65 protein-coding genes (2 of these 65 running past the window's edge) are annotated in these 55304 nt (G+C 45.8%); 50 read left to right on the top strand and 15 right to left on the bottom strand.

The window, feature by feature from the left end:
- Nucleotides 1-468 carry the beginning of a malate dehydrogenase gene (locus ICN42_RS10150; RefSeq protein WP_216254239.1) on the bottom strand. The gene continues 522 nt to the left of window position 1, outside the view, so 468 of the gene's 990 nt are visible here — the first part of the coding sequence; it begins with the start codon at nt 466-468; its stop codon lies off the left edge, out of view.
- Nucleotides 469-619: 151 nt separating this feature from the next.
- On the opposite strand from ICN42_RS10150, the gene ICN42_RS10145 reads away from it, so the two are divergent.
- The 24 genes from ICN42_RS10145 (at nt 620) to ICN42_RS10030 (ending at nt 23172) form a co-directional block, all read left to right on the top strand.
- Nucleotides 620-1357: a GntR family transcriptional regulator gene (locus tag ICN42_RS10145; protein WP_216254236.1), complete on the top strand. Its 738-nt coding sequence runs from the start codon at nt 620-622 to the stop codon at nt 1355-1357.
- Between the two features lie 144 nt (nt 1358-1501).
- Complete coding sequence (sdhC, locus tag ICN42_RS10140) at nt 1502-1921, top strand: succinate dehydrogenase, cytochrome b556 subunit (protein WP_216254233.1); 420 nt, start codon at nt 1502-1504, stop codon at nt 1919-1921.
- Nucleotides 1922-1945: 24 nt separating this feature from the next.
- Entirely contained in the window at nt 1946-2311 is a 366-nt protein-coding gene (gene sdhD, locus ICN42_RS10135; RefSeq protein WP_114691369.1) for a succinate dehydrogenase, hydrophobic membrane anchor protein, read from the top strand.
- A 4-nt stretch (nt 2312-2315) separates the two neighbouring features.
- Nucleotides 2316-4094: a succinate dehydrogenase flavoprotein subunit gene (gene sdhA, locus ICN42_RS10130; protein WP_216254230.1), complete on the top strand. Its 1779-nt coding sequence runs from the start codon at nt 2316-2318 to the stop codon at nt 4092-4094.
- Nucleotides 4095-4111: 17 nt separating this feature from the next.
- A complete protein-coding gene (locus ICN42_RS10125) occupies nt 4112-4816 on the top strand; it encodes a succinate dehydrogenase iron-sulfur subunit (RefSeq protein ID WP_216254227.1) in 705 nt (234 codons plus the stop codon).
- Nucleotides 4813-5082, top strand: coding sequence for a succinate dehydrogenase assembly factor 2 (locus tag ICN42_RS10120; RefSeq protein WP_216254224.1), 270 nt, complete (start codon nt 4813-4815; stop codon nt 5080-5082). Before ICN42_RS10125 ends, ICN42_RS10120 begins: the two co-directional genes overlap by 4 nt.
- Before the next feature lie 82 nt (nt 5083-5164).
- A complete protein-coding gene (gltA, locus tag ICN42_RS10115; protein WP_216254219.1) occupies nt 5165-6478 on the top strand; it encodes a citrate synthase in 1314 nt (437 codons plus the stop codon).
- Between the two features lie 18 nt (nt 6479-6496).
- Nucleotides 6497-7906, top strand: coding sequence for a 3-isopropylmalate dehydratase large subunit (gene leuC / locus ICN42_RS10110; protein WP_216254215.1), 1410 nt, complete (start codon nt 6497-6499; stop codon nt 7904-7906).
- 9 nt (nt 7907-7915) lie between these two features.
- Complete coding sequence (locus tag ICN42_RS10105) at nt 7916-8119, top strand: hypothetical protein (protein ID WP_216254212.1); 204 nt, start codon at nt 7916-7918, stop codon at nt 8117-8119.
- Nucleotides 8120-8149: 30 nt separating this feature from the next.
- A complete protein-coding gene (gene leuD, locus ICN42_RS10100) occupies nt 8150-8797 on the top strand; it encodes a 3-isopropylmalate dehydratase small subunit (RefSeq protein ID WP_216254209.1) in 648 nt (215 codons plus the stop codon).
- Between the two features lie 23 nt (nt 8798-8820).
- Nucleotides 8821-9894: a 3-isopropylmalate dehydrogenase gene (gene leuB / locus ICN42_RS10095; protein ID WP_216254206.1), complete on the top strand. Its 1074-nt coding sequence runs from the start codon at nt 8821-8823 to the stop codon at nt 9892-9894.
- A gap of 54 nt (nt 9895-9948) precedes the next feature.
- Nucleotides 9949-11106, top strand: a complete 1158-nt coding sequence (gene asd, locus ICN42_RS10090) for an aspartate-semialdehyde dehydrogenase (RefSeq protein ID WP_216254203.1) — start codon at nt 9949-9951, stop codon at nt 11104-11106.
- The gene (locus ICN42_RS10085; protein ID WP_216254200.1) at nt 11106-12491 is read left to right on the top strand and encodes a FimV/HubP family polar landmark protein; all 1386 of its coding nucleotides are present in this window, start codon (nt 11106-11108) and stop codon (nt 12489-12491) included. The genes asd and ICN42_RS10085 overlap by 1 nt, the downstream gene beginning before the upstream one ends.
- Nucleotides 12492-12498: 7 nt before the next feature.
- Nucleotides 12499-13326 carry a tRNA pseudouridine(38-40) synthase TruA gene (gene truA, locus ICN42_RS10080; RefSeq protein WP_216254182.1) on the top strand — a complete coding sequence of 276 codons (828 nt, stop codon included), beginning with the start codon at nt 12499-12501 and terminating at the stop codon, nt 13324-13326.
- A gap of 18 nt (nt 13327-13344) precedes the next feature.
- Nucleotides 13345-14019, top strand: coding sequence for a phosphoribosylanthranilate isomerase (locus ICN42_RS10075; protein ID WP_216254179.1), 675 nt, complete (start codon nt 13345-13347; stop codon nt 14017-14019).
- Between the two features lie 31 nt (nt 14020-14050).
- The gene (gene trpB, locus ICN42_RS10070; protein WP_216254176.1) at nt 14051-15244 is read left to right on the top strand and encodes a tryptophan synthase subunit beta; all 1194 of its coding nucleotides are present in this window, start codon (nt 14051-14053) and stop codon (nt 15242-15244) included.
- Between the two features lie 34 nt (nt 15245-15278).
- Entirely contained in the window at nt 15279-16076 is a 798-nt protein-coding gene (gene trpA, locus ICN42_RS10065) for a tryptophan synthase subunit alpha (protein ID WP_216254167.1), read from the top strand.
- Nucleotides 16077-16098: 22 nt separating this feature from the next.
- On the top strand, nt 16099-16986 hold the full coding sequence (accD, locus tag ICN42_RS10060) for an acetyl-CoA carboxylase, carboxyltransferase subunit beta (protein WP_216254165.1): 888 nt from the start codon (nt 16099-16101) through the stop codon (nt 16984-16986).
- Nucleotides 16987-16991: 5 nt separating this feature from the next.
- Complete coding sequence (gene folC, locus ICN42_RS10055) at nt 16992-18317, top strand: bifunctional tetrahydrofolate synthase/dihydrofolate synthase (RefSeq protein WP_216254162.1); 1326 nt, start codon at nt 16992-16994, stop codon at nt 18315-18317.
- A gap of 3 nt (nt 18318-18320) precedes the next feature.
- Entirely contained in the window at nt 18321-19127 is an 807-nt protein-coding gene (locus tag ICN42_RS10050; RefSeq protein ID WP_216254159.1) for an SPOR domain-containing protein, read from the top strand.
- The gene (locus ICN42_RS10045; RefSeq protein ID WP_216254156.1) at nt 19127-19693 is read left to right on the top strand and encodes a CvpA family protein; all 567 of its coding nucleotides are present in this window, start codon (nt 19127-19129) and stop codon (nt 19691-19693) included. Before ICN42_RS10050 ends, ICN42_RS10045 begins: the two co-directional genes overlap by 1 nt.
- A gap of 4 nt (nt 19694-19697) precedes the next feature.
- Complete coding sequence (gene purF / locus ICN42_RS10040; RefSeq protein ID WP_216254153.1) at nt 19698-21236, top strand: amidophosphoribosyltransferase; 1539 nt, start codon at nt 19698-19700, stop codon at nt 21234-21236.
- A 69-nt stretch (nt 21237-21305) separates the two neighbouring features.
- Nucleotides 21306-22514 (top strand): O-succinylhomoserine sulfhydrylase, encoded by a 1209-nt coding sequence (locus ICN42_RS10035; RefSeq protein WP_216254150.1) that lies wholly within the window; start codon nt 21306-21308, stop codon nt 22512-22514.
- Nucleotides 22515-22548: 34 nt separating this feature from the next.
- Nucleotides 22549-23172: a bifunctional 2-polyprenyl-6-hydroxyphenol methylase/3-demethylubiquinol 3-O-methyltransferase UbiG gene (locus tag ICN42_RS10030; RefSeq protein ID WP_216254147.1), complete on the top strand. Its 624-nt coding sequence runs from the start codon at nt 22549-22551 to the stop codon at nt 23170-23172.
- Here the strand turns inward: ICN42_RS10030 and ICN42_RS10025 are convergent.
- A complete protein-coding gene (locus ICN42_RS10025; RefSeq protein WP_216862482.1) occupies nt 23165-24253 on the bottom strand; it encodes an ABC transporter ATP-binding protein in 1089 nt (362 codons plus the stop codon). The genes ICN42_RS10030 and ICN42_RS10025 overlap by 8 nt on opposite strands.
- Before the next feature lie 32 nt (nt 24254-24285).
- Nucleotides 24286-24939: a molybdate ABC transporter permease subunit gene (modB, locus tag ICN42_RS10020; RefSeq protein WP_216254141.1), complete on the bottom strand. Its 654-nt coding sequence runs from the start codon at nt 24937-24939 to the stop codon at nt 24286-24288.
- 110 nt (nt 24940-25049) lie between these two features.
- On the opposite strand from modB, the gene ICN42_RS10015 reads away from it, so the two are divergent.
- From ICN42_RS10015 to mnmH, 17 genes are all read left to right on the top strand, one after another.
- Nucleotides 25050-25385, top strand: a complete 336-nt coding sequence (locus ICN42_RS10015; RefSeq protein WP_216254135.1) for a metalloregulator ArsR/SmtB family transcription factor — start codon at nt 25050-25052, stop codon at nt 25383-25385.
- 80 nt (nt 25386-25465) lie between these two features.
- The gene (gene soxC / locus ICN42_RS10010; RefSeq protein ID WP_370626031.1) at nt 25466-26821 is read left to right on the top strand and encodes a sulfite dehydrogenase; all 1356 of its coding nucleotides are present in this window, start codon (nt 25466-25468) and stop codon (nt 26819-26821) included.
- Entirely contained in the window at nt 26805-27884 is a 1080-nt protein-coding gene (locus tag ICN42_RS10005) for a c-type cytochrome (protein WP_216254130.1), read from the top strand. Before soxC ends, ICN42_RS10005 begins: the two co-directional genes overlap by 17 nt.
- Nucleotides 27885-27962: 78 nt before the next feature.
- Nucleotides 27963-28415, top strand: a complete 453-nt coding sequence (gene soxY, locus ICN42_RS10000; RefSeq protein ID WP_216254127.1) for a thiosulfate oxidation carrier protein SoxY — start codon at nt 27963-27965, stop codon at nt 28413-28415.
- Nucleotides 28416-28471: 56 nt separating this feature from the next.
- Entirely contained in the window at nt 28472-28780 is a 309-nt protein-coding gene (gene soxZ, locus ICN42_RS09995) for a thiosulfate oxidation carrier complex protein SoxZ (protein ID WP_215297773.1), read from the top strand.
- Nucleotides 28781-28835: 55 nt separating this feature from the next.
- Nucleotides 28836-29651, top strand: coding sequence for a sulfur oxidation c-type cytochrome SoxA (gene soxA, locus ICN42_RS09990; protein ID WP_216254124.1), 816 nt, complete (start codon nt 28836-28838; stop codon nt 29649-29651).
- 19 nt (nt 29652-29670) lie between these two features.
- Nucleotides 29671-30309: a sulfur oxidation c-type cytochrome SoxX gene (soxX, locus tag ICN42_RS09985; protein WP_216254121.1), complete on the top strand. Its 639-nt coding sequence runs from the start codon at nt 29671-29673 to the stop codon at nt 30307-30309.
- A 46-nt stretch (nt 30310-30355) separates the two neighbouring features.
- A complete protein-coding gene (gene soxB / locus ICN42_RS09980) occupies nt 30356-32086 on the top strand; it encodes a thiosulfohydrolase SoxB (protein WP_216254117.1) in 1731 nt (576 codons plus the stop codon).
- Nucleotides 32087-32105: 19 nt separating this feature from the next.
- Nucleotides 32106-32534, top strand: coding sequence for a DsrE family protein (locus tag ICN42_RS09975; protein ID WP_216254115.1), 429 nt, complete (start codon nt 32106-32108; stop codon nt 32532-32534).
- A gap of 24 nt (nt 32535-32558) precedes the next feature.
- The gene (locus ICN42_RS09970) at nt 32559-33506 is read left to right on the top strand and encodes an MBL fold metallo-hydrolase (RefSeq protein WP_255539354.1); all 948 of its coding nucleotides are present in this window, start codon (nt 32559-32561) and stop codon (nt 33504-33506) included.
- A 60-nt stretch (nt 33507-33566) separates the two neighbouring features.
- A complete protein-coding gene (locus ICN42_RS09965; protein ID WP_255539353.1) occupies nt 33567-33881 on the top strand; it encodes a hypothetical protein in 315 nt (104 codons plus the stop codon).
- Nucleotides 33882-33902: 21 nt separating this feature from the next.
- On the top strand, nt 33903-35024 hold the full coding sequence (locus ICN42_RS09960; RefSeq protein WP_216254113.1) for a YeeE/YedE family protein: 1122 nt from the start codon (nt 33903-33905) through the stop codon (nt 35022-35024).
- A gap of 25 nt (nt 35025-35049) precedes the next feature.
- The gene (locus ICN42_RS09955) at nt 35050-35487 is read left to right on the top strand and encodes a YeeE/YedE family protein (protein ID WP_216254110.1); all 438 of its coding nucleotides are present in this window, start codon (nt 35050-35052) and stop codon (nt 35485-35487) included.
- A 3-nt stretch (nt 35488-35490) separates the two neighbouring features.
- Nucleotides 35491-35922 (top strand): YeeE/YedE family protein, encoded by a 432-nt coding sequence (locus ICN42_RS09950; protein ID WP_216254108.1) that lies wholly within the window; start codon nt 35491-35493, stop codon nt 35920-35922.
- 58 nt (nt 35923-35980) lie between these two features.
- Nucleotides 35981-36325: a TIGR01244 family sulfur transferase gene (locus tag ICN42_RS09945; RefSeq protein ID WP_216254105.1), complete on the top strand. Its 345-nt coding sequence runs from the start codon at nt 35981-35983 to the stop codon at nt 36323-36325.
- A 17-nt stretch (nt 36326-36342) separates the two neighbouring features.
- A complete protein-coding gene (locus ICN42_RS09940; protein ID WP_216254103.1) occupies nt 36343-36762 on the top strand; it encodes a thioesterase family protein in 420 nt (139 codons plus the stop codon).
- Between the two features lie 8 nt (nt 36763-36770).
- Nucleotides 36771-37844, top strand: coding sequence for a tRNA 2-selenouridine(34) synthase MnmH (mnmH, locus tag ICN42_RS09935; RefSeq protein WP_216254099.1), 1074 nt, complete (start codon nt 36771-36773; stop codon nt 37842-37844).
- On the opposite strand, the gene ICN42_RS09930 is transcribed toward mnmH, so the two are convergent.
- A complete protein-coding gene (locus ICN42_RS09930; RefSeq protein ID WP_216254095.1) occupies nt 37841-39019 on the bottom strand; it encodes an acyl-CoA dehydrogenase in 1179 nt (392 codons plus the stop codon). The two genes, mnmH and ICN42_RS09930, sit on opposite strands and share 4 nt — an antisense overlap.
- Before the next feature lie 96 nt (nt 39020-39115).
- On the opposite strand from ICN42_RS09930, the gene ICN42_RS09925 reads away from it, so the two are divergent.
- Both ICN42_RS09925 and ICN42_RS09920 read left to right on the top strand, forming a co-directional pair.
- Nucleotides 39116-39826 (top strand): queuosine precursor transporter, encoded by a 711-nt coding sequence (locus tag ICN42_RS09925; RefSeq protein WP_216254093.1) that lies wholly within the window; start codon nt 39116-39118, stop codon nt 39824-39826.
- A 101-nt stretch (nt 39827-39927) separates the two neighbouring features.
- Nucleotides 39928-41535, top strand: coding sequence for an ABC-F family ATPase (locus tag ICN42_RS09920; RefSeq protein ID WP_216254090.1), 1608 nt, complete (start codon nt 39928-39930; stop codon nt 41533-41535).
- On the opposite strand, the gene ICN42_RS09915 is transcribed toward ICN42_RS09920, so the two are convergent.
- The 8 genes from ICN42_RS09915 to ICN42_RS09880 form a co-directional block, all read right to left on the bottom strand.
- Nucleotides 41532-41789 carry a DUF1289 domain-containing protein gene (locus tag ICN42_RS09915; protein WP_216254087.1) on the bottom strand — a complete coding sequence of 86 codons (258 nt, stop codon included), beginning with the start codon at nt 41787-41789 and terminating at the stop codon, nt 41532-41534. The two genes, ICN42_RS09920 and ICN42_RS09915, sit on opposite strands and share 4 nt — an antisense overlap.
- On the bottom strand, nt 41786-42958 hold the full coding sequence (locus ICN42_RS09910) for a GNAT family N-acetyltransferase (RefSeq protein WP_216254085.1): 1173 nt from the start codon (nt 42956-42958) through the stop codon (nt 41786-41788). The genes ICN42_RS09915 and ICN42_RS09910 overlap by 4 nt, the downstream gene beginning before the upstream one ends.
- A 16-nt stretch (nt 42959-42974) precedes the next feature.
- A complete protein-coding gene (gloA, locus tag ICN42_RS09905; RefSeq protein ID WP_216254082.1) occupies nt 42975-43361 on the bottom strand; it encodes a lactoylglutathione lyase in 387 nt (128 codons plus the stop codon).
- Nucleotides 43362-43452: 91 nt separating this feature from the next.
- On the bottom strand, nt 43453-44247 hold the full coding sequence (locus ICN42_RS09900; RefSeq protein ID WP_216254079.1) for a peptidylprolyl isomerase: 795 nt from the start codon (nt 44245-44247) through the stop codon (nt 43453-43455).
- Nucleotides 44248-44299: 52 nt separating this feature from the next.
- Nucleotides 44300-44584 carry a BolA family transcriptional regulator gene (locus ICN42_RS09895; protein WP_216254076.1) on the bottom strand — a complete coding sequence of 95 codons (285 nt, stop codon included), beginning with the start codon at nt 44582-44584 and terminating at the stop codon, nt 44300-44302.
- Nucleotides 44581-45129 carry a septation protein A gene (locus tag ICN42_RS09890; RefSeq protein ID WP_216254075.1) on the bottom strand — a complete coding sequence of 183 codons (549 nt, stop codon included), beginning with the start codon at nt 45127-45129 and terminating at the stop codon, nt 44581-44583. Before ICN42_RS09890 ends, ICN42_RS09895 begins: the two co-directional genes overlap by 4 nt.
- Nucleotides 45130-45155: 26 nt before the next feature.
- Nucleotides 45156-45569 (bottom strand): peptide-methionine (R)-S-oxide reductase MsrB, encoded by a 414-nt coding sequence (gene msrB, locus ICN42_RS09885; protein ID WP_216254073.1) that lies wholly within the window; start codon nt 45567-45569, stop codon nt 45156-45158.
- Between the two features lie 18 nt (nt 45570-45587).
- Nucleotides 45588-47054: a YdiU family protein gene (locus tag ICN42_RS09880; protein WP_216254071.1), complete on the bottom strand. Its 1467-nt coding sequence runs from the start codon at nt 47052-47054 to the stop codon at nt 45588-45590.
- Nucleotides 47055-47108: 54 nt separating this feature from the next.
- Between ICN42_RS09880 and ICN42_RS09875 the strand changes: the two genes are divergently transcribed.
- Complete coding sequence (locus ICN42_RS09875; RefSeq protein WP_216254069.1) at nt 47109-47591, top strand: PaaI family thioesterase; 483 nt, start codon at nt 47109-47111, stop codon at nt 47589-47591.
- A 22-nt stretch (nt 47592-47613) separates the two neighbouring features.
- On the opposite strand, the gene ICN42_RS09870 is transcribed toward ICN42_RS09875, so the two are convergent.
- Entirely contained in the window at nt 47614-48471 is an 858-nt protein-coding gene (locus ICN42_RS09870) for an NRDE family protein (protein WP_216254068.1), read from the bottom strand.
- A 27-nt stretch (nt 48472-48498) separates the two neighbouring features.
- Nucleotides 48499-49506, bottom strand: coding sequence for a folate-binding protein YgfZ (locus ICN42_RS09865; protein WP_216254066.1), 1008 nt, complete (start codon nt 49504-49506; stop codon nt 48499-48501).
- Between the two features lie 19 nt (nt 49507-49525).
- Between ICN42_RS09865 and mltG the strand changes: the two genes are divergently transcribed.
- The 6 genes from mltG (at nt 49526) to ICN42_RS09835 (ending at nt 54515) form a co-directional block, all read left to right on the top strand.
- Nucleotides 49526-50602, top strand: coding sequence for an endolytic transglycosylase MltG (mltG, locus tag ICN42_RS09860; RefSeq protein WP_216254064.1), 1077 nt, complete (start codon nt 49526-49528; stop codon nt 50600-50602).
- 5 nt (nt 50603-50607) lie between these two features.
- Nucleotides 50608-51246: a dTMP kinase gene (gene tmk / locus ICN42_RS09855; RefSeq protein WP_216254061.1), complete on the top strand. Its 639-nt coding sequence runs from the start codon at nt 50608-50610 to the stop codon at nt 51244-51246.
- Entirely contained in the window at nt 51247-52392 is a 1146-nt protein-coding gene (locus tag ICN42_RS09850; RefSeq protein ID WP_216254058.1) for a DNA polymerase III subunit delta', read from the top strand. It abuts the gene before it with no gap.
- An 11-nt stretch (nt 52393-52403) separates the two neighbouring features.
- A complete protein-coding gene (locus tag ICN42_RS09845; RefSeq protein WP_216254055.1) occupies nt 52404-53192 on the top strand; it encodes a TatD family hydrolase in 789 nt (262 codons plus the stop codon).
- On the top strand, nt 53189-53890 hold the full coding sequence (locus ICN42_RS09840) for an ankyrin repeat domain-containing protein (RefSeq protein ID WP_216254052.1): 702 nt from the start codon (nt 53189-53191) through the stop codon (nt 53888-53890). The genes ICN42_RS09845 and ICN42_RS09840 overlap by 4 nt, the downstream gene beginning before the upstream one ends.
- Before the next feature lie 85 nt (nt 53891-53975).
- Entirely contained in the window at nt 53976-54515 is a 540-nt protein-coding gene (locus tag ICN42_RS09835) for an ion channel (RefSeq protein WP_216254049.1), read from the top strand.
- 27 nt (nt 54516-54542) lie between these two features.
- Here ICN42_RS09835 and ICN42_RS09830 read toward each other — a convergent pair whose 3' ends face one another.
- Nucleotides 54543-55304, bottom strand: the 3' portion of a protein-coding gene (locus tag ICN42_RS09830; RefSeq protein ID WP_255539352.1) for a DUF3108 domain-containing protein. 243 nt of this gene lie beyond the right edge of the window; only the last 762 of its 1005 coding nucleotides appear in the window; its start codon lies beyond the right edge, outside the window — the gene reads right to left on this strand; the stop codon is at nt 54543-54545.

Raw genomic sequence — 55304 nt, 5'->3', positions numbered from 1 at the left:
TGTGAAGTTTTTCGCAGGAATATCTGGTGCAGATTTCATGGCAATGTAAGCATTGGTATTTGCTGGGTTACCAACAACCAATACCTTCACAGTTTTCTTAGCAACTGCATTCAATGCTTTGCCTTGTGCTGTGAAGATTTGTGCATTTGCAGAGAGCAAGTCTTTGCGTTCCATGCCTGGGCCACGTGGACGTGCACCAACCAACAAAGCAACGTCGATATCTTTGAACGCTGTCATTGGATCAGAGTGAGCTGTCATGCCAGCCAACAATGGGAATGCGCAATCTTCCAATTCCATCATCACGCCAGCCAAGGCTTTTTGAGCTTTTTCGTCTGGAATTTCTAGTAACTGGAGGATTACTGGCTGATCTTTGCCTAACAGGTCGCCATTGGCGATGCGAAAGAGGAGGGAATATCCGATTTGACCGGCTGCACCGGTGACTGCAACACGCATTGGGGCTTTTGCCATTACTAATAACTCCAGTTGAGGTTAATTAATTGAAATCTTTCTTATTATCCATTCAAGTGTATGGACTTTCCATTTACACTGTCAATCATGTCTTCTATAAGATATGAGATAAGCTTGAATTTTATCCAATAGCAGCAGTCCTGGAGTTAATTTGTCACTGATATCCGAACCGATTGCCTCATTTAGTCCGCTTTATGAGCAAATCAAAGCCATGATCTTGGCAAGTTTGCAGGCCTCCGAATGGTTGCCTGGTGATGCCATCCCCAGTGAAATGGAGCTAGCAGCCCGTTATGCGGTGAGTCAAGGCACTGTGCGTAAGGCAATTGATGAGCTGGCCGCCTTAAATTTGCTGGTACGTCGTCAGGGTAAGGGCACTTTTGTAGCCACCCACCAAGAAGAAGACTTCCAATATCGCTTTTTGCGTTTAGAGCCCGACTCCGGAGAGAAGCTGCATCTTAAAAACCAGTTTTTAGCCTGCGAAAACATGCAATCAGACGCTTATACAGCGCAGTTGCTTAAATTAAAGGCAGGCGACCCCATTATTCGCATTGATCGAGTTCAAAGCTCTGCCGGTCGCCCCATTGTGTTTGAAGAGATTTGGCTACCAGAAGGGCGCTTCAAGGGGCTGACTCTCGACGCATTAAATGCCTGGCCTGGTCCAATGTACGCTTTTTATGAAAGTGAATATGCCACCCACATGGTGCGTGCAGAGGAAAAGATTAAGGCGATTCTAGCTAGCTCAGATCTTGCTAAGCACCTGCAGGTTCCTGAAGGGGCTGCCTTGCTGTCGGTCGAGCGTGTGGCTTTTACCTACGGGAATAAACCAGTAGAAATTCGGCGCGCTAGGTATGACACTTCTGATCAGCACTATGAAAACAAATTGAACTAGGTAGTAAACTCAAAAAATCAGTAAAAACCACTATTTAACCCCTTTAAACGCTAAAAAGTCCCCACCACCCCCAAGGTTTCCAATAGAATATGTTGCAACACAACAAAACCACACTGAACCTCCACCGAAAGATTGAGATTGCCCATGGTTGATGCACAGCAAAACGTAAAAAAAGATAGACCGGTTTATCGAAACATTGGTCTTGCCCAGTTGATCAAATACCGCCTGCCTTGGGCTGGAAAAGTATCAATTCTTCATCGTATTAGCGGAGCGGCATTATTTTTGATGTTGCCATTCTTGCTGTATCTCTTGGATCAAAGTTTGGCTTCCGAGATGAGTTATCAAAAGTTTCAAGCAATTACTGGCCATGTGCTGGTAAAGATCATTCTCTTGGGATTAATTTGGTCTTTCTTGCACCATTTTTGCGCTGGTATTCGCTATCTCCTGTTGGATTTAGAGATTGGCGTTGAAAAAGTAGATGCTAACCGCTCAGCGATCTTTGTATTTTGTCTAGGTCTTGCTTTGACTGCGATTGTTGGTCTCAAACTTTTCGGCTTGTACTAAGCACTTCTTCATTAAGGAAATCTAATGCCTATTTATCAAATCGGACCGAAGCGCTTAGTTGTTGGCGCTCATTACGGCCTTAAAGAATGGATTATTCAGCGTGTGACTGCCATCGTGATGGTAGTTTTCACAATCGTTTTAGTGGTTGACTACTGCATTACTGGTAGTGCGACTTATGAAGGGTGGGCTGCATTATTTAGCAATCAGTTTATGAAGCTTTTAACGCTTCTATTCTTTATCAGCTTGTTCTATCACGCTTGGATTGGTATCCGCGATATTTGGATGGATTACATCAAGCCTGTCAGCATTCGTTTAACGCTTCAAGTGTTAACTGTTTTGTATCTCGTAGCCTGTGCGGCCTATGCCGTACAAATTTTGTGGAAAGTGTAATTCAATGACCGCGATTAAAAAAGCATTGCCACGCCGCCGTTTCGACGCGGTAATTATTGGTGCAGGTGGTTCGGGTATGCGTGCTTCTTTGCAATTAGCAGAAGCTGGCCTGAACGTTGCGGTGTTAACTAAAGTTTTCCCAACGCGCTCACATACCGTTGCCGCTCAAGGTGGTATCGGTGCTTCACTCGGAAATATGAGTGAAGATAATTGGCACTATCACTTTTATGACACGATCAAAGGATCCGACTGGTTAGGTGACCAAGACGTGATCGAGTTCATGTGTCGTGAAGCTCCAAAAGTAGTTTATGAGCTAGAGCACTTCGGTATGCCTTTTGACCGCAATCCAGACGGCACGATTTATCAGCGTCCTTTCGGTGGACACACTGCGAACTACGGTGAAAAAGCTGTTCAACGCGCCTGTGCTGCAGCTGACCGAACCGGTCATGCCATGTTGCACACTTTGTATCAACGTAACGTTCGCGCAAAAACCAATTTCTTTGTTGAGTGGTTAGCGCTTGACCTCATTCGTGATGACGCAGGTGATGTAGTTGGTGTTACTGCGCTCGAAATGGAAACAGGTCAGGTTTATATTCTGGAGACCAAAGTTGTCATGATGGCAACTGGTGGTGCAGGTCGTATTTGGGACGCATCCACAAATGCCTTTATTAATACCGGTGACGGTATGGGCCTCGCAGCACGCGCAGGTATTCCATTGGAAGATATGGAGTTCTGGCAATTCCACCCAACTGGCGTAGCCGGTGCGGGCGTGTTATTGACAGAGGGTTGCCGCGGTGAAGGCGGCATCTTGCGCAACAAAGATGGTGAGCGATTCATGGAGCGTTACGCTCCTACCTATAAAGATTTAGCGCCTCGCGATTTCGTTTCCCGTTGTATGGACCAAGAAATCAAAGAAGGTCGTGGCTGTGGACCAAATGGTGATTATGTCGTCCTCGACTTAACTCACATTGGTGCTGAGACCATCATGAAGCGTTTGCCTTCTGTTTATGAAATCGGTATTAACTTTGCTAACGTTGACGTTACTAAAGAGCCAATTCCCGTTGTGCCAACTATTCACTATCAGATGGGTGGTATCCCTACCAACATCAACGGTCAAGTGGTTGTGCCTGGTAATGGCAAACATAACGACATCGTTAATGGTCTGTATGCTATTGGTGAGTGCTCTTGTGTATCCGTCCACGGTGCGAATCGTTTGGGTACAAACTCATTGCTCGACTTGTTGGTTTTCGGTCGTGCAGCAGGCAATCATATTGTGGCGATGGATCTCAAGAATCGTGAATTCAAGCCATTGCCTGCGAATGCTGGTGAGCAAACATTGGCGCGCATTGCCTCTCTTGATAACTCTACCTCTGGTGAGTATGCGCAAGATGTTGCAAACGATATTCGCAAGACGATGCAAAAGTATGCTGGTGTATTCCGTAATCAAGAGTTGATGGACGAAGGTGTTCGTCAAATGGCGAAGCTCACTGAGCGCGCGAAGCACTTGTGGCTCAAAGATAAGTCTGAGATTTTCAATACTGCGCGTATTGAAGCCTTGGAAGTTGCTAATTTGATTGAAGCCGCTAACGCGACAATGATTTCAGCTGCAGCTCGTACTGAAAGTCGTGGTGCGCACTCACATGATGATCACCAAGAGCGTGATGATGACAACTGGATGAAGCACACTCTTTGGTACAGCGAAGGTAATCGCTTGGACTATAAGCCGGTTGTATTAAAGCCTCTGACAGTTGAGTCTTTCCCTCCTAAAGAACGTACTTTCTAAAAGAAGAGAAATTAATAATGAGTGATATCCGCATATTTGAAATTTACCGCTACGATCCAGATGTCGATGCAGCTCCGCGCATGGAGCGTTATGAGCTTGAATTGACTGGTGAGCGTATGTTGTTGGACGCCTTGATTTCTCTCAAGAGACAAGATGAATCCATTTCTTATCGTCGTTCATGCCGTGAGGGTGTTTGTGGCTCTGATGCCATGAACATTAACGGTAAGAATGGCCTGGCTTGTTTAACCAATATGTTGACTCTGCCTAAAGTTATTACATTGCGTCCATTGCCTGGCTTGCCAGTCGTGCGCGATTTGATTGTCGATATGACTTTATTCTTCAAACAATATTTGTCTATCAAGCCTTACTTGGTCAATGACAATCCACCTCCAGAAAAAGAGCGCCTCCAGAGTCCTGAGGAGCGTGAAGAGCTGAATGGTTTGTATGAGTGTATTTTGTGCGCATCATGCTCCACCTCATGCCCATCTTTCTGGTGGAATCCAGATAAGTTCGTTGGCCCAGCAGGTTTGTTGCAGGCTTATCGCTTTATTGCGGATAGTCGTGATGAAGAAACTGCACAGCGTTTGGATAATCTGGAAGACCCTTACCGTTTATTCCGTTGCCACACCATCATGAACTGCGTGGATGTATGTCCTAAGCATTTAAATCCAACCAAGGCAATTGGAAAGATTAAAGAGCTGATGGTTCGTAGAGCGGTATGACCCTCAGTAATGCAGAGTTATATCGCTTAAAGAGTGATGCCCGCAGGGGCTTGCTAGAGAACGATTTAATTCTGCAGCGTTTTTTTGAGCGCCATGGTGCCCAACTCAATGCGGAAGATGGAAAAGTATTAACCCAGTTGCTAGCCTTAGAAGACAATGACCTCATGGATTTATTGATTGGTCGAAAAGATTCTGTAGCAGCATTGGAAAAAGAATCACAAGAAGCTGCCTTTAAGGCTGTTTTACAAAGGCTGAGGCAAAAGTAATTCGGTATTTTGGTGCAAGTGCAGTGCAGACGCATGATCAAATAGTGTATTAATCATCAATTTGAATGACTAAGGATTAGAAATGATTGAATCGGACATCAAGGCAAAATTATCGTTTTCGGACGGCACACCAGACATCGACTTGCCAATTTACAAGGGCACAATTGGTCCTGACGTCATTGATATTCGTAAACTTTACGGTCAAACCGGTAAGTTCACCTACGATTCAGGCTTTCTCTCTACCGCTTCTTGCAATAGCAAAATTACTTACATCGATGGCGATAAAGGTGAGCTGCTCTACCGCGGTTACCCAATCGAAGACCTCGCGCATAACTGCGACTTCTTAGAAGTTTGCTACTTGTTGCTCAATGGTGAATTGCCAAATGCCGATCAGAAAAAAGATTTCGAAGAAATGGTGATGCACCATACGATGGTTCATGAGCAAATGCAATTCTTCTTGCGCGGATTCCGTCGCGATGCACATCCAATGTCAGTGTTAACTGGCCTAGTTGGTGCAATGGCTGCGTTCTATCACGACGCAATTGATTACAGTCAGCCTAAAGCGCGCGAAGTAGCTCAGATTCGTTTGATTGCGAAGATGCCGACATTGGTTGCAATGGCTTACAAATACTCTGTTGGTCAGCCGTTTATCTATCCAGATAATTCGCTTTCATATACAGCTAACTTCATGCGTATGATGTTTGCAACGCCTTGTGAAGACTACAAAGTTAACCCAGTATTGGTTCGCGCCTTAGATCGCATCTTCACATTGCATGCTGATCATGAGCAAAACGCTTCTACATCGACAGTTCGCTTGTGCGGCTCTTCTGGCACCAATCCATTTGCTGCTATCTCTGCTGGTATTGCTTGCCTATGGGGCCCAGCTCACGGTGGGGCGAATGAAGCCTGCTTGCAAATGTTGAATGAAATCCAAGCAAATGGTGGCGTAGACAAGATTCATGAATTCATTGCTCAAGTTAAAGACAAGAACTCTAGTGTTCGTTTGATGGGCTTTGGCCATCGCGTTTACAAAAACTTTGATCCACGTGCAAAGTTGATGCGTGAGACTTGCCATGAAGTATTAAAAGAAATGGGTCTCGAAAATGATCCTTTATTCAAGTTGGCGATGACTCTCGAGAAGATTGCCTTAGAAGATGACTACTTCGTCAGTCGTAAGCTCTATCCAAACGTTGATTTCTACTCAGGTATTGTTCAGCGCGCTTTGGGTGTTCCAACAGAAATGTTTACTTGTATTTTTGCCTTGGCAAGAACAGTTGGTTGGATTGCTCAGTGGGAAGAGATGATTACTGATCCGGAGTATAAGATTGGTCGTCCACGTCAGTTATATGTTGGAGAAACTTCGCGCAAGGTTCCTAACATTTCTGTACGTAAATAAAAGCTTTAGAGGATTTACATGTCACGTACGCTTTATGACAAATTGTGGGATGACCATGTCGTCTATTCTGAACAAGATGGCACGGCCACGATTTATATTGATCGTCAGTTATTGCATGAGGTGACAAGCCCTCAAGCGTTTGAAGGGTTGAATTTAGCTGGCCGTCCAGTTTGGCGCATCTCCGCCAACCTGGCGGTTTCGGATCACAACGTTCCGACAACGGATCGTTCGCAAGGAATCGCTGACCCGATTTCTAAATTACAAGTTGATACGCTGGATCAGAACTGCGATGCCTTTGGCATTACTCAATACAAAATGAACGACGCCCGCCAGGGAATTGTTCACGTGATTGGGCCAGAGCAGGGCGCAACGTTGCCTGGGATGACCGTTGTCTGCGGTGATTCACACACAAGCACTCATGGCGCCTTTGGTGCGCTGGCTTTTGGTATTGGTACTTCAGAAGTTGAGCACGTATTAGCCACTCAAACCTTGCTCATGAAAAAGAGCAAGAACATGTTGGTCAAGGTGGATGGACGCCTTCAACCGGGCTCTACTGCAAAAGATATCGTGCTGGCAGTAATTGGCAAGATTGGTACTGCTGGTGGAACCGGTTATACGATTGAGTTTGCTGGTGAAGCCATTCGCAACCTGTCCATGGAAGGTCGTATGACCATCTGCAATATGGCGATTGAAGCAGGTGCTCGCGCTGGACTCGTAGCTGTTGATGAAACTACTATCGAATACATTCAAGGGAGGCCTTATTCCCCAAAAGGCGAGGCTTTGCGTCATGCCTTGCAATACTGGCGGACTTTACATTCGGATGTCGATGCGAAGTTTGATGCTGTTGTTGAGTTGCGCGCTGAAGAGATTGCTCCTCAAGTGACTTGGGGTACATCTCCAGAAATGGTTCTAGCCATTAGTGATCGCGTTCCAGATCCTGAGAAAGAGCGTGATGCGAATAAACGTGCAGCGATGGAACGTGCGCTTGAGTACATGGGCCTAGTTCCCAATACACCATTAAGCAACATCTCAGTTGATAAAGTATTTATCGGCTCTTGTACTAATAGTCGTATTGAAGATATCCGAGCTGCCGCCAAAGTGGTGGATCGTCTTGGTAAAAAAGTGGCAGCTAATGTCAAATTGGCAATGGTGGTCCCTGGCTCTGGATTGGTCAAAGCCCAAGCCGAGCGCGAAGGCTTAGACCGTGTATTTAAGGCTGCTGGCTTTGAATGGCGTGAACCCGGTTGCTCAATGTGCTTGGCAATGAATGCCGATCGACTTGAGCCAAGCGAGCGTTGCGCCTCAACCTCTAATCGTAATTTTGAGGGTCGTCAGGGCAATGGCGGAAGAACACATTTGGTAAGTCCAGCAATGGCTGCAGCGGCTGCTATTGAAGGTCACTTCGTTGATGTGCGTAAGATTTCTTAAGGAATTACAGTGTTTAAATGGTCTTCTTTCACAATGATTAAAAAATTAACCATCGTTGCTATCGCCGGAATTGTTCTTTCTGCTTGCAGCAATATGATGGAAGGTCTTGGAAAAGACATGCAAACTATGGGCAACTCCATGGGTGGCAACTCTACTAATACCAATCAATCCCAAACTTCAGGGAAAGATGTTGTTGTGACGCCGGTGAAGTAAGCGCTCAGTAGAAATTCAGCAAAGACCATTATGGAAAAATTTACCGTTTACAAAGGCTTGGTTGCTCCGCTTAATCGCGAGAATGTCGATACCGATGCCATCATTCCTAAGCAATTCTTAAAGTCCATCAAAAAGACCGGATTTGGACAAAACTTGTTTGACGAATGGCGCTATCTGGACCATGGTGAACCTGGTCAAGATTGCAGCACTCGCCCAATCAATCCAGATTTTGTTCTGAATCAAGCGCGCTATAAAGATGCTGGTATCTTGTTGGCTCGCAAGAACTTTGGCTGTGGCAGCTCCCGGGAGCATGCTCCTTGGGCTTTGGGCCAATACGGCTTTAGGGCGGTCATTGCGCCTAGTTTTGCAGATATTTTTTACAATAATTGCTTTAAAAATGGCCTTTTACCGATTGCTCTCTCTGAGCTGCAGGTTGACCATTTATTCAATGAAACTCTGGCTTTTAACGGCTACCAGCTCACAATTGACCTAGATGCCCAGCAAGTGATTACCCCCGATGGAACCGCCTACAGCTTTGATGTAGCTCCATTTAGAAAGCACTGCCTGCTCAACGGCTTGGACGATATTGGCTTAACCCTGCAACATGCAGATAAAATCAAGGCTTACGAAGCTGAGCGCATCCTCAAGATGCCTTGGCTTGCTACACAACTGCCGTAGTTTTATTGAGTTAAAGGCCTTTCATGAAAATTGCAGTCCTCCCGGGCGATGGTATCGGCCCGGAAATCGTTGCTGAAGCCGTTAAGGTATTAAACGCGCTTGGCCCTAAATTTGATCTCGAGACAGCTCCCGTTGGCGGCGCTGCTTATGATGTAGCGGGTCACCCATTACCGCCAGCGACATTAGAGCTTGCTAAAAAAGCAGATGCTATTTTGTTTGGTGCTGTAGGCGATTGGAAATATGACACCTTGGCGCGTGAACTTCGTCCAGAGCAAGCAATTTTAGGTTTACGTAAGCACTTAGAGTTGTTCGCCAATTTCAGGCCTGCTATTTGCTACGACGAACTTACGGCTGCATCCAGCCTTAAAGCAGAAATTGTTGGTGGTCTGGATATCTTGATTATTCGTGAACTAAATGGCGATATTTATTTCGGTCAACCGCGTGGCATTCGTACTTCCGAGCTCCCTTTATTTAAAGGTGCTCGCGAAGGCTATGACATGATGCATTACAGCGAGCCAGAAGTAGAGCGCATTGGCCGCGTCGCCTTTGAAGCTGCGCGTAAACGTGGTAAAAAAGTTTGTAGCGTGGATAAGGCAAACGTTTTAGAGACTTCACAGCTGTGGCGTGATGTCATGATTCGTGTGGGTAAAGATTACCCAGATGTTGAGTTATCACACATGTACGTTGATAACGCAGCGATGCAATTAGTTAAGGCCCCTAAAGCCTTCGACGTTGTCGTGACTGGCAATCTTTTCGGAGATATCCTGTCAGATGAGGCGGCTATGCTCACTGGCTCAATTGGTATGTTGCCCTCAGCCTCATTGGATAAAAACAATAAAGGCTTATATGAGCCAAGCCACGGCTCTGCGCCTGATATCGCTGGTAAAGGTATCGCTAATCCACTGGCGACTATCCTATCTGCCGCCATGATGTTGCGTTACTCATTGGGTATGCCCGCTGAAGCAGATCGTATTGAGGCAGCTGTACAAAAAGTCTTGTCTCAAGGCTTGCGCACTGCTGATATCTTTACTGAAGGCACAAAAAAAGTTTCTACTGTTGAAATGGGCGATGCTGTTGTTGCCGCTCTTTCAAAATAAGCATTACTTACATACAAAAAATACATCATCACACTGAATAGATAGTTGATCATCATGGCAAATACAAAAACACCATTAGTAGGCTTAGTTGGCTGGCGCGGTATGGTTGGTAGCGTTCTCATGGAGAGAATGTTGGCCGAAAAGGATTTTGATCTCATTGAGCCGGTATTTTTTAGTACTAGCCAGGCTGGTGGCGAAGTCCCGCTTTTGAATGGTCAAAAAGTTACTAAGAGCGAAAATACTTTGCAAGATGCAAACGATATCAAAGCGCTATCACGTTGCGACATCATTTTGACTTGCCAGGGTGGCGACTACACCAATGAAATTTTTCCTAAGTTGCGTGCTGCTGGCTGGCAAGGCCATTGGATTGATGCGGCTAGTGCCTTACGTATGAAGGATGATGCCGTTTTAGTTTTGGATCCAGTAAATCGTCCAGTGATTGATAAAGCTTTGGCTGCTGGAGGAAAAAACTGGATTGGTAGTAACTGCACAGTTAGTTTAATGATGATGGCTATGGGTGGTTTAGTAAAAGCTGACATGGTCGAGTGGATTAGTGCCATGACCTATCAAGCCGCTTCTGGCGCTGGCGCACAAAATATGCGCGAACTTCTCTTGCAGATGGGCGCATTGCGTGACAGCGTGGCTACTGAATTAGCTGAGCCATCCTCTTGGATTCTGGATATCGATCGCAAAGTTACAGAGACTTTGCGCTCACCAGATTTTCCTAAGAAAAATTTCCGCAACACACCTTTGGCAGGCAGCTTAATTCCTTGGATTGATGTCCCGGTTGAGAATGGCCAAACTAAAGAAGAGTGGAAGGGCGGCGCTGAATTTAATAAGATCTTGGGTCGACCTGCATTCAGAACGCCTGGAAGTATTCCTATCGATGGTTTATGTGTCCGTGTTGGCGCTATGCGTTGTCACTCACAAGGTTTGACCATCAAACTTAAAAAAGATATCCCACTCAAAGAGATCGAAGCAATTTTGGCTAACGATAATCAGTGGGTGAAGGTTGTTCCGAATGATCGCGAAACGACTGAGCGTGAATTATCCCCGGCTGCAATTAGCGGTACGTTAACAGTACCTATTGGCCGTTTACATAAGATGGCTATGGGCCCTGAATACCTGGGTGCTTTTACGGTCGGCGATCAACTATTGTGGGGTGCTGCTGAGCCATTGCGTCGCATGCTCCGCATTTTGTTAGAGCGCTAATGTTCAGGTTTAGCCAAATTCATTTTGTAAGAGCGCTTTGCTTAGTTTGGCTAAGTTGGTCATGTACAGCAGGAGCTATTTCTCTCGGCTCCCCAAAACTACTCTCTAGACCTGGTGAGCCCCTCAAAGTAGAGTTCCCAATTCGGGTTGGGGCGGATGAACAGTCTGCTCTCTCTAGTTTGAATGTCGGTATTGCTAACAAGTCTGCCTATGATCGTTTGGGTATCTCCCAAAAGATCCTATCCCTCAACCCGCAGGCGATGATCTATCGCAATCAACAAGAGCAGTTGATGGTCTTGCTCGAGACGGTTGAATCTGTGCCCATGACAGACGACCCTTTCTTGGATGTTTTGGTAACGCTAAATTGGTCAGCTGGTAGCCTTACTAAAACCTATACATTGTTACTTGGCGATACTCAGAAAATTCTGGTCAAACCCGGTCAAACTCTTTCGGAAATCGCAGCGCAGTTAGCGCCTCAATTGCAAGGTGCCACGCTAAATCAGACGATGATGGCTTTATTTAAAGCCAATCCTGATGCATTTGCCAGCGGCAGCATTAGCCGCCTAGAAGCTGGTGCTGAACTGAATCGGCCAAATCAAGCTTTACTGCGCTCGATTAGCCCGGCTGAGGCTCAACAATTTGTAGCCGAATCAAATGCTCAATGGATCGCTGAGCGCGAAGCTAAGGGTGGGGCACAAAGTGCAAGCACTCTGAAGAAGGGCGAAGATACGCCAGCAAAAGATAGACTCAAAATTGGATCAAGTGCAGAAGGTAGTTCTGAGGAACGTCGCTATACAGAAGATCTCGTTGCGCAAGAAAAAGCGCTTGAACAAACGCGCATCCGTGTAGCTGAGCTTGAAAAGAATATCGCTGATTTGCAACGCTTACTGGATCAGGCCAAAGGCAAGTCCTCAGAGCAGGCAAAGCAGAATGGTGCGTTTGGCTTGGGTGGATTTGCACCAGCGATTTTTGCTTTGGGCTTAATGGGGCTCACAGGTTTATTGCTTTGGTTGCTAGCAAAAAATGCGCGACGTTCCGAAGTGCGCAATTTTTCAGATGCGATTCCTGAGGCGGCTACAACTACTAAACAGCCTGACCTATCTCAAGGCGTTATGCCAGCTCGCGCTAAGGCATTGTTTGCGGGGATTGATTTAGATCTAAGCCCCGCTAAAAAATCTAGTAAACCACCGGTAGCCGAGGTAAACCCACTCGCAGATGCGCTTCGCGTCAAGTTAAATTTAGCCCGCGCCTACATCACTATTGAAGACTTCGCAGCAGCTAAAAAATCCCTTCAAGAGATTGTTCATATTGGTGGATCAATAGATCCTGCCATTACGGTCGAGGCTCAAGGCTTGTTGGCCGAGTTGTCCCACAGAAATAGCTGACTTCACGATGAGGATCGCCTTAGGCCTTCAGTATGATGGCAGCCCTTATTCTGGGTGGCAGTCTCAAGTTAATCAAATCACGATCCAAGATGAATTAGAAAAAGCTATTTCTGCGTTTGTGGGAATCGATGCTCTAAAATCTAATCCTATCCGAGTAATCACAGCAGGTAGAACGGATACAGGTGTTCATGCGCTAGGCCAAGTTGTTCACTTTGATGTCGGGGTTGAGCGAGAAAACTGGTCTTGGGTCAGGGGGGTAAATACCTTCTTGCCTGAATCGATCGTAGTCAATTGGGCTCAGCCAGTTTCTGAAGAATTTAGTGCGAGATATTCTGCGCACGAGCGTACTTATATCTACGCATTGCATGCGGGGCCGTGCCGCTCTCCCATGACAGCGGATCGTGCGGGTTATGTGATGCTGCCAGCAGATCGCTGGTTTGATGTTGATGCCATGAGGCTTGCTGCTGAGTGTTTAATTGGTGAGCATGATTTCACCTCATTTCGGTCTTCAGAGTGCCAAAGCAAAACTCCCATAAAGACAATGTATTCCATCGAGATTTTCTCGAATGCACCTTGGTTGTATTTCAAGATTAAAGGTAATGCATTTCTGCATCATATGGTTCGCAATCTAGTGGGTAGCTTTATACAGATAGGTGTCGGCAAGCAAAAAGCAGAATGGATGGCAGAGGTCTTGGCAGCCAAAGACCGCAGCATTGCAGCACCTACATTCTCTCCAGCAGGCCTCTACTTAGCTCAAATTGCTTATCCTGAGGAGTTTCACATTCCCAAACCCTGGCTTGAAAATTCTTGGCTGCCTAAGGCGGTTATTGCCTAAGGCCTTATCATTTCCCTTATGGGCTTACTTACTTACTCTCCCACTCGAACCAGAGTCAAAATCTGCGGCCTAAAGACGCCAGCAGATGTAGATGCTGCTGTTGCCGCAGGCGTGGATGCCGTTGGCTTTGTTTTTTACCCGCCAAGCCCTCGGGCTGTAAGCCCCAATATCGCTGCTGCCCTGATTTCTAGACTTCCAGCAGGGGTGGATGCTGTTGGACTGGTCGTAAATGCTTCAGATGCTGAATTTGAGGCTATTAGAGCGGCCGCCTCCATTACTTTGTGGCAGTTTCACGGGGATGAGTCACCTCAGGAGTGTGAGCGCCTTGCTGCGGGTCAGCCTTGGATGAAGGCTGCGCGCGTTGGGGCAGGCTTCGCATTTGATGATTTTTCCCTACAATATAGCCATGCAAATGCCTTTTTGCTCGATGCTCTAGTTGAGAGTTATGGAGGAGGGGGTGTTCCTTTTGATTGGTCAGGAATTCCACAAGCATGGATAAGCGCAAACGCGCCTCAGGTCGTTTTGAGTGGTGGATTGAACGTTCACAACGTGGGCGAAGCGATTGCTCGTCTGCATCCTTGCGCGGTTGACGTCTCTAGCGGCGTAGAAATCAGCAAAGGTGTAAAAGATCACGTCTTGATGAGGGGGTTTATCGAGGCGGTTCGTGCTGCTGACGCAAGCACACCATCCTAATTATTTGCAGTAACTAATCAAAGAGGTATTTATGTACGATAAGCCAGATGCACGAGGACACTTCGGTCCTTACGGAGGCGTATTTGTTTCTGAGACGTTGATGTTTGCTTTGGATGAACTCAAAGCAGCTTACGCTAAATATCAATACGATCCAGAGTTTCTTGAAGAGTTTCATTATGAACTCAAGCATTTCGTAGGACGTCCATCACCGGTTTATCACGCTAAACGTTGGAGCGAGATGTTAGGTGGTGCGCAAATCTATCTCAAACGCGAGGATTTGAATCACACTGGCGCTCACAAAATTAATAATGTAATCGGTCAAGCAATGTTGGCTAAGCGCATGGGTAAGCCGCGCATTATTGCTGAGACTGGAGCAGGGCAGCATGGGGTTGCGACTGCAACTATTTGCGCTCGCTTTGGTTTAGATTGCACTGTCTATCAAGGTTCTGTTGATGTGGCGCGTCAAGCGCAAAATGTCTTTCGCATGAAATTACTTGGTGCAAAAGTAGTTCCTGTTGAGTCTGGTACTAAAACACTTAAAGATGCGTTAAATGAAGCAATGCGTGATTGGGTTACGAATGTAGAAGATACTTTCTACATCATCGGTACTGTCGCAGGTCCTCATCCGTATCCCATGATGGTTCGAGATTTTCAGAGTGTGATCGGCGAAGAGTGCAAAGTGCAGATGCCTGAAATGACTGGACGTCAGCCTGACTACGTAATGGCGTGTGTTGGCGGAGGCTCCAATGCGATGGGTATTTTTTATCCTTACATCGATTTCCCTGAAGTGAAATTGGTTGGTGTAGAGGCTGCAGGTCACGGTTTAAATAGCGGGCTTCACTCTGCAGCGCTCTGCGAAGGTAGGCCGGGTGTGTTGCACGGTAACCGTACCTATCTTTTGCAAGATGAGAATGGCCAAATTTCTGAAACACATTCCGTTTCCGCTGGTATGGATTATCCCGGTGTTGGTCCTGAGCATGCTTGGTTGAAAGATTCAGGTCGCGCTGATTATGTGGCAATTACCGATGAAGAGGCGTTAAAAGCGTTTCACGACTGCTGTCGTATTGAGGGCATCATTCCCGCTTTGGAGTCATCACATGCGATTGCATATGCCTGCAAATTAGCGCCAACACTATCTAAAGATAAAACAATCTTGGTGAACTTATCTGGCCGCGGTGATAAAGATATGCATACGGTTGCGCAAGCTACCGGCTCCGAAGGTTAAATCAAGAATCAATACAGAATAGATACGAATTTCAATGTCAAAAATTACCGCACTCTTTAATGAATTAAAAGCCTCTGGAAAAAAAGGGCTCATTCCTTTTATTACTGCGGGCGATCCGGACCCCAAGCTCACCGTTGAATTAATGCACGCAATGGTTCGTGGTGGCGCCAATGTTATTGAGCTCGGCGTACCTTTTTCTGATCCGATGGCAGATGGTCCAGTGATTCAACGCTCATCCGAACGGGCGCTGTCCCAAGGCGTTACCTTGCACGGCTGTTTGGATATGGTGAAAGAGTTTCGAAAGATGGATGCCAAGACACCAGTTGTTTTAATGGGATACGCTAATCCTGTGGAGCAAATGGGGGCCGAGCGCTTCGCAACTGAAGCTAAGGCTGCTGGTGTAGATGGTGTGTTGATTGTTGATTACCCGCCAGAAGAGTGCGTTGATTTCGCTGCCCGCATGAAGGTGGCAGGTGTCGATCCTATATTTTTGCTGGCTCCTACTTCATCACCAGAACGCATAAAAGATGCTGCCAAAATAGCTTCTGGTTATATCTATTACGTATCCATGCGAGGTGTTACAGGCGCCTCCCACCTGAATACGCAAGATGTGGCCAGCATTATCCCCAAGATCCGTGATGCTACGGCCATCCCCATTGCCGTCGGCTTTGGCATTAATGACGCTGAAAGTGCCCGTGCGGTATCAAAAACAGCAGATGCAGTGGTCATTGGCAGTCGAATTATTCGACTTTTGGAGGATTCTGCACCTGGCCAGGCGGTACAATCACTTGAAACCTTCATACGTGAAATTCGCGTCGCTTTAGATAGTTAATGCACTGGATAGTTGAAAACTGATGAGCTGGATCGATAAATTACTACCCCCACAAATCCAACATACGGATCCTGCTAACCGCAAATCTGTGCCTGAGGGTCTGTGGGTTAAGTGTCCCAGCTGTGAAACAGTGCTTTACAGCACTGATATTGAGGCGAATCTATCGGTTTGCCCTAAATGTAGTCATCACATGCGCATTGGTGCACGTCAGCGACTCGATAGTCTTTTGGATCCAAAAGGGCGTTATGAGATTGGCGCAGATATTTACCCAATCGATCCACTGAAGTTTAAAGATTCCAAAAAGTATCCTGACCGCCTAAAAGAGGCTACTGATGCCTCAGGCGAATCCGAGGCTATGATTGTTCTCGGTGGGAAGATTGAGAGTATTCCTGCAGTAGTCGCCTGTTTCGAGTTCCAGTATATGGGTGGCTCTATGGGTTCCGTCGTGGGTGAACGATTTGCTCGCGGCGTGCAAGAGGCAATTGCTAAAAAGTGCGCCTTCATCTGCGTTACTGCTACTGGTGGTGCACGTATGCAAGAAAGCTTGCTGTCGCTCTTTCAGATGGCAAAAACGAATTCTATGCTGACTTTGTTGTCCAAAAAAGGCTTACCGTATATCAGCGTGCTAACAGATCCAACAATGGGCGGAATTTCTGCCAGCTTCGCGTTCATGGGTGATGTAGTAATAGCTGAGCCAAAAGCTTTAATTGGTTTTGCAGGTCCGCGCGTCATTGAGCAAACAGTCCGTGAAAAATTACCAGAAGGCTTTCAGCGCTCTGAATTTTTATTGCAAAAGGGCGGTATTGACATGATTGTGGATCGCCGCCAAATGCGCGGTGAAATCGCCCATCTGCTGGCATTGCTGCAGCAGCTTCCTGAGCCTGCGATCGCGGGTAGCGCAGCTGTATAAAGCGCTTGAGTTCCGCACACCAACCCCCCATTCTTTTTTCTAGCCTTGCGGCTTGGCTTAGTCACCTCGAAACTGCTCACCCTGTCGGCATCGATATGGGTCTTGATCGAATCAATCGCGTTAAAGCTGCCTTAGGCCTTCATTTCGAATGCCCCGTTATTACCGTGGCCGGAACCAATGGCAAAGGTTCAACTTGTGCCTACCTTGAAAGTATTTTGTTGGCATCTGGCTACAGAGTCGGTTGCCATATGTCCCCACATTTACTGAAGTTCAATGAACGCGCTCGTTTTAATGGTGAGGAAGTAAAAGATGATCTATTGCTCGAGCATTTTGCGGCTGTAGAGAAAGCACGCGTCAGTTTGGTGGATGCGCCAACCTTAACGTATTTTGAATTCACCACCTTGGCAATCATGCATTTATTTTCTAAGTTGAACTTAGATGCTGTAGTGCTTGAAGTTGGCATGGGTGGTCGCCTTGACGCAGTCAATATCGTCGACGCAGATTGTGCGATCGTCACGAGTATTGATATTGATCATGCCGATTTTTTGGGTGGTACGCGCGAAGCAATCGGACGTGAAAAGGCTGGAATTTTTCGCCCTGGCGGCATCGCAGTTTGCGGGGATCCAGTACCCCCACAATCCTTAATTGATTACGCCGAGAAACTCGGATGTGATTTATGGCTTCAGGGTCGTAACTATAATTTTCAAGGTGATAAACAGCAGTGGGGTTGGGCTGGCCGCCAAAAACGCTTTAGCGGATTGGGTTATCCCGCTTTACGTGGGGCTAATCAAATCCTGAATGCCTCTGCTGTGATTGCCGCCTTAATGGCATTGCATCAGCGCTTGCCAGTGAGTGCTCAAGACATTCGCAATGGCTTTGCTTTGGTCGAGTTACCTGGACGTTTCCAGGTACTCCCAGGTCAGCCTACGATAGTTTTGGATGTTGCTCATAATCCTCATGCTGCTGCTACCTTAGGGCAAGGTTTGGATAAGATGGGCTATCACCCCTATACCTATGCCATATTTGGGGCTATGGCTGACAAAGATATTGCAGGGGTCATTAAGCCTTTGTTAGGCAGTGTTGATTTCTGGTTTTGTACTGATTTACCGACTCCGCGCGCAGCTAGCGCCAAATCCTTATCCGAGAAGCTAGTTGAGCTCGGCGTATCCGTCAAAAATGGGGAAGATGGCGGTATTGAGTGCTTCCCAGATCCTGCTGCAGCGTATCAAAAAGCGCTCTCTAAAGCAGGTGAGGGTGATAGAATTGTCATCTTCGGATCCTTCTATACCGTTGCCGGCGTAATGGCATATCGAAATAACCAGGCGCATTGATCCATGATTCGTTTACCGAAGCTTTTTAAGCGAAACTCTGAGACTGAAGACCTTGACCGAGGTTCAGTGAGGGGTCGTCGTACAGTCAATAAATTAGCTCCCCGTAGCTTTCAACGCGCTCAAGAAAATGAAGAGCTCGCCCTTACTGAAGATCCAGAACAGCAACGTGCCCGTCATCGCCTCATTGGCGCAGCTGTCTTAGTCTTAATTGCTGTAGTGGGTTTACCTCGTATTTTGGATAACAAACCCAAGTCTGTGAACAACGATATTGCTGTGAATATTGTTAGCAGCCTTCCCGCGCCTAATGCTGCATTGCCAGTGAGTGATGAAAAGACTAAGCCAGCCGTAGTTGTTGAAACACCCGTAAAAGAAAAAGAAGTTACTCAAGCTAAAGACCTTGTAGTGACGCCAACCCCTGATGCAAAGTCCGAGACCAAGGCCGACACCAAGTCGGCGCCTACTGCAAGCAAAGCCAACGCGATTGGTTTGGCTGCTGGTGAAGAGGTAGTAGCAGCACCCAGCGTGGTTACTAAATCTAAAACTGAAGAGCTTCCAAAAAAAGCAGGCCCCGGTAAATATGTAATTCAGATTGGTGCTTTTGCTTCCGAAGAGCGTGCTAAGGGCTGGATTGCTAAGATGAAGGATCAAAAGATCCCTAATTATGTACTCAATAAGACGGGCGCTGATGGTACGAAACTTTATGTTTTAAGGGCTGGCCCATTCACAGACAAGGATGCAGCTGAAGCTGCTGAGAAAAAGGTCAAAGCCATGGGTCTATCTCCAAGGCTGGTTGAGGTTGGTGCGCCCTAATGGAATATTTATCCACCCTGAAACTAACCCCGGTGGATTACTTCACCTTAGTAGTCCTATTGGTTTCCGCTTTAGTGGGAATTTCTCGAGGCCTATTTAAAGAAGTATTGGCCCTAGCCTCTTGGTTTATTGCGGCCTGGGTTGCCTATCACTACACCAGCTATCTTTCTGTTGAGTGGTTATCCACTTTTCACATGGATGAGCTACTGAGTTTGGGTGTGAGTTTTCTAATTCTGTTTATTCTGACCTTGATTGTTTGTGGCTTGGTCGGCAATGTCATTCAAAAAATTATCTTGTCCGCTGGCTTGAGCATGACGGATCGTTTTCTGGGTCTTGTTTTTGGCTTAGTCCGCGGCGGAGTAGTGGTAGTCGTGATGGCAACATTAGCGGCATTAACCCCAATACCTCAGAGCATGGCTTGGCAAAAAGCAATTACTCGTCCAGCTATCGACATGGCAACTGGATTAATTAAAAATTGGCTACCTGCCGATTGGGCTAAACAATTAGGTGATGCAATGCCTAAAATTACACCTACCGTTACACCTTCATTAACAATAGGGATCTAGGCTTATGTGCGGCGTCGTTGGAACAGTTTCCCACTCCCCAGTTAATCAGCTGATATATGACGCATTGTTGCTATTGCAACATCGTGGTCAAGATGCGGCCGGCATGGCAACGATGAATGGCAACTCATTCACGATGCATAAAGCCAATGGTTTAGTACGAGATGTATTTAGAACGCGCAATATGCGTAGTTTGTTAGGTAGTGCCGGCATTGGTCAGGTGCGCTATCCAACTGCTGGCTCAGCCAGCAGCGAAGAAGAGGCCCAACCGTTTTACGTCAGCGCGCCTTACGGAATTATCTTGGCGCATAACGGTAATCTTACAAATGCGGCGAGCCTGCGTGTTGAGATGGCTTATCGCGATCGTCGTCACATTAATACCAGTTCAGATACGGAAGTTCTATTGAACGTATTGGCTGATGAGCTTCAAAAAGAAACCAATAGCGCTGCCTTAGATGAGGGCGCTATGTTTAATGCGGTCACTCAAGTCACTAAGCGCGTTAAAGGTTCTTATGCAGTTGTTTCTTTGATGGCTGGTTATGGTCTATTAGCATTCCGCGATCCATTTGGTATCCGTCCTTTGTGTATTGGTCGCATTGATACGCCTAAGGGTCCAGAGTGGATGATTGCTTCTGAGTCAGTAGCGCTTGATGGTCTGGGCTTTACCTTTGTGCGTGATGTCAATCCTGGTGAGGCGATCTATATTGATTTGGATGGTAATTTCTACTCACGTCAGTGTGTGGCTGATGCAGTTCTGACGCCTTGTATTTTTGAATACGTTTATATGGCTCGTCCTGATTCAACTATTGATGGTGTGACTGTTTACAACGTACGTATGCGTATGGGTGATTATCTTGCCGAAAAGATTCGTAAAGAAACTATTCCAGGTGAAATTGATGTGGTGATGCCGATTCCAGATTCTAGTCGACCAGCAGCAATGCAGGTTGCCAAGCGTCTAGGCGTTGACTATCGCGAAGGCTTCTTTAAGAATCGTTATATCGGTAGAACCTTCATCATGCCAGGTCAGGCAGTTCGTAAAAAATCAGTACGCCAGAAACTCAATGCCATGCGTATTGAGTTTAAGGATAAGACAGTATTAATTGTGGATGACTCGATTGTTCGGGGCACTACCTCGTTTGAGATTGTGCAGATGGCTCGTGAATCCGGTGCTAAGAAAGTGATTTTTGCTTCTGCCGCACCTCCTGTGCGATTCCCCAATGTCTACGGCATCGATATGCCGACACGCAGTGAATTAGTCGCTTACGGCCGTACTGATGAAGAGATCAATAAGATGATCGGCGCGGATCAATTGATTTATCAAAGCGTCGAAGATATGAAGCAGGCCGTGAAGGACATTAATCCTAATATCCAGCATTTTGAGGCTTCTTGTTTTGATGGTAATTACATCACGGGCGATATTAATGAATCCTATCTAGATGCTCTAGAGGCTGCGCGCAATACCTCTGAGGCTAAGGCTGATCGCCAACGTGATTCCAGTGACTTTGCGCGTTCACAGCTTCATTTGCACTTGGCTACCGAAGACTAAAAACAACGATAGGGTTCCTCAGGCGCTACTGTCTGAGGCAATTCTCCGATTCGGTGTCAAAATAGCGGTATGAAGAGCACAACCACACGTAAAAAACCTGATTTCTCAAAGCTTGCACTTGAAACCTTAGCGGTTCGTGCTGGCACTCGTCGTACTGCTGAATATCAAGAGCATTCAGAGGCGATGTTCCTGACCTCTAGCTTTTGCTTCGATAGCGCTGAGTTAGCGGCTGATGGTTTTGCTCACGCAGATCAGGGCTTCATTTATTCCCGCTTCACCAATCCAACAGTAAGCATGTTTCAGGATCGCCTGGCCGCTTTAGAGGGCGGTGAGGCTTGCATTGCGACTTCTTCTGGCATGGCTGCTATTTTGACAATGGCGATGTCTCACTTGCAGGCAGGCGATCATGTGGTTTGCTCTCGCTCTGTTTTTGGTGCGACCATTCAATTGTTCAGCAATATTTTGGGCCGTTTCGGCATCACCACTACCTATGTGGATTTGTCGAACACTAAGGCTTGGCAGGATGCCGTCCAAGAAAACACTAAATTGTTTTATTTGGAAACACCATCGAATCCATTGACCGAGATTGCAGATATCAAAGCCATCTCCAAGATAGCTAAAAAAGCGAAGGTTCTTTTTGCGGTTGATAACTGTTTTTGTACGCCTGCTTTACAAAAGCCTCTCGCCTTGGGAGCTGATGTCGTGATTCATTCTGCGACCAAATATTTAGATGGACAGGGACGTGTGGTTGGTGGCGCCATTGTGGGAAGCAATGATTTCATCATGGGCAAAGTATTTCCTTATGTGCGAACTGCTGGTCCTACGCTTTCAGCATTCAATGCTTGGGTATTCCTAAAAGGCTTGGAGACTCTAGAGTTGCGTATGAAGCAACAGAGTGCAAATGCTCTAGCAATTGCTGAATGGCTAGAAAAGCAGCCTGGGGTAGACCGTGTTTACCATCCAGGCCTGAAGTCTCACCCTCAACATGCGTTGGCTAAGCGCCAACAAAAGGCCGGTGGCGCAATCTTATCTTTCACCCTAAAGGGTGGTAAGAAAGCTGCATTCAAGCTGATTAATCAAACTAAGCTTTGCTCTATCACCGCTAACTTAGGTGATACGCGTACAACCATTACCAATCCTGCGACAACGACCCATTGCCGAGTCAGTCCAGAGGCCCGTAAAGCTGCTGGTATTACTGATGGCCTGGTTCGCATTGCGGTTGGTTTGGAGAATGTAGTTGATTTAAAAAATGATCTCATTGGTGGTTTGAAAAAGTAATTCATTATTTAATTAACCTGAGGCAAGTTATCCAATGAGCTTTACTGATGCTACCCAGTTCTGGAATGAACGATTTGATAAAGAAGAGTTCATCTTTGGTAAAGAGCCAAATGAGTATCTTGTTGCGCAAGCCCCCCAGCATCTAAAGCCCAACTCTTCTGTTCTCTGTATTGCCGATGGAGAAGGGCGCAATGGTGTATGGCTAGCAAAGCAGGGAATGCGCGTTACTGGCTTTGATGTCTCTGACATCGCGCTTACTAAGGCCAATCATTTTGCCAAAGAAAATCAGGTCAATATCCAATATAGCCTCTCTGACACGGACAGTTTCGAGTGGCAGCCCAATACCTTTGATGCGGCAATAGGAATCTTTATTCAGTTTGCCGATCCAGAAATGCGTGTTCGGATTTTTAACCAGGTTCGTCAAACCCTGAAACCTGGCGGCTTATTTATCCTTCAGGGGTATACGCCGAAGCAGTTGGAATACAAAACTGGTGGTCCATCACTAATTGAGCACTTGTATACCGAGGAGTTAATTCGTGAACTAACTCCGGGATTTGAGATTCTAGATTTACAGTGCTATGAAAAAGAATTGTCAGAGGGCGCCCGCCATGCTGGCATGTCAGCCTTGCTTGGAATGGTAGCTAAAAAAATTAATTAGGTATTGTGGATTCTTGGAATCTACGGGGATCATTGATAGGCCGTAATGGCATGATATGAATTTGATCACCATCTAATTCAATGTGCATTAACTTGTCAACTTCAATTTGCAGTCGCTTCACTTCTGCGGCTGATGCCTCCCATTCAATCGTATTCGAACTGTTTTCAATTCGAAACTCAATGACTGCGATTTGTCCTAAGCTACTCACTTTTTCCACTGTGGCACAAACGCTGATATCAGAAGGGTTGGCATGGACGCTTAGACCATTTTGTGGAATGACCCAAGCAACGCGCATATTGGGAGGAATCTTGCCCTTATCAGCCACGGAGAATATGTGCTGGCAGCCATCCCAAGTAAGACTCCCAGAATCAAAGATGCCATGAAACATATTGCTTATTCCCACTAATTCAGCAACCCTAGAATTTCGAGGTTTTTGAAATAAGGTCTGCGGGGTAGCGGTTTGTAGGCCTATACCTTGATCAATTACGGTAATTCGATCGGCTAGTAAATCAGCCTCTCTCAAGTCATGAGTTACCAGAAGAATCGGGATATTTAAATCTTTCCTCAGATCTGCCAATGTCTTATAGAGGCTTTGTCGTGTTGGGGTATCAATGGCGGAGAAGGGCTCATCAAGTAAAAGTACCTTAGGTTTTCGTGCGAGCGCCCTAGCAAGCGCAACCCGTTGCTGCTGTCCACCCGACAACTGATGTGGCATGCGATCCCCCAGTTCGGAAATCTCCATTTTTTTTAGCCACTCAAATGCAATTGCCTTGCGTCCATTCGTATTGAGGCCTGAATTCTGTAGTGGAATACAAACATTCTCTAGCGCGGTAAGGTGAGGGAAAAGGGCGTACTGTTGAAATAGAAAGCCGCAAGAGCGCTGAGCTGCAGAAAGCGATTTGCTTGTGCCGCCGAATTCCTCAGCCTCAAACCAGATTTCTGTATCGCACTCAATTTTTCCAGCGCTAGGATTTCTTAATCCGGCGATAGTTCTTAGTACGGTTGTTTTTCCACTGCCTGACGGCCCCACTAGGGCATGTAACTCACCAGGCGCGCATTCCAAATTGATTTGGATAGGCATAGGCAAGCTCTGGATAAGTCTAAGTTTTAACACTATGCTCTGCCCCTCTGACTAACGAGCGTGGCTCGTCCAAATAAGCCATAGGAAATAGCAATGGCCACTAAGGAGATGCCAAGCAGTAGCAGGGAGAGTGACCCAGCTCCAGCAGTATCGAAGCTCTGAACTTTGTCATAGATCGATATGGATACTGTTTTGGTTTCCCCTGGGATTGCACCGCCAACCATGAGGACGACACCAAACTCACCCAGAGTATGGGCAAAAGTGAGTGCAGCCGCACTGGTAATGCCTCGCCAAGCCAGCGGCAGATCTATTAAGCGAAAGATTTGCCAATTACTCAAACCACTCACTTGGGCAGCTTCCCTGATTTCGGGATTAATGGCCTCAAAGGCCCTCTGAATAGGCTGAATTGCAAATGGGACATTCACAATCAAGGAGGCCAGCAAGATTCCCGTAAATGAAAAGACGAGAGGAATGCCTAAGATGCTGGTATTTCCAAATGAAAGTAAAAAGTAATAGCCCAGTACGGTTGGGGGGAGGACTAAGGGCAATGCCAATACCGCCTCAACCCAGGGGCGGCTTCCGCGTAGTGTTGCCAGCTTGTGTGCAACCCAAACACCAAAGGGCAATATCAGTGCCATGGTCCAAAAGGCCAGCTTTAAAGAGAGCAATATTGCGTCAATATCCATTCATTTCATTGTATTGGTTGTTATGCCTAGGGTAACTCTCTATATGAGGAGCTGGTATTGAAGTGTTAAATATGCACATATACGCATATAACATCTTGATGCCTTAAATCATGAGCTCTAAATTCGCAAACGCCACAAAAAAGCTATCCCCAGAATCAATGGAAAAGGTATTCGCTCGGGTAGCTGAATATTTCAACGTACTATCGGAGCCATCGCGTTTGCGCATCATGTATGCCATATGTAGCGGGGAAAAGTCAGTATCTGAAGTGCTTGAGTTATGCGGTTCTAGCCAGGCCAATGTTTCTCGTCATCTTTCAGCTCTCCACAAAGCTGGAATCTTGCTTAGACGCAAAGAAGGTACGACTGTTTTTTACTCTATTGCTGATAACGCAACTGTCGAGATGTGCCAAACAGTTTGCGCGAAGATTGCAGAGAGTATGCATTAAGTTTTGAGGCATCTATTCATTAAAGTAAAGATCACATGACCAAAAAACAAATTGAGATCAGCACACAGGACATCGGTGCTATCGAAAAGCCGGTTAATCGAGCTCGCCTAGTTAAGGCGCCTGAACATTTTATTTCCCAGGAGCTCATTGCCGATATCAATGCTAACGGTCTTGATGAAAACCGTCGCGGTTTCTTGCGCAAGGGGTTTATGTCCGCTCTAGGTGGGGCGACGGCTGGCCTAGTGGCGCCACTTGCTATGGCGACAGGTGAAGGTGATCCAGCTATTTTGGAAAAACAAGAATGGCAGACTACCTTAGGTAAGAACGTGGCAACTATGCCGTATGGCGTGCCATCTATTTATGAATCAAACCTGATTCGTCGTGAGTCTCCTGGTTTAACACGAGTTTCAGCTGCTTCTGTTGCCTTCACACCCCTACAAGGATTATTCGGAACCATCACTCCGAATGGATTGCATTTTGAACGTCATCACCAAGGTTGGTACAACATCAATCCTGAAACACATCGCTTGATGGTAAATGGTTTAGTGAAAAATCCACGTGTTTTCACTATGAATGATTTGATACGCTTGCCTTCAGTTTCTCGTACGCACTTTATTGAGTGTGGTGCTAACACTGGATTAGAGTGGGGCAACGTGGCTGTTCCTACAGTTCAATATACCCATGGCATGCTTTCATGCTGTGAGTTTACCGGTGTACCTTTAAAGGTATTGCTTGAGGAGTGTGGTGCTGATCTCAAAAAAGGCAAGTTCATGCTGGCTGAAGGCGGAGATGGTTCGGGTATGACCCGCACCATTAACCTTGAAAGTTGCCTCAATGACACTATTGTTGCCTGGTCCATGAATGGCGAGATGTTACGCCCTGAAAATGGATTTCCTTTGCGCTTAGTAGTTCCTGGCGTTCAGGGCGTTAGTTGGGTGAAGTGGTTGCGTCGTTTAGAGGTCGGAGATGCGCCATGGAATGCAAAAGATGAGGCAGTTCATTACATCGAGCTCATGCCTAACGGCGATCATCGCCAATATGCATCTATCCAAGAATGCAAATCTGTTATTACCACTCCATCTGGTGGTCAGCAACTGTTGGATAAAGGTTTCTATAACGTCAGTGGTATGGCTTGGTCTGGTCGTGGAAAAATTACACGTGTTGATGTCTCTTTTGATGGCGGCAATAACTGGCGCACAGCTCGTCTTGAAACACCAGTTTTAACTAAGTCCATTACCCGCTTCAATATTGATTGGATTTGGGATGGCTCCCCGGCGATCATGCAATCGAGAGCAATGGATGACACGGGCTACATTCAGCCATCAATCAAGACTCTGCGCAATGTTCGCGGTACTCGATCGATTTATCACAACAATGCAATTCAATCGTGGAAGTTGGATTCAAACGGCGAGGTGAGTAATGTTCAAGTTGGATAAATTCTCTACTCGCTTAGGATTTGTAGCATTCCTCGCTATTGGTGCGCAGCTATCATTTGCCCAACCCAGTTCAGCAAAATTCCCAGGCATTGGCAGAACAGCAACCCCTGCAGAAGTTGCGGCATGGGATATTGATGTGCGTCCTGACTTTAAAGGCCTGCCAAAAGGTTCGGGCTCAGTTGAGCAGGGGCAAGTCATTTGGGAGGCCAAGTGTGCAAGTTGCCACGGCACCTTTGGTGAGTCTAACGAAATCTTTACTCCTATCGCTGGAGGTACAACTAAAGACGATATCAACACTGGTCGCGTTGCTTCACTCAAAGATATGAAGCAGCCGCAACGAACCACCTTAATGAAGGTACCTACAGTATCAACACTGTGGGATTACATCTATCGTGCCATGCCATGGAATGCACCAAGATCTCTTACCCCTGACGATACCTATGCTTTGGTAGCCTTCATCTTGAGTCTCGGAGAAATAGTTCCCGATGATTTTGTGCTGAGCAATACCAATATTGCTGAAGTCAAAATGCCGAACCGTAATGGCATGACTACTAAACATGGTTTCTGGAGTGTGACTGGCAAGCCTGATGTGAATGGCAATGCCTGTATGCATAACTGTGTACCATTTGTCCAAATTGGATCGACGCTACCCGATTTCGCTAGAAATGCGCATAACAATATTGCAGAGCAAAATCGTATGTATGGCCCATATCGCGGTGCAGATACTACTAAACCCCCGCTTAAAGAATTACCTGGCAGCTCAGGCGTAGGCTTGGCTCATGCGGCTGATACGCATTCAGCAAGTACCAAAGGCCCTGCAGTATTGTTTAAAAATGAAAACTGCTCAGCCTGTCATGCTCAAAATACCAAGCTTGTTGGACCGTCGATTGCGGATATTGCCAAGAAATATGAGGGTCAAAGTGGCGCCTTGGATAAGCTAATGGCCAAGGTCAAAGCGGGTGGTGCTGGAGTGTGGGGTTCCATCCCCATGCCGCCCCAGGCGCAGCTTTCGGATGAAGATCGCAAGACTTTGGTATCTTGGATGCTATCTGGCGGAAAATGATTTAAATTGGCTTGTTCATTGAGGGATTTGAAGCAAAATAGCTTATGTTTGTAGGTAAAGATTATTAAAGGAGTTTTTATGAATCAACAGCGTCGCAGTCTATTGAAATATTCAGCAGTATTCGGTCTGATGGCCTCAACCGGGCTTATTAGTGTAGCGCAAGCACAGGAGTGGAACAAGGCGGCATTCGAGGGCAAAAGCTTGGATGACGTTTTTAAAATCCTTGGTGCTGGTACCCCAGACAAATCCTCTGCGGTTACTTTGAATGCTCCTGATATTGCTGAAAACGGTGCAGTAGTGCCAGTCGGCATCGTCACAACGCTAAAAGCTGAACAAATGGCTATTTTGGTTGAAAAGAATCCGAGTGCATTGGCTGCTCAATTCTTCATTCCAGCAGGCACTGACTCTTTTGTAACTACCCGCATCAAGATGGGTCAAACATCGAATGTTTACGCCTTAGTGAAAGCTGATGGCAAGTGGAATATGGCTGTTAAAGAAGTCAAAGTAACGCTTGGTGGTTGCGGCGGTTAATTCCAAGGCAAGCGATAAACACAATATATTTATATACAGAATAAAAGAGGAACAAAATGGCTGATCCAATGCGCGTAAGAGCTGCTGAAAATGGCGGTACTGTAGACGTAAAAATTTTGATGAAACATGATATGGAATCTGGTCAGCGTAAAGATGCTTCCGGTAAGACAATTCCAGCTTGGTTTATTAGCACAATCAACGTAAAAGCTAATGGCAAAGATGTATTGAATGGTCAATTTGGCCCGGCAGTTTCTAAGGATCCGTTCTTGAACTTTAAGTACAAGGGCGCTAAGGGCGACAAGATTACTGTAACTTGGATTGATAGTAAGGGCGACAAGCGTACTGATGAGGCAACTGCTTCTTGATGTTTTTTGCTTTAACAAAATCTTCACCGCCTCCGTGGTTCTGAAAGGGTAGGAAATGCAGCGTAAATTGACCTTAGGGTTAGCTACTGGCTTGGTAGCAACTTTATTAACAATGACATCTTCGGTGTCAGCACAGAAAAGTGCGACAGACGATATTGCTAAATATCGAGAGATGATTGCAGATGGCAACCCTTCTGAACTTTATGAGGCGGCGGGTGAAGATTTATGGAAGAAGCCAGCTGGCCCAAAGAATGCCACTTTAGAAAAATGTAACCTTGGCTTAGGGCCAGGAGTGGTGAAGGGTGCTGCGGCACAATTACCTCGCTATTTCAAGGATACAAATAAGGTCCAGGACCTAGAATCTCGCTTAATGACTTGTATGCAAGTCTTGCAGGGTCGTGATCCCCAGGAGATGATTGATGCCCAATTCCAAAAAGGTCCGAAGAAGGATATGGAAGCAATCGTCGCTTATGTCGTGACTCTTTCAAAGGGTGACAAAATTAAAGTGAGCACGGCTCATCCTAAAGAAAAAGAAATGTATGACTTAGGCAAGCGCGCCTTTTTCTTCGAGGGTGGCCCAATGGACTTCTCCTGCGCTTCATGCCACGGTGAGAATGGCAAGCGCATCCGCTTACAAGACCTTCCAAATATTACGGAGCAAAAGGGTGCCGCTTTAGGCTGGGGCTCTTGGCCAGCCTACCGTGTATCCAGCGGTCAGTTTTGGACAATGCAACAACGTCTAAATGATTGCTTCCGTCAGCAGCGCTTCCCATTCCCTATTTATGGATCCGATGTCACTATCGCTTTGTCTATGTATATGGCGAAGAATGCCAATGGCGGTACTGTTGAAACCCCTGGCTTAAAGCGTTAATTGATAAGAGACCGAGATCATGAAAATTAAACACATCAAACAGCTCTTAACAATCACAGGATTTATTGTTGCCTCTGCTTTAATGCAGTCTTCAGCTGTAGCTCAACAGAAGAATGATCCTAAATTCAGCAAGATGATGCATGACAGTTTTAGGGCTGAAGGCATTGCTGGATTAAATCGCATTGATCAAGATGCTACACAAAAATTCTGTTCCGATCCGCAGTTTGCAGCTAGCAAGCAAGGCCAAGCCATGCGCGAGAAAATCCAGAAGATCAATATGGACTCGATTCAACAGCCGTCTGATGGTAAGTACATTGGCGACTGGAAGAACGGTGAAAAAATTGCCCAAAGTGGTCGCGGTGCGACTTGGACTGATAAGGTGGACACTCCAATTGGTGGAGGTTGTTATAACTGCCACCAAATTGATCCTAAAGAAATCTCCTATGGAAATATTGGTCCATCTTTGACAGGTTATGGGAAATTACGCGGCTACTCCAATGAGGTTGTAACTTACACCTGGAATCGCATCAACAACTCAAAGGCCTATAACGCCTGCAGTAACATGCCGCGATTTGCTCACTTCAAATTGTTAAACGAGCAACAAATCCAAGATGTCATGGCTTTATTGCTTGATCCTGAGTCGCCTGTAAATAAATAACACATTAAAACGGGCCGCAAGGCCTGTTTTCTTAGGGGGAGTTTCCATGTCTTTAAATCGCCGTGAGTTTTTGCAAGCTCTAGCTATCGCTTCTGCAGGCGGTATGAGTTTGCAATCCAATTTTGCTAGCGCTCAGACTACCGCACAAAAATTCTATGATTTACCGAATTTTGGTAACGTGCATTTTCTGCACTTCACAGACTGCCATGCGCAACTTCTGCCAATTTATTTTCGTGAGCCAAATGTTAACTTAGGTATTGGCGCCCAGGAAGGTAAGACACCTCATTTGGTTGGGGAATATTTCCTCAAGGCAAATGGTATTGCTGCGGGTACGCGTGATGCTCATGCATTTACTTATTTAGATTACGTCGCAGCCGCGCAAAATTACGGCAAGATGGGTGGCTTTGCTCATATGGCGACCCTGATTAAGCAAATGAAGGCTGCTCGTCCAGGAGCGTTGTTATTAGATGGTGGTGACACTTGGCAGGGCTCTGCTACAGCGCTTTGGACTAATGGTCAGGATATGGTTGATGCGGCCTTGTTACTAGGTGTTGATGTCATGACTCCCCACTGGGAAATGACTTTAGGTGAAAAGCGGGTCATGGAGATTGTGAATGGCGATTTCAAAGGCAAGGTTTCTTTCATCGCTCAAAATATTAAGACGGCCGATTTTGGTGACTCTGTTTTTAATCCCTACGTCATGAAAGTGCAGAATGGGATTCAAGTGGCCATCATTGGTCAGGCATTCCCATATACGCCGATTGCAAATCCTCGCTATTTCACGCCGGATTGGACATTTGGCATTCAGGAAGAAAATTTACAGAAAACAATTCAAGAAGTACGTGCTAAAGGCGCCAAGGTGGTTGTCTTACTATCCCATAATGGTATGGATGTTGACTTGAAGATGGCATCGCGCGTCAGTGGACTTGATGCAATTATGGGTGGTCATACTCATGATGGCGTACCAATTCCAGTCAAGGTTAAGAATTCTGGTGGAGTAACTTTGGTTACCAATGCAGGCTCCAACAGTAAGTTCTTAGGCGTGCTCGATTTTGATGTTAAGGGTGGCAAGCCAGTTGATTTTCGTTACAAGCTCTTTCCAATCTTTTCGAATATGATTCCAGCCGATCCTGCAATGAATAAGCTGATCGCTAAAATGCGTGCCCCATATGAAACTAAATTGAATGAAAAGCTAGCTACTACAGATAGCCTTTTATATCGTCGCGGTAATTTCAATGGCAGTTTTGATCAATTAATTTTGGATGGATTAATGACTCAGAAGAATGCGGAGATCGCATTTTCGCCTGGCTTCCGCTGGGGTACTAGTTTGTTGCCAGGGCAGGCCATCACTCGTGAGAACCTATTAGATCAAACTGCCATTACCTATCCATACACCACCGTCAACAATATGACTGGTGAAACTATCAAGACTATTCTGGAAGATGTGGCTGATAATTTATTTAACCCGGATCCGTATTACCAGCAGGGTGGTGATATGGTGCGCGTAGGCGGCATGCAATACACGATTGACCCAGGCGCATCGGCCGGTCAACGTATTAGCGATATGCGTCTTAATGGCAAGGATATTGATCCAAATAAGACTTATAAAGTGGCTGGCTGGGCACCTGTTAGTGAAGAGGCGAGGAACCTTGGTGGAGAGCCGATCTGGGATGTGATCGAACGTCATTTACGCGATGTCAAAGTAGTTAAGGCTGTGAAGCTGAATGAGCCAGTGATTAAGGGTGTAAAAAATAATCCAGGAATGGTCTCTCTCTAAAATTTTATTTGAGAAAATAATGAAAAAATTACTTCAGTACTTTGCAGTCACCTGTTTTGCGATTCTTTCTATAACTTCTTATGCTGCAGGTCCTACAGAGGTCGTCTACCATATAGATGATGCTGAGACTCAAGGCATTAAAGGCTTGCGTAATATTCGCAATCATTTAGATACATCACCCCAAACCAAAATTATTGTGGTTACTCATGCCAATGGCGTAGATATTATGATGGAAGGTGCTAAAGATAAAAAGAATGGGATTGAATATGCTCCCCTGGTCGGAGCATTGAAGTCTCGCGGCGTTCGTTTTGAGGTCTGCGAAATAACTCTAAAGAATCGTAATCTCTCTAAAGATCAATTCACTCTTGACACAGACTTCACACCATCTGGTGTTGTTCGAGTTGCCGATCTGCAATACCAAAATCATTTTGCCTATATCAAGCCTTAAGTTATGTCTCTGTCGGGTCTGAAGATGCGCTCTTGCGTAATGTGCACAATGCTTCTCGGCTTCCTTGCTCTATTTGTATTGACAGCCCCAGTTAATGCATCAGACGATTTGCTCTTAAATCCCATTCAGGTTGCACCGCATACCTATTTTGTTCAAGGTCTCCCAGAGATGGGTAGCAGTAAAAATCAAAACTTTATTTCGAATGCTGGTTTTGTCATCACACCTAAAGGTGTCGTGGTTATCGATGCCTTAGGTTCCCCAGCTCTCGCCAAGAAACTCATCGCCGAAATTAAAAAGCTGACCGCTCAAAAGGTGGTTGCTGTGATTGTGACGCACTACCATGCCGATCATATCTATGGCCTTCAAGAGTTTAAGAGCATCGGGGCGAAAATTTATGCGCAGGGAGAGGGTCGAAACTACATCTCCTCTGAAACAGCTAAACAGCGCCTGATTGCTTCTCGGATCGATTTTGCACCTTGGGTTAATGCTTCAACTAAATTAATGTCAGCTGATGTGTGGATAGATCAGGCTTACACGCTGACAATTGGTGGCGTTGAATTTAAGATTTCTAGGGTAGGACCCGCTCACGCCCCTGAGGACTTAATTACTTATGTTCCATCAGAGAAAGTGCTATTTGCTGGAGACCTCGTATTCCGCGGCCGCATTCCTTTTGTGGGCAATGCGGATAGTAAGGGTTGGTTACACGCCTTGGATGAAATTGAGTCATTAAACCCCAGCATCGTTATTCCTGGTCATGGCGCCTATTCAAATAGCCCAATCGTTGATATTCGCTTCACCAGGGATTATTTGCAGTATTTACGTACATCAATGACAAAATCAGCCATCAATATGGATCCTTTTGAGGAAGCCTATCAACAGGTTGATTGGTCAGAATACGAAGGAATGCCCTTGTTTAGGGCTGCAAACCGGATGAATGCTTATAACGTCTACCTCTCAATTCAAGCGGAATAAGGCAGATTTGTCATCTGGGCTTTAAAATAGCTCTTTACTACGCTAAATGACTGATTTCAAATGAAATTACCGCTGATTAGGCTTGCCGGTGCCATTATTGCCGTGTTTGGGCTGAATTTGTCTGCCCATGCCACGCCTGATCTCGTCAATGGAAAGAAGATTGATCAGCAGAAATGCTACGCCTGCCATGCCAAGAAATCGGGCTTTGGTAATGGCGATATGATTTACACGCGCAGCGATAGTAAGGTAAAAAACCTCCAGAATTTAAAGTCCATGGTCGCAATGTGCAACACAGAACTGCGACTTGATCTTTTCCCTGAGGATGAGGCTGATGTAGCAGCCTTTCTCAACAAGCAGTTTTATAAATTTAAATAATTTCAGTAAAGAATTTTGATTATGGATGCGGTAGATATTTCTTCTCTTAGTAAATCAGTTTTATTAGCTACCTTTGCAATTACTTTTTTACTTGGTGCAGTAATGCAAAAAACGGGTTTTTGTAGCATGGGTGCAGTTTCAGATATTTTCATTATGTCTAGCTGGGGTCGCTTGAAGCAATGGTTCCTTGCCATTGGTGTCGCAATCATTGGTTTTACCTTAATGTCTTATTTGGGATTAATTGATCCCTTGAAGAGCATGTATACCGGTAGTAAATTCTTATGGCTTTCTAGTATTGTTGGGAGTACCTTATTTGGATTAGGCATGGTTCTTGCATCAGGTTGTGGTAGCAAAACTCTTGTTCGTATTGGTGGCGGAAATCTCAAGTCTGTCATTGTCTTCATGGTTCTTGGCCTTACTGCCTATATGACCATGAAAGGCTTCCTCGGGGTTATTCGCATCAACACATTAGATTCTGTATTTATTGCGCTGGCTACCCCACAAGATTTGCCGAGTATTTTGAGTTCAATCACTGGTATTGCCCGGAGTCAATTACATCTGGCTCTTGGCTTAATTATCGGCTTTGCTTTTATTGCGTTTGCCCTTGCAGATAAAACCTTTTGGACCTTAGAAAATATTTTTGCCGGCACCTTTGTTGGGCTTGCTATTTGTGCTGTGTGGTGGGTATCAGGTAGCTTAGGCTATGTGGCTGAAGATCCAAACACTTTGGAAGAGGTCTTCCTAGTAACCAACTCTGGACGCATGGAGAGCTTATCCTTTGTTGCCCCTTATGCCTACTCCTTAGACTGGTTGATGATGTATAGCGATACCTCTAAGGTGATTACTGTAGGTATTGCCGCTGTCATTGGGATGATTTCAGGGTCTGCTTACATCGCTATATTCACAAAGTCTTTTCGTTGGGAAAGTTTTCGCAATACAGAGGACACCGCTAATCACTTGATCGGCGCGGCTTTGATGGGGTTCGGTGGGGTTACAGCACTTGGGTGCACGGTCGGTCAAGGACTGAGCGGCATTTCTACCTTGGCAATTGGGTCATTTCTCGCTTTGCCGGGATTTATCTTTGGCGCATACTTAGCACTACGCTATTTGGAATCGCGCAATGCACCTAATCCCTGTAGTTAATACTCTCTAACTTAGACTAAATAATATGCAAATAGATTGGCTAGCTTTCACTCCAGGCCCCGCATTTCTTGGCGGGATCTTATTGGGTGTGGCGGCAGCGTTATATGTCATTCTCCATGGGCGGATACTGGGCATCAGTGGAATCGTATCTGGATTACTCTCACCCAAAGAGGGTGATATCAATTGGCGTCTAAGTCTTTTACTTGGATTATTGAGTGCGCCATTTTGGGCAAGCTTACTCTTTGGTCTTCACGCTACAGCAGTGATTGATGCTGATTGGATTGCTATCATTATTGCTGGTCTACTGGTAGGTTTTGGGACGAGCTATGGTTCTGGCTGTACTAGTGGGCATGGTGTCTGTGGCTTATCCCGTTTATCCCCAAGATCCTTAGTCGCCACCTTATGTTTTATGAGCTCTGGTTTTTTGATGGTGTTTATCACTCGCCATCTACTAGGCCTATAAATGATGAAAAAACATTTCAGTTTCTATAGCCAGTATTTGATTGGCGTCTTATTCGGTTTTGGTCTGATCATTTCCAGTATGAGCAACCCGCAAAAAATTCTTAATTTCCTCGACATCACTGGTAACTGGGATCCATCCTTAATATTTGTGATGGGTGGAGCAATTCTTGTTGGTCTCGGCGGCTTTTATCTGGTCTCCAAGCGTACGGAAGCCTTTTTTGGTGGCGCGCTCCATATTCCAACTCGAAGAGATATATCCAAGCCCTTGGTCATTGGCGGCCTCATTTTTGGGGCAGGGTGGGGGATGGCTGGCTTCTGCCCCGGGCCTGCAATTGTTGCTCTTGGGGCTGGCCACTTGAAGGCTCTAGTCTTCATATTAGCAATGCTTGCTGGCATGTCAATTTGCAATCGCTTCTTTACGGGCCACAAAAAGTAAGTCTGATTTAGAATCTAAGTTATTAGTTTTTAAATACTTTTTATTTTTTGAGGTTGAAATGAGCCTTCCTATAGCTTGTCATACAGATCAGTTCGGTACGCTGGGTCAAATTGATCCAAGCCATTTGGCTGAGATTGTTAAACAGGGTTACAAAAGCGTAATCAATAATCGCCCAGATTTTGAGGGTGGTCCTGATCAACCTACTAACGCCCAAATTCAGGCGCAAGCAGAAGCCCTTGGCTTGAACTACGCCTATTTACCAGTAGTCCCCGGTGCTTTTACACCTGATCAAGTTGTTGAGATGGCACGTTTGCTGAAAACAATGCCTGGCCCCATTTTGGCTTTTTGCCGCTCTGGTGCACGCTCCACAAATTTGTATCAAATGGCCCTCCAAGTTCGCTGATTATTCAGTGAGTACTTATGCGTATTGAGATTCCAGCGGAGAAAAAGTTTGTTCATCAGATGAACATGCCGATTCGTTGGGGCGATATGGATGCCTATGGGCATGTCAACAACACCGTGTATTTTCGTTACATGGAACAGGCTAGAGTGGAGTGGATTACTTCACTCGGATATAGCGTTGCTCCTGGCGAAGAATCCATGTTGATGATCAATGGCTTTTGTAACTTTCACCAGCAGCTTATCTACCCAGGTGAACTAATCTTAAGAACTTACATTGGTAATATTGGCCGTTCAAGTTTGGATGTCTTCACCACGATGGCTTTAACAACAGAGCCAGATTCAATGGCTGCGGTTGGTGGCGCTACGATGGTGTGGGTAAACCTGAAGACAGGTAAATCTTCACCTTGGCCTGATCACGTACTCAATCAGCTACGCTAGGATATTGTTTGCAACCTAGCAATCCTCATATTCTCAACATTGATAAACTAGCATCATCTTTAGGCGAATTTGATGCCATTATTGATGTGCGATCACCAGCTGAATTTGCTTTAGATCACATCCCTGACGCCATTAATCTTCCAGTATTAAGCAACGAAGAGCGCATTGAGATTGGAACTCTGTATAAGCAAGTTTCCCCATTTGCCGCGAAGAAATTAGGTGCTGCTTATGTCTCTCGCAATATTGCTAATCATTTAGAAAATTCTCTCATTGATTTTCCGAGAGAGTGGCGTCCTTTGATTTACTGCTGGCGCGGCGGCGAGCGCAGCGGTGCTTTTACCCATATTCTGAATCGCATTGGCTGGAAGGCTATGCAGTTACAGAGTGGCTACCAAGGCTTTAGACGCATTGTGATTGATGGCCTAGATCAGGCTGCTAAAGATTTTTCTTTCCAAGTGATTGCAGGAATGACTGGAAGCGGTAAGACACGCATTCTTCAGGAGATAGGCGCGCTAGGTCAGCAGATTCTGGATCTTGAGGGTCTGGCTATCCACCGAGGGTCCGTGCTTGGCAATGAACCTAATATTGAACAGCCTACTCAAAAAGCCTTTGAAACTCATTTATGGAATGCGTTTAATTCGCTAGATCCAGCAAAGATTGTTTTTGTAGAATCTGAAAGCAAAAAGGTCGGAGGATTGCATATTCCTGATCCTTTAATGGAGCGCATTCGCGAGGGACAATGCATTGAACTTCGCTCTAGCGCTAATACAAGGGTCTCTTGGCTATTGCGTGAATATCAGCACTTCGTCTCTAACCCGGAGAGCTTTAAACAAAAGCTCAGCTTACTGATATCGCGTTATGGCAAAGTCCAAATTACAAAATGGCATGAGGCAATTGATGCGGGTAATTTTTCGGACTTAGTTGAGGAGTTGCTGGTAATGCATTACGACCCATCGTATCAGTCTTCAATCATTCGAAATTTTCCGAGCTATCAAGAAGATCATTTTGTCGAACTTGAAAACGATAGCGATGAGGCCTTTGCAAAAACTGCAAACGACCTCATCAATAAACTTGGCTATTAACTAAAAGCCTGAATACCAGTTTGTGCGCGACCTAAAATAAGGGCGTGAATATCGTGAGTGCCTTCATAGGTGTTGACTACCTCAAGATTTAGCATATGGCGCACCACACCATATTCATCTGAGATTCCGTTTCCACCATGCATGTCTCTAGCTAGACGCGCAACATCCAAGGATTTACCGCAGGAGTTGCGTTTCATCATGGAGGTAATTTCTGGGGCTGCAATACCTTCATCCTTCATGCGACCCAATCGTAAGCAACCCTGAAGGGCTAAGGTGATTTCAGTTTGCATATCGGCGAGCTTTTTTTGAATGAGCTGATTGGCTGCAAGCGGGCGATCAAATTGCTTGCGATCCATGGTGTACTGACGTGCTGCATACCAACACCATTCGGCCGCACCCAGCGCTCCCCAAGCAATGCCATAACGCGCTGAGTTTAAGCAGGTAAATGGGCCTTTGAGGCCAGTAATTTCAGGGAATTCATTTTCGGCCGGAACAAATACTTCGTCCATCACGATTTCACCAGTAATAGAGGCGCGTAGACCCATCTTGCCGCTGATCTTCGGTGCAGATAAGCCCTTCATGCCTTTTTCGAGAATGAAGCCCCTAATCAGGCCCTCATCATTTTTAGCCCATACAACAAATACATCTGCAATGGGAGAATTAGAGATCCACATCTTAGAGCCAGTTAGGGAGAAACCACCAGGCACTTTTTTAGCTCTGGTGATCATGCCGCCAGCATCCGAGCCGAAGTTAGGTTCAGTCAATCCAAAGCAGCCAATCCACTCACCAGAGGCTAACTTAGGAAGATATTTTTGTTTTTGGGCTTCACTACCGAATTCATTAATTGGAACCATGACTAAGGAAGATTGCACACTCATCATGGAGCGATAGCCGGAGTCAACGCGCTCTATTTCACGAGCGATTAGTCCATAAGATACGTAGTTGAGATTTGCTCCGCCATATTGCTCGGGAATGGTGATGCCCAAGAGGCCAAGTTCACCCATTTCACGAAAGATTGCTGGGTCTGTAGTTTCATTGCGAAACGCATCATGAATGCGCGGCATTAAGCGACCTTGGGCATATTCGGCAGCAGCATCACGCACCATGCGCTCTTCTTCTGTTAGTTGAGTATCAAGGAGTAGGGGGTCTGCCCAATTAAAACTAGCTTTACTCATGGTTCTTAGTCGTCCTGTCTAGGTTTTTTACCTGCATCCAGTAAATTTTCAAGAATGCAGATATTCTTGATTCTATTATCCATTTTTTCTTGACTGATGGACGCACCTAGACGCCACCACCGCTACTACGACCTGATATTGGCAGCCTTTGTCGTGGTTCTGCTGTGCTCCAACTTTATTGGCGCTGGCAAGGCTGCGGTGGTCGACTTGCCCTATTTTGGTAGTGTGACCTTTGGGGCCGGAATCCTTTTTTTCCCGATAGCCTACTTTTTTGGCGATATCTTGACCGAGGTATATGGGTATGCTTATGACCGCCGAGCAGTTTGGGCTGGATTCACCGCCCTTGCATTTGCCGCCATCATGGCTCAAATGGTCATCGCTTTACCGGTCGCACCTGGATCTTATATGGCTAATTACCAGCAGGGCATGGAAATAGTATTTGGCAATTCTTGGCGCGTGGCTCTTGCCTCTATGACTGCTTTTTGGTGCGGTAGTTTTGTCAATAGCTATACGCTGGCCAAAATGAAGATTTTGACCCAAGGACGCTTCCTCTGGATACGAACCATCGGCTCTACCGCTTGTGGGGAGTTGGTGGACTCATCTTTGTTCTATATGTTGGCCTTTTACGGCTTGTGGCCTTTAAATGAGGTCTTGGCAGTAGCTGCCTCTCAATACGTCCTTAAAACTGCCTGGGAGGTTCTGGCAACCCCCTTAACGTACTGGGTAGTAGGTTTTTTGAAGCGCAAGGAAAATCAAGACCACTACGATATTCACACTGATTTCACGCCATTTAAGCTGAAAGTCTAATTTACGGCTTTTTTAGGCGCAAGCCGTTAAAATAACGGTCTTTGATGCAAAACCTGCATCCGCACCCTCGAATTGACCTATCAGAAAGTAAGAATACATCCGTGCTGTCCGCATCTAATATCACTATGCAGTTTGGGGCAAAACCCCTGTTTGAAAACATCTCCGTTAAATTTGGCGGCGGTAATCGCTATGGCTTGATTGGCGCCAATGGTTGCGGTAAATCCACTTTCATGAAGATTTTGGGTGGCGAGCTAGAGCCTAGTAGCGGTAACGTGAGCTTGGATCCAGGCATTCGTTTGGGTAAATTGCGCCAGGATCAATTTGCATACGAAGATCAGCGAGTACTGGACGTAGTGATGATGGGTCACGAAGAAATGTGGAAGGCTGCTGCTGAGCGTGATGCCATTTACGCCAATCCAGATGCTACTGATGAAGATTACATGAAAGCTGCTGAACTCGAAGGCAGTTATGCCGAGTACGGCGGCTATACAGCAGAAGCTAAAGCAGGGGAGTTGTTATTGGGAATTGGTATTCCAATCGAACAACATAATGGCCCGATGAGTAATGTGGCTCCTGGTTGGAAATTGCGTGTGCTTTTAGCGCAGGCTTTGTTTTCTGATCCGGATGTATTGCTTTTGGATGAGCCAACCAATAACTTGGATATTCATTCGATTCATTGGCTTGAAGATATTTTGAATGAAATTAAAAGCACGATTGTGATCATTTCTCACGATCGCCACTTCTTAAATGAAGTGTGTACGCATATGGCTGATATGGACTTCGGAACTTTGAAGGTTTATCCCGGTAACTATGACTCCTATATGTTGGCTTCTGTTCAGGCTCGCGCACAACAGTTAAGTTCGAACGATAAGGCTAAAGAAAAAATTGCTGAACTACAAGCTTTCGTTAGCCGCTTCTCTGCCAATGCTTCAAAAGCACGTCAAGCTACTTCACGTCAAAAGCAATTAGAGAAAATTGAGATTACTGAGATCAAGCCTTCTTCACGTCAGAATCCGTTTATTCGTTTTGACTCTGAGAAGAAATTGCACAATATGGCTGTTGAGTGCAATGCGCTCTCCAAAGCTTTTGATCGTCCTATCTTTAAGAATTTCAAGATCGCTATTCGCGCTGGTGAAAAGATTGCGATTATTGGTCAAAACGGCGCTGGTAAAACAACGTTGCTCAAGACTATTTTGAGCAAACGCTTTAGTGGCATTCAGGCGGATAGTGGTGATGTGAAGTGGGCAGAAAATGCTAACGTCGGCGTTATGCCGCAGGACAATACTGAACTCTTCGCTAAAGATGAAATCCTGATGGATTGGATGAACGAATGGCGCAATACTGGTGACGATGATCAAGTCATTCGTGGCACTTTAGGTCGACTCTTGTTCTCTGGCGATGACATTGGTAAGTCTGTCAAAGTTCTTTCTGGTGGCGAGAAGGGGCGCATGATATGGGGTAAGTTGATGCTGCAAAAGCACAATGTACTTGCGATGGATGAGCCAACCAATCACATGGATATGGAGTCTATTGAGAGCTTACAAATTGCGCTTGAGAAATACGAAGGTACTTTGATTTTTGTCTCCCATGACCGTGAATTTGTTTCGGCTCTAGCTAATCGCATCCTGGAAGTCAAGATGGATGGAACGATTACTGACTACTCTGGAACCTACGAAGAATATCTACGTAGCCAAGCTTTAGCTGGCTAAGTATTTTCTTTGGCTTGACGTTGGAAGCGCATTGCAGTGCCATCTGCACGAATGCGTTTCCATACCAAATCTTTTTCTTCCTGACTAAAGAAGACCCAATTACTGACTTCGCCTAGAGTGCGACCACAACCCTGGCAGATTTCGTCATATAGCGTGGTGCAGACCCCGATACAGGGTGAGTCAGAGGCGTCATCTCCAACTGCTAAAGAATTGGCTCCAGCTTGCTCTGGCGCATTGTTATTGGATACGGTCATGCCAGTACTTTAGACGATTTCAAGGGAATGTGTTGCTCGAGCTCATCAACATACGCCGCCATACCTTCATGCTCACGTTCTAGAAAACGTTTCACTGCACCAGCAAACCCTGGATCCGCTATCCAATGGGCGGATTGCAGTGTCGTAGGCAAAAAACCTCTAGCCATTTTGTGCTCCCCTTGAGCGCCGCCCTCAAATATTGCTATACCTTCTTTGATGCAATATTCAATTGCTTGGTAGTAGGCTAATTCAAAATGCAGGCAGGGGATATGTTCGATAGCACCCCAATAACGTCCATATGCTTTTGAATTTAGTTGATCCACTACTAGCAAAGAAGAGGCAATTGCAATTTCATTGCGGTAAGCAATAATTAAATGAAGATTTTCAGGCATGCTTGTCCCAAGCATTTGAATGCACTCTTCAGTTAAGTATGGTGATGAATGATGCTCGATATAGGTATTTTCATAGCAGCGATAAAAGAAAGCCCAATCATCTGCCGTTGCGATTGCCCCTGAAACATGTCGATAAGTAATTAGCTGGCTGGCAACGGATGCTCGCTCTCGCCGAATATTCTTTCGACGCTTCATTGTTAAGGCCTGAAGAAATTGCTCAAAATCCTGATATCCCTGGTTATGCCAGTGAAACTGGACTGAATCACGCAGCATAAATCCTTGCTTCTGAAGCTCCTCTAGTTCGCGATTCTCCGGAAAGAGCACATGAGCTGAGGAGAGTGCATTTTGAGTAACTAGCGCTTTTAAACCAGCAATCAAGATCTCTTGAATTTCACTTTGATCGGAGGTTGGTGAAACAAGTAGTCTTGGGCCGCGAACTGGCGTAAAGGGAATGGCTGAAAGTGCCTTTGGGTAATAAGTCATATTGTTTTGCTCATAGGCCTGCGCCCATGCCCAATCAAATACAAACTCTCCGTAAGAGTGTTGCTTTAGGTAAAGCGGCATAGCTCCGAGAAGTCTTGACTCAGCGTCTTCGGCCAATAAGTGAGCCACTTGCCACCCAGTTTTACCGCCTACACAGCCTGATTTTTCTAAAGTATTTAGAAACGCATACTTCAAAAAAGGTCCAGCATCTAGGGCTAGTAGGGCATTCCAATCGACCTCAGAAATCTCTGAAAGACTATGAATAACTCGAAGTTGGATGGCATTTTGTATCAACTGTAGAAGAGGAAATTCAGTGTTGAATTAACTCAATCTTGTAACCGTCTGGATCAGTAACGAATGCGATGATAGTATCACCACCCATAACTGGACCAGCTTCTCGAGTGACATTGCCACCGGCCGACTTGATCTTCTCGCAAGCAGCATAGGCGTCAGGAACGCTGATCGCAATATGTCCATAAGCACTACCTAGGTCATAGCTATCAACACCATGGTTATAGGTGAGCTCAATCTCAGATTGCCCATCTGCATTCCCTTTTCCAAAGCCCACAAATGCCAAGGTATATTTTTGCTCCGGACGCTCGGTAGTACGAAGCAAGTTCATTCCTAGAACTTCTGTATAAAAATGAATTGAGCGAGTCATATTGCCGACTCTGAGCATGGTATGGAGAATCATCATTCCGTAAATATAAAGCTAAACATGGTTTCTCGTTGGACAAGAAAAAACCCAGGGGGTAGGCCTGGGTCTGAAGACTTGAGCAACTTGTGCTTTATTGGATCTTTGCCTTAGAACGGAGCTTTTGCATTAGTTCAGAAAATTTAGCTTTTTGCCAATTTTGATCTGCTGTGATCATCTGCTTCAACTGATCCTTGATTTCTTCCATGCTAGGCGCCTTCACATCGCGCACGTCATCCAATTTGATAATGTGCCAGCCATATTGTGTCTTTATTGGTTTGTCAGTGATTTGACCTTTTTTGAGTTGTACCATCGCCTTAGAGAATTCCGGCACGAGCGCTTTATCGCTTACCCAACCAAGATCTCCGCCATTTGGAGCTGAGCCAGGGTCTTTAGACTTTTCTTTGGCGATTTGCTCGAAGTTGCCACCAGCCTTAACTTGGGCAATGATGGCTTTAGCATCAGATTCCTTTTCCACGAGAATATGCTCTACGTGATACTCCTTACCAGTGTAGTGTGCTTTGACTTGCTCGTAGGCCGCCTTCAGTTCAGACTCCGCAACACCTTCTTTTTCTACGTAATCTTCAAAGACAGCTGCAATCAAAATACCCATCTTGGATTGTTCGAGTTGCTCGCGTACTGATTCCTTTTGCATAACACCGCGATTATTGGCTTCTTGCAAAATAAGCTCACGAGTGACCAACATTTCTCTCGCCTGATCTCGTACTTGAGGATTATCCGGTTGATTGGATTTTTGAACCAATTTATCCAGCTGGGCTTTTGGGATTGCTTTGCCATTCACAATGGCAGCATTTTGCGCACATACAGCCGAGGAGAGAAATGCGGCAGTAAAAGCGCTAATAGTTAGAATTTGACGTGAGTTCAACATGGGCTAGTAAATATCAATAAGGGGTAAAAGGCAATCTTAAATCAATCTGCGGCTAATTGGTGCTTTCACTAGGTGTGAACGCCAAGATAGTAAGCGCATGGATAGCGGCAGGGAAGTGGCTGTTTAAGGCGCTGTAGATCGCCCTATGACGGGCTACCTTAGTCATCCCTTCAAATTCTGGAGCAGTGATGGTGAGTTTGAAGTGACCGCCGCCTGAAGCTGCTCCGGCATGGCCTGCATGGAGATGGCTTTCATCCTCTATATTTAATTGGACTACTTGAAATGCAGACCTTAAATCGGTCTCAAATAGCTTAATTCGATCTTGATTAATGCTCATTCTGCGGGGTGCTCCATATGGCGACTTAACCAAACGCCCTGAAGGATGACAAAGACCACTAGCAATCCTGTGCTGCCAAATAGCTTGAAGTTAACCCATGTTTCTTCTGAGAACTCAAAGGCAATGTAGAGGTTGAGAGCCCCCATAAAGAAAAAGAATAACGCCCAAGCCATATTTACTTGATGCCAAACAGATTTAGAGCTGTGCTCTTTCAGGGTGATTTGCTTGCCCATTAATACTTGAATCCAATTCTTTTGGAAGAATTGGGCGCTGATAAATAGAGCGCCTGAAAACAACCAGTAAAGAGCAGTTGGCTTGAGCTGAATAAATGTTTTATCGTGCAAGAAAATAGTGAGGCTACCAAAGACCAGAATCATTACAAGGCTAACCCATTGCATTGCATCGATCTTGCGATGTCGGTAATAGACCCATAAGATCTGTCCGATAGTGGCAACCATGGCTACGATGGTTGCGGTATAAATATCGCCAAATTTAAAGGCGATAAAAAAGAGGATGATGGGAAAGAGGTCGAAGAGAAATTTCATGCGTTGATTATCCAGCTATTTAAGAATTATTCTGTTTTATTAGGAGCGGCATTTTCAGACGGTTCAAATTTCAAAGATGCGGAGTTGATGCAGTACCTTAGCCCCGTGGGTTGCGGCCCATCATCAAATACGTGCCCTAAATGTGCATCGCATTTAGTGCAGCGCACTTCGGTGCGAATCATCCCATGTGAGGCATCTCGAATTTCAGTAATTGCCGCATCCTTATCTGCCGCGTTATAGCTAGGCCAGCCACAACCAGCATCAAACTTTGTGGAAGAATTAAATAAGGGGGTGTCGCAGCAGACACAACGATATTGACCATTCGCCCAATGGTCCCAGTACTCTCCAGTAAAAGGTCTCTCGGTCGCAGCCTCACGCGTCACTCGGTATTGAATATCGTTGAGTGAGTTTTTATATTCTTGATCTGTTTTTTTAGTCATGGCAGTAAGGGTCTGTGGTTATGAGGAGCAACTAACTGAAACGCGTTGCATATCAATGGGCGGTGGCTTTGAGTAATGATCAAAGTCTTCCTGCTCATCAAAAGGCTGACTCAGTATTTGCTGCAATTTTTGGATTTCGGAAAAATCATCTTGCTGGGCTTTTTCTATCGCATCCTGAGCTAAATGATTTCTGAGAATGTACTTGGGGTTAATCTGGTTCATCAGTGCTTTTCTAGCGCCATCACTGATGGTCTCAGATTGAAGTCTCACTAGGTAGTCGGCAAACCATTTCTCAATATTTGGACGATCAATAAAATCATTTCTTTGCATGATTTCTGTTGGCATGGAATCTTTCTTAAGATCACCAAGGCCACGAAAGAAGCTAGTGAAGTCCACCTGAGAATCATGCATTGCCTGCAGCAGGCGTTCAATTAAGGCAACATCGCCATCCTGCTGCGACTGTAAACCTAACTTTCGGCGAAATAACTGTTGCCACTCTCTCGCGTAGATAACAGAAAAGTCCTCCAAAGCGGAGCGTAAGAGTGCCTGTGATTCCTCTGAGGAATATTCAAGTTCGAGTAGCGGTAGCATTGCACTAGCGAGGCAGGCCATGTTCCAATGCATCACTTGTGGCTGGCGTTGATAAGCATAACGACCGCCATGATCACTGTGATTGCAGATATGGTCGATTTCAAAATGATCTAGAAATCCAAAAGGGCCATAGTCAATAGTGAGCCCTAGAGCGCTGATGTTATCGCTATTTAAAACGCCATGACAAAATCCCACCGATTGCCACTGGGCAACTAATTTGGCATTGCGCGTACTAATTTCTTTGAATAAATTTAAATAGGGATCTTTTCCAGGGCTGCACTCTGGATAGAACTCGGAAATTAGTAGGTCTGCCAATTCTTTTAGGCGAACAACATTCTGTAGTGACGCAAAATGTTCGAAATGACCGATGCGAATAAAGCTTGGAGCAATTCGAGAACACACGGCTGCCGTTTCCATAGTTTCTCGTCTAACCGCTTGTTTTGATCCCACTACTGCAAGTGCGCGGCTCGTGGGTATTCCTAGTGCATGCATTGCTTCGCTACACAGAAACTCACGTATAGATGACCTTAAGACTGCTCTACCATCACCCATTCTGGAGTATTGCGTTCTACCAGCCCCCTTTAATTGAAGCTCCAATCCATTGATATCGCCCAGCAGAATGGCGCGACCATCGCCCAATTGACCTGCCCACACTCCAAACTGATGCCCGCTGTAGACCGTTGCAATAGGGTCTGAAAATTTGGTTTGACCTGCATCCAATTGGTTGCCGGCCAATACCTCTAGCCAAGAAGCCTCAATAGGAAGACCGTCGCGTCCCGTCTCTAGCTTGATTAGTTCGGCTGCAGAAGCTGAAAATGCAACCCAATAAGGATTCGGTATCGGGGAGGGTTGGGTAATCTGGCAGACATCGTCGCCGCGAAGGGTAAAAGGCATATTTGTATTCTATGGGTAATTCACAACCGTCGCAGAAGCATCTAAAATGCCCCTATGACAAATAAAGTACAACTGAATGCGGCAACTCAGCTTGCCAATCTGGGCGAGGAACTCAATGTCCCATTTTTGAAACTACTGGGCGTGCGATGCATCAGCGCTGAAATGGGTAAAGGTGAAATACTCCTGGCCCTCAAGCCCGAGCATACGAATACTTGGAATGTAGCTCATGGTGGAGTCTTGCTCACCCTAATGGATGTTGCTATGGCAGTTGCTGCTCGCTCTGGAGATCCTGGCGATCGTAGCGTTGTCACCGTTGAGATGAAAAACAACTTTATGCAGGCTGCAAACGGTATCTTGCGCGTAAAGGCCGATACAGTGCGTCGCACAGCCACGATGGCCTTTTGTGAGGCCAAGCTATACAACGATCAAGGTGAGATCTGCTGTATGGCGACAGGCACGTTCCAGTTTCTAAAGAGGCTGGCTACCAAAGATGCGAATGGTGAACGAGTGGTGAACGAGGACTCGCGTCAGAAGTAATGCTTTACCGTGTACCGAGTCCTTAAACCGAGAGATTTGATCCAGGGGCGGCGCTCAGTTCTCCAGTGACTACATCATGGCCTACGGTGCCGTTTGCATCAAATCGTCTTTCCACCATCTCAAACTGTCCGTCTTTTCGAACACGCAAAATCGTACTTGATCGCGTTCCATAAGAAGGTGTCTTAATAAATGCGGCAGATAAGGCTTTTTCCCAATCTGGATTAACGCCTGTACTGGGTAGCTCCTGAGGGCTTGCTTCATGGGCATCAGCCAAAACGCGCAAATAGTGATCTGAGTTTTTAAGTTGGCCACTATCCATCGCCAATGTTTGAGCAAACGCGGCTACCCGATGATTGACTTTAGGCCATGGGGTGTCAAGCATTGCGTTTGATAAGCCATACACTCCGGGACTCAATGCTTGCTCCGGAAATATTTTTCTTGGGCGAATATTTTGTCCCATCATGAGGCGATTGCTGACCCAGTGCATTTCGGCATTCTCTGGATCGCTAAGATCTGCCATTAGCAAATTAAAGCCGTTGTATTGCTCAAACCGTTTAGCATTTTCCTGAATGTAATCATGCGGCTTTTGATTACCCGTAAGGTAACGCAGGCTCAGTTCACCACGAGTTCGCGCATCGGGATTCTTTTCACTTGGTGCCCTGACATTCGTCAATGCAGAAAAGCGACCTGTCTTGGTAAAACCAAGCCAAGTTCCTGGACTGCCCAACACATCTGCCCGGTCTTTTCCGGCTAATAGATGAGGGTGTTCTGGCCACCATCCCATGGGATCAGTATCTCGCTCATAAAATTCGTCTCGATTCGCCGCAACTACCAAAGGGTAGTCTGGATGTGACTTCCATGCGAAGAGAATTAGGCACATAAGAAAATGAATGAAACGATAGTGAAATTAAATTTCTAACAAAGGGTAGGGCAGTAGATCTATTTTTAACACAGGGCCATCACTCGTGCCTAAATGAATTTCTCCAGCCTCAAGCGCATCTAACTTGCACTCAATCTGAAGATCAATGCGATCTGTATGTTCTGGATTAATAGCTGCAAGCACTACCAGACCGCATGGCTGGTCAGCATCGCCCGGTTGAAACAGCTCCACGCCAGGTTTAGCAAGCTCTAAGGCGGATGCACTTGAACTGGAGTGTGCTAGTTGTAGCCTACGCTTTACCGCACCGCGATATTGGCTCCGGGCAACTATTTCTTGGCCCGGATAGCAACCTTTTTTGAAATCGACGCCCGCTACAGACTCAAAATTAATCATCTGCGGAACAAATTGCTCTTGTGTGGCTAGAACAATTCTAGGAATTGCACTGAATACCTCTAAAGAATTCCACTGCTTGAGTGCAGACTCATCAATCGATGATTGACTTATCTCCGACTTCTTTTGCGCGATGAGGGTACGTTTAAAGGATTGATTCTCGGTGAGCACATCCGGCATACGCAATGAGATAGTGCCTTGGTGTTGAGTGATGGATTCTTCATCTTCCTCAGTTTGATAGCTGCCAAAAACTTCCCATTCGCTTGAGGCATCTAGCACTTTTACTTTTGAGCGCAGCACGTACATCGAGAGGCGTTTAGCAGTGCTGGCAGCGATATCTTTGGAGATAAATAGGGCAAATCGATCTTCTGCATCAATAGATTCTGGAAATAAGCCAATCCATGCGCTCGCCAAAAGACGACCTTTAGGGTTGCAATAACCAACCAATCTAACCGAATCCGATCCCTGTGCAATACCACCCAATGGGGTTCGCTTGAGACCAAGCACAGAGTTACTTAATTGACTTTGAAGAAGGGTGGCGGCATCAGGCCCTTCAACTAGGATCAAACCCCAATCGTTTAGTGGGGTAAATCCGTGGGTCAGGCTGGTGGAGGGCATTTGCTTGTTTTCTGGTCTTGGGGTCATGAGCTTTTATCATAGCTCTATGAGCAGAAAATTTCAGAGAAGAACTCTTTTTATAAAGCATTCAAATAATAGGTCATGGAAATCCTATGCGCTCTACCTGTTTGCCTTTCTAGTATTTTTATATGGCGCCATCTTTTTATGGCCCGTGGTGCCCGCTGCCTCCAATATGGCAGAAGCCGCCTCATACAAAGTGAAGATTGCTCCTCAATCCGGCCTATCAGCCATTTCAGGTCAGCTAGCAGAGCAGGGTGTGTCGGTCAATATACTGACCTTTCAGGTTGCAGCAAGAGCACTTTTTGTAGGCTCAAAGCTAAAGCCGGGCACCTATCTTTTGTCGCCTCGTGCCAGCTTAGGAAATATCTTGCTACAAATAGCTCGTGGCGATCGGATTCGCGAGAGTGTAGCCATCATTCCAGGCATGACCATATGGCAACTCAGGAGCTTGATTGACAATCACCCAGCCCTGATTCATCAGACTAAAGGGATGGGCTCTAAGGAGTTGTTGCAGGCTATTGGCCTTTCTTATCCTGGTTTGGAGGGGCTTTTCTATCCGGATACCTATATCTTCGATCCAGATGACTCCGATATTTCCATCTATCGAAGAGCGTCGCAAGCCATGCAAAAGCAACTTACAGCGGCCTGGGAGCAAAAAGAGGCCGTATCGCCTTTAAAAACCCCTTACGATCTTCTTGTATTGGGCTCAATAGTCGAAAAGGAGACGGGGCGCTCTAGTGACCGATCCCTTGTTGCCGCAGTCTTTGTCAATCGCCTCAAGATCAATATGCCATTACAGACAGATCCAACGGTGATTTACGGTATTGGCCCTAATTTTGACGGTAATCTCCGAAAAACAGATTTACGTAAAGACAGTCCCTACAATACTTATATGCACAAAGGTTTGCCACCAACGCCAATCGCTATGCCGAGTAAGGAATCCTTACAGGCGGTGATTCATCCAGCAAATAGTGAGGCAATTTATTTTGTGGCTCGTGGTGATGGCGGTAGCCATTTTTCCAAAACATTAAAAGAGCATGAAAATGCTGTTGATCAGTTTCAACGCAAACGCAATACTCCCAATAAATCGAACTCACTGTAATTGTTATGACAACTCAGCTTCCAGGTTATTTCATTAGTTTTGAGGGCATCGATGGTGCAGGTAAAAGTACGCATATTGAATCCTTTAGTAAGTTATTGAAAGAGCGTTATCCAGAACGCCAAGTTGTGATGACTAGAGAGCCAGGCGGCACTCAGTTAGGCGAGCAACTACGAGCCTTGTTGCTTGATTCCCCGATGAATCTAGAAACTGAAGCATTACTGATGTTTGCCGCTCGTCGTGAACATATCGCACAAGTCATAGAGCCAGCTTTAAAAGCTGGAAAAATCGTGATCTCTGATCGCTTTACGGATGCTAGCTTTGCTTATCAGGGGGGCGGCCGAGGTTTAAGTCTTGAGAAGTTAAATGATTTAGAGCGCTGGGTGCAGGGTCGTCCAGACGGCTCCTTACTCCAACCCAATCTGACTTTTCTCTTTGACTTACCTGGCTCGGTTGCTGAAGCCAGAAGATCCAAGGTGAGATCACCAGATAAGTTTGAGAAGATGGATTTAGATTTCTTTGAAAAAGTTCGCCAAGAATATTTGCGTAGGGCAAAAGCGGATCCAAATCGCTTTTATCTAGTAGACGCCACCCGAACGCCGGAAGAGATTTGGAAAGATCTCGAGTCCTTGGAGATCAAGCTGTAAATGAGTGATCTGATGTTTTCACATGAGCCTGTTAAGAAAATAGCTCCCTGGCTAGAGCCCATCTGGGATGGTATTAATTTAACTGCATTTCCTAACGCCGTTCTCATTCATGGGCAATCGGGCGTTGGTAAATTTGAGTTTTCCATTGAGTTGGCTAAAGCACTACTGTGTGAGACATCAGCTGGAACAAAACCTTGCAATCAATGTGAGGCCTGCAGGTGGTTTGATTCAGGTAACCACCCTGACTTTATTGCGCTTGTTCCTGAAACGCATCGCAAGCTTTTGCCTCATGGTGACTTTGATTCTGATGCTGAAGCACCTAAAAAATCGAAGGCAAGCCAAGTCGATAGCGAGGGTGATGCGCCTGAAAAAAAAGAGAAGAAAAGTATTTCTATTGAAGATGCCCGTAGTGCAATTGAAGGGCTTTCCATTGGATCTCATCGCGGTGGCAATCGGGTTATTCTGGTTTATCCGTTAGAGATGTTGAGAGCGGATTCTGCAAATACTCTACTGAAGTCTCTAGAAGAGCCGCCGAAAAATACGATATTTATTTTGCTTGCAGATCGCCTTGATCGAGTCTTGCCAACGATTCGATCACGTTGCCGTCTTGTATCTGCGCCAAGACCGGATCGAATGAGTGGATTGAATTGGTTGCGTAATCAGCTTAATCAAGTCCCCGGCTTAAAAATTAGTGATCCTGATATTGAGTCAATTTATGACGAGCAGGGCGGGGCGCCCTATGCAGTTCTGGACTCCTTAATCGCTCGTCACAATAAAGATGAAAAAGATGAGCTCACTATTGCGATTCAAGCATCCCGATATCTATTGCAGGCCATGTCACAGGGTGCCCGAATTAATTGGCTAGATGCCGCTGATAAGATTCAAAAAGCGCGCTATTCAGTGCTATTAGCCACCATGCAGCGCTGGGTGTCTGACCTTCAAAGCTCCGCTCAAAGCGGCTCACCTCGGTATTACCCCAAGCATGAGGCTAGCTTTAAGGCCCTTGCCCAACAAGTACGTCTACCTAAACTGTTGCGCTTCTGGAAGTCCCTAATACAGGCGCGACGCCATGAAAACCACCCCCTGGCTTCCCGCATTCAGCTTGAGGCATTGCTTTCCCAATACCAGCAGGTATTTGAAGACTAAAATAGCGAGTCATGTTTATAGACTCACATTGCCATCTCGACTTCCCGGAATTTCAAACCCGCCTTCCTGAGGTTTTGGCTAATATGGCCGCCTACAAGGTGAGCCATGCCTTGTGTGTTTCAGTGGATATTCCTGATTTTCCAAAGGTACGCAAGCTAGCCGAGGATCATGCCCATTTGTATGCCTCTGTTGGAGTTCATCCGGATTATGAAGATACTCCGGAGCCAAGCTTTGAGTTCTTAACTGAGGAAGCCAAGCACCCCAAGGTGATTGCTATTGGTGAAACTGGCCTTGATTACTACCGCATGGGTGACCGCAGTTATGAATCTATGGAGTGGCAAAGAGAGCGCTTCAGAACCCATATTCGTGCAGCCATTAAATCTAAAAAGCCTCTCATCATTCATACGCGCGCATCTTCGGCAGACACTCTCAGAATCTTAAAAGAAGAGGGTGCTGACCGCATTGGTGGTGTTATGCACTGTTTTACAGAAACTACTGAAGTAGCCAAAGCAGCGATGGATATGGGGTTTTATATCTCTTTTTCGGGGATTGTGACCTTTAAGAGCGCCAGGGACCTGCAAGAAACCTGCAAGCAAGTGCCATTAGATCGCATGTTAATTGAAACTGATTCACCGTATTTAGCCCCCATTCCATATCGCGGTAAGACTAATGAGCCTGCCTGGGTCTCTAAAGTAGGTGAATTTGTAGCAGATTTAAAGGGTGTGTCTGTTGAGAGTTTGGCTGAACACACTTCTAATAACTTTTTCAAATGTTTTCAGATAGATAGAGCAATTTCATGAGAAATTCATTTAAATTTAACCTAAGCTTAAACGTGGCTTTGTTATCCTTCTCTAGCCTTATTTTTGCGCAAACTGCTGAGCAAATTGCGGACTTCACCAAGGCGGCAAAGTTTGATGATGTCTCCGAAGTTCAGTCACTAATTAAATCTGGGGTCAGTCCTAATACTTTGGATCCGAAAGGTAACCCAATGTTAATTGTGGCTATTCGGGATAAATCCCTCAAAGTAGTTGATTTACTGCTAACCAATCCAGCTACTGACGTTAATTTATCCAATAAAAGTGGTGAAAACCCACTCATGATGGCCTCTATTGAGGGTGAATTGCCTTTGGTTGAGACTCTTGTTCTTAAGAAGAAGGCGGATGTGAATAAGTCAGGTTGGGCGCCTTTGCATTACGCCTGTTCAACCGGAAGACTTAGTGTTGCAGAATTTTTAGTGGCAAATGGCGCCAAGGTCAACGCGCTAAGCCCAAGCGATACAACGCCATTAATGATGGCTGTGAATTCTGGTAACGAGGTGCTGATTAAATTCCTTTTGGATAACGGCGCCGATCTTCGTATGCGCAATCACGAGGGGTATTCGGCGATTGATGTAGCCACATTGTTTAGCAGAGAGGATATTCGTGAAGGCTTGGTTTCACGATGGGAGAAGCTTTATAAACAGCCATATCCAGGTGGTCCTAAGAAGTTTCCTTCATAAATGACATATCCACTAATTGCGCATAATCATTATTATGTCAAACAAGAAATGGTTTTAAATTAGCCTTGCCATATTGCCTTCAATCATGAACCTGCTCGATCATATTTCTAACCTACCTGGTTTTCATAACCTCCCTAGTTTCAGCACATTGTTTGCTGAGATTAATACGGATATGGGCAATAGCGAGATTTGGTTTGTTTTGGTGCTGGCATGCTTAATGCTCACATTTCATGGCTTGGCGGTATTGATGATTGCGGGCGCATTTCACTGGATAGACCGCAAACTCGAAAATAAACGCGTATATGGCGCCAACTTCTTGTCGTACTTCATCGCAATTTTGTTGATTATTGCCAGTCATTTAATTGAAATCGTAGCTTGGTCTTATATCTGCGTGGCACTACAGGTTTTCCCAACCAATCCACAAACCTTCTACTTTGCTGGTGAAATGTATACAACGGTTGGTTATGGTGACTACAGCCTATCTGAGCGCTGGAGAATTCTCCCCATTATCATTTCCTTCTCTGGCATCTTTGCTGTCTCAATGTCTGGAGCTGCCCTGTATTCCATGATGGGGGCCTTAATAGGTAGATCAAGCCAAAATCCAAAATCAGGATCAGGGTTTTAAAATCATTCTTTTTGAGCGATTTCTGGCTTAATTGATGAGCTTTGCCTTGTCAATTGGTGCCTTCTGCTTAAAAAACAGCTCCAGAACGCGTCCATTAGCCTCTAGAGAGCGCATTCTGCCAGGAAGCCAGTCAAGGTCTTTAGCTAGCCAAATATCAACCTGGCGCTTATATGGGTCGTTTTCACGCTGCATAAGCGAGTAATGTCGGTTGACTGCTTTACCCAGATTGGGGATAGCCTCGGATTCAGTCTCTCCATAGCTTTTGAATTGCCACATTTCTAGGGTGTTGTAGTCCACAACAGGCAGCGCCCGGATGCTCCCAGCATCATCAATTTTGTCGCTGCCATTTAAAAGAGAGGCAAATTGGAGCATGAGACTAAATCGATCTTGGGTTCCAGGCAGTAGATCGGGGGTAAATTCAGGCTTTTCGGAGAAAAACATCTTCCCTCCCCCATTCTGATCCCTATCAAACCGAGAATATCTTGGTGGCTTCTCTCCACGTTGCGTCCAGTAAATGGATGGCGCTATTCCATAGGCGTCGACAGAACCCCGGGATTCAAATACAAAGGGGCCAACAACAGCGTAAGGTATGTTGATGTAAAGCCGGTAGTTATTACCCTCCGTAATCCAGTCCAGTTGTGCAGTTTGATAAAGCTGACCATCAACATAGGCATCAAAGTAATAAGTCCCAGAGTCGGGTAGACGAAACGCTTGCCCAGATTGATTTCCCAGAGCCCCCTGCTCTCCCTTGGCTTGATCTGGTAGCGGGTCTGCTGAGACGGCATTGGG

The sequence above is a fragment of the Polynucleobacter sp. 71A-WALBACH genome, assembly GCF_018882365.1.
Lineage (GTDB): Bacteria > Pseudomonadota > Gammaproteobacteria > Burkholderiales > Burkholderiaceae > Polynucleobacter.
This window is presented reverse-complemented; position numbering and strand designations above follow the sequence as displayed.

What these genes read in the sequence shown, in the direction of transcription:
- ICN42_RS10120 (WP_216254224.1), top strand. Translation starts at nt 4,813, where the DNA reads ATGACCCTCAGTAATGCAGAGTTATATCGCTTAAAGAGTGATGCCCGC.
- soxZ (WP_215297773.1), top strand. Translation starts at nt 28,472, where the DNA reads ATGGCTGATCCAATGCGCGTAAGAGCTGCTGAAAATGGCGGTACTGTA.
- ICN42_RS09915 (WP_216254087.1), bottom strand. Translation starts at nt 41,789, where the DNA reads ATGACCGTATCCAATAACAATGCGCCAGAGCAAGCTGGAGCCAATTCT.
- accD (WP_216254165.1), top strand. Translation starts at nt 16,099, where the DNA reads ATGAGCTGGATCGATAAATTACTACCCCCACAAATCCAACATACGGAT.
- ICN42_RS09840 (WP_216254052.1), top strand. Translation starts at nt 53,189, where the DNA reads ATGAGAAATTCATTTAAATTTAACCTAAGCTTAAACGTGGCTTTGTTA.
- leuD (WP_216254209.1), top strand. Translation starts at nt 8,150, where the DNA reads ATGGAAAAATTTACCGTTTACAAAGGCTTGGTTGCTCCGCTTAATCGC.
- msrB (WP_216254073.1), bottom strand. Translation starts at nt 45,569, where the DNA reads ATGACTAAAAAAACAGATCAAGAATATAAAAACTCACTCAACGATATT.
- modB (WP_216254141.1), bottom strand. Translation starts at nt 24,939, where the DNA reads ATGGATATTGACGCAATATTGCTCTCTTTAAAGCTGGCCTTTTGGACC.
- gltA (WP_216254219.1), top strand. Translation starts at nt 5,165, where the DNA reads ATGATTGAATCGGACATCAAGGCAAAATTATCGTTTTCGGACGGCACA.
- sdhA (WP_216254230.1), top strand. Translation starts at nt 2,316, where the DNA reads ATGACCGCGATTAAAAAAGCATTGCCACGCCGCCGTTTCGACGCGGTA.
- ICN42_RS09865 (WP_216254066.1), bottom strand. Translation starts at nt 49,506, where the DNA reads ATGACCCCAAGACCAGAAAACAAGCAAATGCCCTCCACCAGCCTGACC.
- ICN42_RS09925 (WP_216254093.1), top strand. Translation starts at nt 39,116, where the DNA reads ATGGACGCACCTAGACGCCACCACCGCTACTACGACCTGATATTGGCA.
- ICN42_RS09970 (WP_255539354.1), top strand. Translation starts at nt 32,559, where the DNA reads ATGCGCTCTTGCGTAATGTGCACAATGCTTCTCGGCTTCCTTGCTCTA.
- leuB (WP_216254206.1), top strand. Translation starts at nt 8,821, where the DNA reads ATGAAAATTGCAGTCCTCCCGGGCGATGGTATCGGCCCGGAAATCGTT.
- soxY (WP_216254127.1), top strand. Translation starts at nt 27,963, where the DNA reads ATGAATCAACAGCGTCGCAGTCTATTGAAATATTCAGCAGTATTCGGT.
- trpA (WP_216254167.1), top strand. Translation starts at nt 15,279, where the DNA reads ATGTCAAAAATTACCGCACTCTTTAATGAATTAAAAGCCTCTGGAAAA.
- ICN42_RS09975 (WP_216254115.1), top strand. Translation starts at nt 32,106, where the DNA reads ATGAAAAAATTACTTCAGTACTTTGCAGTCACCTGTTTTGCGATTCTT.
- gloA (WP_216254082.1), bottom strand. Translation starts at nt 43,361, where the DNA reads ATGATGATTCTCCATACCATGCTCAGAGTCGGCAATATGACTCGCTCA.
- asd (WP_216254203.1), top strand. Translation starts at nt 9,949, where the DNA reads ATGGCAAATACAAAAACACCATTAGTAGGCTTAGTTGGCTGGCGCGGT.
- ICN42_RS10015 (WP_216254135.1), top strand. Translation starts at nt 25,050, where the DNA reads ATGAGCTCTAAATTCGCAAACGCCACAAAAAAGCTATCCCCAGAATCA.
- ICN42_RS09880 (WP_216254071.1), bottom strand. Translation starts at nt 47,054, where the DNA reads ATGCCTTTTACCCTTCGCGGCGACGATGTCTGCCAGATTACCCAACCC.
- trpB (WP_216254176.1), top strand. Translation starts at nt 14,051, where the DNA reads ATGTACGATAAGCCAGATGCACGAGGACACTTCGGTCCTTACGGAGGC.
- ICN42_RS10085 (WP_216254200.1), top strand. Translation starts at nt 11,106, where the DNA reads ATGTTCAGGTTTAGCCAAATTCATTTTGTAAGAGCGCTTTGCTTAGTT.
- soxB (WP_216254117.1), top strand. Translation starts at nt 30,356, where the DNA reads ATGTCTTTAAATCGCCGTGAGTTTTTGCAAGCTCTAGCTATCGCTTCT.
- ICN42_RS10025 (WP_216862482.1), bottom strand. Translation starts at nt 24,253, where the DNA reads ATGCCTATCCAAATCAATTTGGAATGCGCGCCTGGTGAGTTACATGCC.
- ICN42_RS10075 (WP_216254179.1), top strand. Translation starts at nt 13,345, where the DNA reads ATGGGCTTACTTACTTACTCTCCCACTCGAACCAGAGTCAAAATCTGC.
- ICN42_RS10125 (WP_216254227.1), top strand. Translation starts at nt 4,112, where the DNA reads ATGAGTGATATCCGCATATTTGAAATTTACCGCTACGATCCAGATGTC.
- ICN42_RS09950 (WP_216254108.1), top strand. Translation starts at nt 35,491, where the DNA reads ATGAAAAAACATTTCAGTTTCTATAGCCAGTATTTGATTGGCGTCTTA.
- purF (WP_216254153.1), top strand. Translation starts at nt 19,698, where the DNA reads ATGTGCGGCGTCGTTGGAACAGTTTCCCACTCCCCAGTTAATCAGCTG.
- ICN42_RS10005 (WP_216254130.1), top strand. Translation starts at nt 26,805, where the DNA reads ATGTTCAAGTTGGATAAATTCTCTACTCGCTTAGGATTTGTAGCATTC.
- mltG (WP_216254064.1), top strand. Translation starts at nt 49,526, where the DNA reads ATGAGCAGAAAATTTCAGAGAAGAACTCTTTTTATAAAGCATTCAAAT.
- ICN42_RS09890 (WP_216254075.1), bottom strand. Translation starts at nt 45,129, where the DNA reads ATGAAATTTCTCTTCGACCTCTTTCCCATCATCCTCTTTTTTATCGCC.
- ICN42_RS09895 (WP_216254076.1), bottom strand. Translation starts at nt 44,584, where the DNA reads ATGAGCATTAATCAAGATCGAATTAAGCTATTTGAGACCGATTTAAGG.
- tmk (WP_216254061.1), top strand. Translation starts at nt 50,608, where the DNA reads ATGACAACTCAGCTTCCAGGTTATTTCATTAGTTTTGAGGGCATCGAT.
- ICN42_RS09955 (WP_216254110.1), top strand. Translation starts at nt 35,050, where the DNA reads ATGCAAATAGATTGGCTAGCTTTCACTCCAGGCCCCGCATTTCTTGGC.
- ICN42_RS09900 (WP_216254079.1), bottom strand. Translation starts at nt 44,247, where the DNA reads ATGTTGAACTCACGTCAAATTCTAACTATTAGCGCTTTTACTGCCGCA.
- ICN42_RS10050 (WP_216254159.1), top strand. Translation starts at nt 18,321, where the DNA reads ATGATTCGTTTACCGAAGCTTTTTAAGCGAAACTCTGAGACTGAAGAC.
- ICN42_RS09930 (WP_216254095.1), bottom strand. Translation starts at nt 39,019, where the DNA reads ATGAGTAAAGCTAGTTTTAATTGGGCAGACCCCCTACTCCTTGATACT.
- ICN42_RS10045 (WP_216254156.1), top strand. Translation starts at nt 19,127, where the DNA reads ATGGAATATTTATCCACCCTGAAACTAACCCCGGTGGATTACTTCACC.
- ICN42_RS09940 (WP_216254103.1), top strand. Translation starts at nt 36,343, where the DNA reads ATGCGTATTGAGATTCCAGCGGAGAAAAAGTTTGTTCATCAGATGAAC.
- ICN42_RS09850 (WP_216254058.1), top strand. Translation starts at nt 51,247, where the DNA reads ATGAGTGATCTGATGTTTTCACATGAGCCTGTTAAGAAAATAGCTCCC.
- ICN42_RS09875 (WP_216254069.1), top strand. Translation starts at nt 47,109, where the DNA reads ATGACAAATAAAGTACAACTGAATGCGGCAACTCAGCTTGCCAATCTG.
- leuC (WP_216254215.1), top strand. Translation starts at nt 6,497, where the DNA reads ATGTCACGTACGCTTTATGACAAATTGTGGGATGACCATGTCGTCTAT.
- ICN42_RS09835 (WP_216254049.1), top strand. Translation starts at nt 53,976, where the DNA reads ATGAACCTGCTCGATCATATTTCTAACCTACCTGGTTTTCATAACCTC.
- ICN42_RS09845 (WP_216254055.1), top strand. Translation starts at nt 52,404, where the DNA reads ATGTTTATAGACTCACATTGCCATCTCGACTTCCCGGAATTTCAAACC.
- sdhD (WP_114691369.1), top strand. Translation starts at nt 1,946, where the DNA reads ATGCCTATTTATCAAATCGGACCGAAGCGCTTAGTTGTTGGCGCTCAT.
- ICN42_RS09945 (WP_216254105.1), top strand. Translation starts at nt 35,981, where the DNA reads ATGAGCCTTCCTATAGCTTGTCATACAGATCAGTTCGGTACGCTGGGT.
- ICN42_RS09870 (WP_216254068.1), bottom strand. Translation starts at nt 48,471, where the DNA reads ATGTGCCTAATTCTCTTCGCATGGAAGTCACATCCAGACTACCCTTTG.
- ICN42_RS09965 (WP_255539353.1), top strand. Translation starts at nt 33,567, where the DNA reads ATGAAATTACCGCTGATTAGGCTTGCCGGTGCCATTATTGCCGTGTTT.
- soxX (WP_216254121.1), top strand. Translation starts at nt 29,671, where the DNA reads ATGAAAATTAAACACATCAAACAGCTCTTAACAATCACAGGATTTATT.
- soxA (WP_216254124.1), top strand. Translation starts at nt 28,836, where the DNA reads ATGCAGCGTAAATTGACCTTAGGGTTAGCTACTGGCTTGGTAGCAACT.
- sdhC (WP_216254233.1), top strand. Translation starts at nt 1,502, where the DNA reads ATGGTTGATGCACAGCAAAACGTAAAAAAAGATAGACCGGTTTATCGA.
- truA (WP_216254182.1), top strand. Translation starts at nt 12,499, where the DNA reads ATGAGGATCGCCTTAGGCCTTCAGTATGATGGCAGCCCTTATTCTGGG.
- ICN42_RS10035 (WP_216254150.1), top strand. Translation starts at nt 21,306, where the DNA reads ATGAAGAGCACAACCACACGTAAAAAACCTGATTTCTCAAAGCTTGCA.
- ICN42_RS09960 (WP_216254113.1), top strand. Translation starts at nt 33,903, where the DNA reads ATGGATGCGGTAGATATTTCTTCTCTTAGTAAATCAGTTTTATTAGCT.
- ICN42_RS10030 (WP_216254147.1), top strand. Translation starts at nt 22,549, where the DNA reads ATGAGCTTTACTGATGCTACCCAGTTCTGGAATGAACGATTTGATAAA.